Origin of the sequence: Chitinophaga sp., assembly GCF_039596455.1 — a bacterium.
GTDB lineage: Bacteria > Bacteroidota > Bacteroidia > Chitinophagales > Chitinophagaceae > Chitinophaga.
The window spans coordinates 460,724-517,085 of the sequence record NZ_JBCNJR010000003.1; the positions used below are offsets into that span (position 1 = coordinate 460,724).

At 52.3% G+C, this 56,362-nt stretch carries 58 protein-coding genes and 1 riboswitch (1 of these 59 only partly in view); of the genes, 7 read left to right on the plus strand and 51 right to left on the minus strand.

Features of this window, described 5'->3' with window-relative positions:
- The 4 genes in view from ABDW36_RS14655 to leuC are tightly spaced (at most 20 nt apart) and all read right to left on the minus strand, a layout consistent with a single transcriptional unit that may run on beyond the window.
- Positions 1–832 carry the 5' portion of a 2-isopropylmalate synthase gene (locus ABDW36_RS14655; protein WP_343702661.1) on the minus strand. The gene continues 677 nt to the left of window position 1, outside the view, so only the first 832 of its 1,509 coding nucleotides appear in the window; its start codon is at positions 830–832; its stop codon lies off the left edge, out of view.
- Positions 833–850: 18 nt separating this feature from the next.
- Complete coding sequence (gene leuB, locus ABDW36_RS14660; protein WP_343702662.1) at positions 851–1,930, minus strand: 3-isopropylmalate dehydrogenase; 1,080 nt, start codon at positions 1,928–1,930, stop codon at positions 851–853.
- A gap of 8 nt (positions 1,931–1,938) precedes the next feature.
- The gene (leuD, locus tag ABDW36_RS14665) at positions 1,939–2,538 is read right to left on the minus strand and encodes a 3-isopropylmalate dehydratase small subunit (protein WP_343702663.1); all 600 of its coding nucleotides are present in this window, start codon (positions 2,536–2,538) and stop codon (positions 1,939–1,941) included.
- A gap of 20 nt (positions 2,539–2,558) precedes the next feature.
- Positions 2,559–3,956: a 3-isopropylmalate dehydratase large subunit gene (leuC, locus tag ABDW36_RS14670; RefSeq protein WP_343702664.1), complete on the minus strand. Its 1,398-nt coding sequence runs from the start codon at positions 3,954–3,956 to the stop codon at positions 2,559–2,561.
- Between the two features lie 243 nt (positions 3,957–4,199).
- Between leuC and ABDW36_RS14675 the strand changes: the two genes are divergently transcribed.
- The gene (locus ABDW36_RS14675) at positions 4,200–5,753 is read left to right on the plus strand and encodes a hypothetical protein (RefSeq protein ID WP_343702665.1); all 1,554 of its coding nucleotides are present in this window, start codon (positions 4,200–4,202) and stop codon (positions 5,751–5,753) included.
- A 60-nt stretch (positions 5,754–5,813) separates the two neighbouring features.
- Here ABDW36_RS14675 and ABDW36_RS14680 read toward each other — a convergent pair whose 3' ends face one another.
- The 4 genes from ABDW36_RS14680 to ABDW36_RS14695 form a co-directional block, all read right to left on the minus strand.
- Positions 5,814–7,478, minus strand: coding sequence for a RagB/SusD family nutrient uptake outer membrane protein (locus ABDW36_RS14680; protein ID WP_343702666.1), 1,665 nt, complete (start codon positions 7,476–7,478; stop codon positions 5,814–5,816).
- Positions 7,479–7,502: 24 nt separating this feature from the next.
- Positions 7,503–10,880 (minus strand): TonB-dependent receptor, encoded by a 3,378-nt coding sequence (locus ABDW36_RS14685; RefSeq protein WP_343702667.1) that lies wholly within the window; start codon positions 10,878–10,880, stop codon positions 7,503–7,505.
- 241 nt (positions 10,881–11,121) lie between these two features.
- Complete coding sequence (locus ABDW36_RS14690) at positions 11,122–12,174, minus strand: FecR family protein (RefSeq protein WP_343702668.1); 1,053 nt, start codon at positions 12,172–12,174, stop codon at positions 11,122–11,124.
- Positions 12,175–12,255: 81 nt separating this feature from the next.
- The gene (locus tag ABDW36_RS14695) at positions 12,256–12,816 is read right to left on the minus strand and encodes an RNA polymerase sigma-70 factor (protein WP_343702669.1); all 561 of its coding nucleotides are present in this window, start codon (positions 12,814–12,816) and stop codon (positions 12,256–12,258) included.
- A gap of 324 nt (positions 12,817–13,140) precedes the next feature.
- A riboswitch (cobalamin riboswitch) is annotated at positions 13,141–13,353 on the plus strand.
- A 119-nt stretch (positions 13,354–13,472) separates the two neighbouring features.
- On the opposite strand from ABDW36_RS14695, the gene ABDW36_RS14700 reads away from it, so the two are divergent.
- From ABDW36_RS14700 to rluF, 3 genes are all read left to right on the plus strand, one after another.
- Positions 13,473–14,444 (plus strand): ribonucleoside-diphosphate reductase small subunit, encoded by a 972-nt coding sequence (locus ABDW36_RS14700; protein WP_343702670.1) that lies wholly within the window; start codon positions 13,473–13,475, stop codon positions 14,442–14,444.
- 40 nt (positions 14,445–14,484) lie between these two features.
- Complete coding sequence (locus tag ABDW36_RS14705; protein WP_343702671.1) at positions 14,485–16,863, plus strand: ribonucleoside-diphosphate reductase subunit alpha; 2,379 nt, start codon at positions 14,485–14,487, stop codon at positions 16,861–16,863.
- Positions 16,864–16,953: 90 nt separating this feature from the next.
- Complete coding sequence (gene rluF, locus ABDW36_RS14710) at positions 16,954–17,694, plus strand: 23S rRNA pseudouridine(2604) synthase RluF (RefSeq protein WP_343702672.1); 741 nt, start codon at positions 16,954–16,956, stop codon at positions 17,692–17,694.
- 1 nt (position 17,695) lies between these two features.
- Here rluF and ABDW36_RS14715 read toward each other — a convergent pair whose 3' ends face one another.
- Positions 17,696–18,166, minus strand: a complete 471-nt coding sequence (locus ABDW36_RS14715) for a TlpA disulfide reductase family protein (RefSeq protein WP_343702673.1) — start codon at positions 18,164–18,166, stop codon at positions 17,696–17,698.
- Between the two features lie 12 nt (positions 18,167–18,178).
- Positions 18,179–18,769, minus strand: a complete 591-nt coding sequence (locus ABDW36_RS14720) for an RNA methyltransferase (RefSeq protein ID WP_343702674.1) — start codon at positions 18,767–18,769, stop codon at positions 18,179–18,181.
- Positions 18,770–18,857: 88 nt separating this feature from the next.
- Between ABDW36_RS14720 and ABDW36_RS14725 the strand changes: the two genes are divergently transcribed.
- Together ABDW36_RS14725 and ABDW36_RS14730 are read left to right on the plus strand one after the other, a co-directional pair.
- Positions 18,858–21,572, plus strand: coding sequence for an AsmA-like C-terminal region-containing protein (locus ABDW36_RS14725; RefSeq protein WP_343702675.1), 2,715 nt, complete (start codon positions 18,858–18,860; stop codon positions 21,570–21,572).
- A gap of 53 nt (positions 21,573–21,625) precedes the next feature.
- Positions 21,626–22,009, plus strand: coding sequence for an SdpI family protein (locus tag ABDW36_RS14730; protein WP_343702676.1), 384 nt, complete (start codon positions 21,626–21,628; stop codon positions 22,007–22,009).
- A gap of 1 nt (position 22,010) precedes the next feature.
- On the opposite strand, the gene ABDW36_RS14735 is transcribed toward ABDW36_RS14730, so the two are convergent.
- The 3 genes from ABDW36_RS14735 to ABDW36_RS14745 all read right to left on the minus strand — a co-directional run bounded on the left by ABDW36_RS14735 (position 22,011) and on the right by ABDW36_RS14745 (position 24,795).
- Positions 22,011–22,925 (minus strand): phosphodiester glycosidase family protein, encoded by a 915-nt coding sequence (locus ABDW36_RS14735; RefSeq protein WP_343702677.1) that lies wholly within the window; start codon positions 22,923–22,925, stop codon positions 22,011–22,013.
- Between the two features lie 114 nt (positions 22,926–23,039).
- A complete protein-coding gene (gene lipA / locus ABDW36_RS14740; RefSeq protein ID WP_343702678.1) occupies positions 23,040–23,933 on the minus strand; it encodes a lipoyl synthase in 894 nt (297 codons plus the stop codon).
- Between the two features lie 34 nt (positions 23,934–23,967).
- Positions 23,968–24,795 carry a hypothetical protein gene (locus ABDW36_RS14745; RefSeq protein ID WP_343702679.1) on the minus strand — a complete coding sequence of 276 codons (828 nt, stop codon included), beginning with the start codon at positions 24,793–24,795 and terminating at the stop codon, positions 23,968–23,970.
- A 190-nt stretch (positions 24,796–24,985) separates the two neighbouring features.
- Between ABDW36_RS14745 and ABDW36_RS14750 the strand changes: the two genes are divergently transcribed.
- A complete protein-coding gene (locus ABDW36_RS14750; RefSeq protein ID WP_343702680.1) occupies positions 24,986–26,239 on the plus strand; it encodes a site-specific integrase in 1,254 nt (417 codons plus the stop codon).
- A 104-nt stretch (positions 26,240–26,343) separates the two neighbouring features.
- Here ABDW36_RS14750 and ABDW36_RS14755 read toward each other — a convergent pair whose 3' ends face one another.
- From ABDW36_RS14755 to ABDW36_RS14940, 38 genes are all read right to left on the minus strand, one after another.
- Positions 26,344–26,604: a hypothetical protein gene (locus tag ABDW36_RS14755; protein ID WP_343702681.1), complete on the minus strand. Its 261-nt coding sequence runs from the start codon at positions 26,602–26,604 to the stop codon at positions 26,344–26,346.
- 271 nt (positions 26,605–26,875) lie between these two features.
- Positions 26,876–27,391, minus strand: a complete 516-nt coding sequence (locus ABDW36_RS14760) for a glycosyl hydrolase 108 family protein (RefSeq protein ID WP_343702682.1) — start codon at positions 27,389–27,391, stop codon at positions 26,876–26,878.
- Entirely contained in the window at positions 27,367–28,140 is a 774-nt protein-coding gene (locus tag ABDW36_RS14765; RefSeq protein WP_343702683.1) for a hypothetical protein, read from the minus strand. The genes ABDW36_RS14760 and ABDW36_RS14765 overlap by 25 nt, the downstream gene beginning before the upstream one ends.
- Positions 28,112–28,330 (minus strand): hypothetical protein, encoded by a 219-nt coding sequence (locus ABDW36_RS14770; RefSeq protein ID WP_343702684.1) that lies wholly within the window; start codon positions 28,328–28,330, stop codon positions 28,112–28,114. The genes ABDW36_RS14765 and ABDW36_RS14770 overlap by 29 nt, the downstream gene beginning before the upstream one ends.
- A 2-nt stretch (positions 28,331–28,332) precedes the next feature.
- Positions 28,333–28,620 (minus strand): hypothetical protein, encoded by a 288-nt coding sequence (locus tag ABDW36_RS14775; RefSeq protein WP_343702685.1) that lies wholly within the window; start codon positions 28,618–28,620, stop codon positions 28,333–28,335.
- A gap of 32 nt (positions 28,621–28,652) precedes the next feature.
- Positions 28,653–30,014, minus strand: a complete 1,362-nt coding sequence (locus tag ABDW36_RS14780; RefSeq protein ID WP_343702686.1) for a hypothetical protein — start codon at positions 30,012–30,014, stop codon at positions 28,653–28,655.
- 1 nt (position 30,015) lies between these two features.
- The gene (locus ABDW36_RS14785; RefSeq protein ID WP_343702687.1) at positions 30,016–31,296 is read right to left on the minus strand and encodes a hypothetical protein; all 1,281 of its coding nucleotides are present in this window, start codon (positions 31,294–31,296) and stop codon (positions 30,016–30,018) included.
- A complete protein-coding gene (locus ABDW36_RS14790; protein ID WP_343702688.1) occupies positions 31,293–32,066 on the minus strand; it encodes a hypothetical protein in 774 nt (257 codons plus the stop codon). The genes ABDW36_RS14785 and ABDW36_RS14790 overlap by 4 nt, the downstream gene beginning before the upstream one ends.
- Positions 32,066–34,009, minus strand: coding sequence for a hypothetical protein (locus ABDW36_RS14795; protein ID WP_343702689.1), 1,944 nt, complete (start codon positions 34,007–34,009; stop codon positions 32,066–32,068). The genes ABDW36_RS14790 and ABDW36_RS14795 overlap by 1 nt, the downstream gene beginning before the upstream one ends.
- On the minus strand, positions 34,009–36,249 hold the full coding sequence (locus tag ABDW36_RS14800; protein ID WP_343702690.1) for a hypothetical protein: 2,241 nt from the start codon (positions 36,247–36,249) through the stop codon (positions 34,009–34,011). Before ABDW36_RS14800 ends, ABDW36_RS14795 begins: the two co-directional genes overlap by 1 nt.
- Positions 36,212–36,505, minus strand: a complete 294-nt coding sequence (locus tag ABDW36_RS14805) for a hypothetical protein (protein ID WP_343702691.1) — start codon at positions 36,503–36,505, stop codon at positions 36,212–36,214. Before ABDW36_RS14805 ends, ABDW36_RS14800 begins: the two co-directional genes overlap by 38 nt.
- Before the next feature lie 41 nt (positions 36,506–36,546).
- Entirely contained in the window at positions 36,547–36,882 is a 336-nt protein-coding gene (locus ABDW36_RS14810) for a hypothetical protein (protein WP_343702692.1), read from the minus strand.
- A 5-nt stretch (positions 36,883–36,887) separates the two neighbouring features.
- The gene (locus ABDW36_RS14815; RefSeq protein WP_343702693.1) at positions 36,888–37,310 is read right to left on the minus strand and encodes a phage tail tube protein; all 423 of its coding nucleotides are present in this window, start codon (positions 37,308–37,310) and stop codon (positions 36,888–36,890) included.
- Positions 37,311–37,322: 12 nt separating this feature from the next.
- Entirely contained in the window at positions 37,323–37,760 is a 438-nt protein-coding gene (locus ABDW36_RS14820; protein WP_343702694.1) for a hypothetical protein, read from the minus strand.
- Positions 37,760–38,338 carry a hypothetical protein gene (locus ABDW36_RS14825; protein ID WP_343702695.1) on the minus strand — a complete coding sequence of 193 codons (579 nt, stop codon included), beginning with the start codon at positions 38,336–38,338 and terminating at the stop codon, positions 37,760–37,762. Before ABDW36_RS14825 ends, ABDW36_RS14820 begins: the two co-directional genes overlap by 1 nt.
- A 3-nt stretch (positions 38,339–38,341) precedes the next feature.
- Positions 38,342–38,662, minus strand: a complete 321-nt coding sequence (locus tag ABDW36_RS14830; protein ID WP_343702696.1) for a head-tail adaptor protein — start codon at positions 38,660–38,662, stop codon at positions 38,342–38,344.
- On the minus strand, positions 38,659–39,195 hold the full coding sequence (locus ABDW36_RS14835) for a phage head-tail connector protein (protein ID WP_343702697.1): 537 nt from the start codon (positions 39,193–39,195) through the stop codon (positions 38,659–38,661). Before ABDW36_RS14835 ends, ABDW36_RS14830 begins: the two co-directional genes overlap by 4 nt.
- Positions 39,196–39,237: 42 nt before the next feature.
- A complete protein-coding gene (locus ABDW36_RS14840) occupies positions 39,238–40,416 on the minus strand; it encodes a phage major capsid protein (protein WP_343702698.1) in 1,179 nt (392 codons plus the stop codon).
- Positions 40,417–40,422: 6 nt separating this feature from the next.
- Positions 40,423–41,175 carry an HK97 family phage prohead protease gene (locus tag ABDW36_RS14845; protein ID WP_343702699.1) on the minus strand — a complete coding sequence of 251 codons (753 nt, stop codon included), beginning with the start codon at positions 41,173–41,175 and terminating at the stop codon, positions 40,423–40,425.
- Positions 41,176–41,505: 330 nt separating this feature from the next.
- Positions 41,506–42,693 carry a glycosyltransferase domain-containing protein gene (locus ABDW36_RS14850; protein ID WP_343702700.1) on the minus strand — a complete coding sequence of 396 codons (1,188 nt, stop codon included), beginning with the start codon at positions 42,691–42,693 and terminating at the stop codon, positions 41,506–41,508.
- A gap of 9 nt (positions 42,694–42,702) precedes the next feature.
- Positions 42,703–43,215, minus strand: a complete 513-nt coding sequence (locus tag ABDW36_RS14855; RefSeq protein WP_343702701.1) for a phage minor head protein — start codon at positions 43,213–43,215, stop codon at positions 42,703–42,705.
- Between the two features lie 480 nt (positions 43,216–43,695).
- Positions 43,696–45,090 (minus strand): phage portal protein, encoded by a 1,395-nt coding sequence (locus ABDW36_RS14860; protein ID WP_343702702.1) that lies wholly within the window; start codon positions 45,088–45,090, stop codon positions 43,696–43,698.
- 51 nt (positions 45,091–45,141) lie between these two features.
- Positions 45,142–46,572 carry a hypothetical protein gene (locus ABDW36_RS14865; RefSeq protein ID WP_343702703.1) on the minus strand — a complete coding sequence of 477 codons (1,431 nt, stop codon included), beginning with the start codon at positions 46,570–46,572 and terminating at the stop codon, positions 45,142–45,144.
- A complete protein-coding gene (locus tag ABDW36_RS14870; protein WP_343702704.1) occupies positions 46,514–47,002 on the minus strand; it encodes a hypothetical protein in 489 nt (162 codons plus the stop codon). The genes ABDW36_RS14865 and ABDW36_RS14870 overlap by 59 nt, the downstream gene beginning before the upstream one ends.
- Positions 46,984–47,190, minus strand: coding sequence for a hypothetical protein (locus ABDW36_RS14875; RefSeq protein WP_343702705.1), 207 nt, complete (start codon positions 47,188–47,190; stop codon positions 46,984–46,986). Before ABDW36_RS14875 ends, ABDW36_RS14870 begins: the two co-directional genes overlap by 19 nt.
- Before the next feature lie 286 nt (positions 47,191–47,476).
- Complete coding sequence (locus tag ABDW36_RS14880; protein WP_343702706.1) at positions 47,477–47,776, minus strand: hypothetical protein; 300 nt, start codon at positions 47,774–47,776, stop codon at positions 47,477–47,479.
- Between the two features lie 25 nt (positions 47,777–47,801).
- The gene (locus tag ABDW36_RS14885) at positions 47,802–48,074 is read right to left on the minus strand and encodes a hypothetical protein (protein ID WP_343702707.1); all 273 of its coding nucleotides are present in this window, start codon (positions 48,072–48,074) and stop codon (positions 47,802–47,804) included.
- A gap of 172 nt (positions 48,075–48,246) precedes the next feature.
- Entirely contained in the window at positions 48,247–48,423 is a 177-nt protein-coding gene (locus tag ABDW36_RS14890) for a hypothetical protein (RefSeq protein WP_343702708.1), read from the minus strand.
- A 205-nt stretch (positions 48,424–48,628) separates the two neighbouring features.
- Positions 48,629–51,166 (minus strand): bifunctional DNA primase/polymerase, encoded by a 2,538-nt coding sequence (locus ABDW36_RS14895; protein WP_343702709.1) that lies wholly within the window; start codon positions 51,164–51,166, stop codon positions 48,629–48,631.
- Positions 51,163–51,618 (minus strand): VRR-NUC domain-containing protein, encoded by a 456-nt coding sequence (locus tag ABDW36_RS14900; protein ID WP_343702710.1) that lies wholly within the window; start codon positions 51,616–51,618, stop codon positions 51,163–51,165. The genes ABDW36_RS14895 and ABDW36_RS14900 overlap by 4 nt, the downstream gene beginning before the upstream one ends.
- Positions 51,619–51,662: 44 nt before the next feature.
- Complete coding sequence (locus tag ABDW36_RS14905) at positions 51,663–51,953, minus strand: hypothetical protein (RefSeq protein ID WP_343702711.1); 291 nt, start codon at positions 51,951–51,953, stop codon at positions 51,663–51,665.
- Positions 51,954–51,958: 5 nt separating this feature from the next.
- A complete protein-coding gene (locus ABDW36_RS14910) occupies positions 51,959–52,372 on the minus strand; it encodes a hypothetical protein (protein WP_343702712.1) in 414 nt (137 codons plus the stop codon).
- Complete coding sequence (locus ABDW36_RS14915; RefSeq protein WP_343702713.1) at positions 52,372–52,704, minus strand: hypothetical protein; 333 nt, start codon at positions 52,702–52,704, stop codon at positions 52,372–52,374. Before ABDW36_RS14915 ends, ABDW36_RS14910 begins: the two co-directional genes overlap by 1 nt.
- 27 nt (positions 52,705–52,731) lie before the next feature.
- Positions 52,732–53,334: a hypothetical protein gene (locus tag ABDW36_RS14920; protein ID WP_343702714.1), complete on the minus strand. Its 603-nt coding sequence runs from the start codon at positions 53,332–53,334 to the stop codon at positions 52,732–52,734.
- An 18-nt stretch (positions 53,335–53,352) separates the two neighbouring features.
- Positions 53,353–54,120 (minus strand): PD-(D/E)XK nuclease family protein, encoded by a 768-nt coding sequence (locus ABDW36_RS14925; protein WP_343702715.1) that lies wholly within the window; start codon positions 54,118–54,120, stop codon positions 53,353–53,355.
- A 258-nt stretch (positions 54,121–54,378) separates the two neighbouring features.
- Positions 54,379–54,543 carry a hypothetical protein gene (locus tag ABDW36_RS14930; protein ID WP_343702716.1) on the minus strand — a complete coding sequence of 55 codons (165 nt, stop codon included), beginning with the start codon at positions 54,541–54,543 and terminating at the stop codon, positions 54,379–54,381.
- A gap of 200 nt (positions 54,544–54,743) precedes the next feature.
- Positions 54,744–55,112 carry a hypothetical protein gene (locus tag ABDW36_RS14935; RefSeq protein ID WP_343702717.1) on the minus strand — a complete coding sequence of 123 codons (369 nt, stop codon included), beginning with the start codon at positions 55,110–55,112 and terminating at the stop codon, positions 54,744–54,746.
- A 27-nt stretch (positions 55,113–55,139) separates the two neighbouring features.
- The coding region (locus ABDW36_RS14940) for a DUF6745 domain-containing protein (RefSeq protein ID WP_343702718.1) at positions 55,140–56,362 on the minus strand (1,223 nt) is incomplete at its 5' end.

The following is a 56,362-nucleotide window of genomic DNA, read 5'->3' on the forward strand; positions in this document are numbered from 1 at the left end:
GCATCATGTTGGATACGAGGTTGGATATCTCGTAGATCTTTTTGCTGTTGATGCCGGTGGTATAGCCGAGGGCGTGGTGCGTTTTCAGGATCATGGCCACTTCTTCCAGGGAAGTGTTGCCGGCCCTTTCGCCAATGCCGTTGATGGTGCATTCCACCTGGCGGGCGCCGTTCATAACGCCGGCAATGGTGTTGGCGGTGGCCAGGCCCAGGTCGTTATGGCAGTGAACGGAAATGATGGCCTTGTCTATATTGGGCACATTGTCCATCAGGTATTTGATCTTGGCGCCGTATTGTTCCGGCAGGCAGTAGCCGTTGGTATCGGGAATGTTCACTACGGTGGCGCCGGCGGCAATCACCGCTTCTACCATGCGGGCCAGGTATTCGTTGTCTGCGCGGCCTGCGTCTTCGGCGTAGAACTCCACATCGTCCACAAATTTACGGGCGTATTTTACCGCTTCTTTTGCACGTTCCAGGATGGCCTCGCGGGTGCTGTTGAATTTGTATTTGATGTGCATGTCTGACGAGCCGATGCCGGTGTGGATGCGCTTGCGTTTGGCGTACTGCAGGGCGGATGCGGCGGCGTCAATGTCTGCCGTGTTGGCGCGGGTCAGCGCGCAGATGACCGGTGCGGAAACGGCTTTGGAAATTTCCACTACGCTCTGGAAGTCACCAGGACTGGAAATGGGAAAACCGGCCTCAATCACATCCACTCCCAGGGCTTCCAGCTCTTTGGCCACAATGATCTTTTCCACGGTGGTCAACTGGCAGCCCGGCACCTGTTCGCCATCGCGCAGGGTAGTATCGAAAACGTAAACACGATTGTTGTCCATGATGTATGAATTAATTAGTTAGTTAAGATTCTTCAATACCTGTGTGCCCATGGCGTCTGTACCCAGTACAAAATCGTTGGGCGTATGTTTGTTGGCAATGTCCATGGTGCGGAAGCCCTGGCGCAGGGTAGCGTCTACGGCGCGGATCACGCGCTGTGACTCTTCCTTGAGGCCGAATGAAATATCCAGCAGCAGGGCGGCAGACAAGATGGAGGCCAGCGGGTTGGCAATGCCTTTGCCGGTAATGTCATGCGCGGAGCCGTGGATGGGCTCGTAAAAACCCACGCTGTCCCCAACAGAAGCGGAGGCCAGCATGCCCATGGAGCCGGCTATCTGGGAGGCCTCATCCGTCAGGATGTCTCCAAACAGGTTGCCGGTTACCACCACGTCAAAGCGTTTCGGGTCTTTGATGAGCTGCATGGCCGCATTGTCTATGAACATATGTTCTGTTTCCACGTCCGGGTATTCTTTGGCTATTTCCTGCACCACTTCCCTCCAGAGGCGGGAAGCTTCCAGCACGTTGGCCTTGTCTACAGAGCAGAGCTTTTTGCGGCGCGTGCGGGCGGCCTCGTAAGCACGGCGGGCAATTCTTTCCACTTCGTATTTATGGTAGACCATCAGGTCTGAGGCGGTGGCGCGGTCGTCGCTCCGTTTCTTCTCCCCGAAGTATACATCTCCTGTCAGTTCCCGGAAAAAGAGGATGTCTGCACCCTGCAGAATTTCAGGTTTGATGCTGGAAGCCTGCAGCAGGTCATCAAACAGCTTGATGGGGCGCAGGTTGGCATAGAGGCCCAGCTCCTTGCGTATCTTCAGCAAGCCCTGTTCCGGGCGTACTTTCAGGGTAGGGTCATTGTCATATTTGGCGTGGCCGATGGCGCCGAATAAAATAGCGTCGCTTTGGCGGGCCTTGTTCAGCGTTTCTTCCGGCAGCGGGTCTCCCGTGGCTTCTATGGCTACGTGGCCCATCATGCCTTCATCAAAAGTAAACGTATGTTTGTAGTTGGCAGCAATCGTCTCCAGTACCTTCTTTCCCCAGGCCGTCACTTCCTGCCCGATCCCGTCTCCGGGTATAACCAGAATTTTCTTTGTAACTCCCATATATTGTTTTAGAAATTGAATGGTCTTGTTGTTTCGTATGCGCCAATCTGTTCACGCAGGCTCAGCAGGTAATCAATATCGTCATACCCGTTCAGCAGGCAGGTCTTTTTGTACGGGTTAATGTCAAACTGCTGCTGCTCTCCTGTTGATACAATGCGGATGTACTGTTCTTCCAGGTTCACTTCCAGCTCCGCCGCGGGGGCTTTTTCAATAGCCGCGAATATTTGCTGCAGAAACTCGTCGCTCACCTGTATGGGCAGTATAAAATTATTGAGCGCATTGTTTTTGAAGATGTCTGCAAAAAAACTGCTCACTACCACTTTAAAACCATAGTCTCCCAGCGCCCAGGCGGCGTGCTCGCGGGAGGAGCCGCAGCCGAAGTTTTTGCCGGCTACGAGTATGCGGCCCTTGTATACCGGGTTGTTGAGCACAAAATCCCTTTTGGGCGCTCCCTGTTCGTCAAAACGCCAGTCGCGGAACAGGTTCTCGCCGAAACCTTCCCTTGTGGTAGCTTTCAGGAAGCGTGCCGGGATGATCTGGTCTGTGTCTATATTTTCTATCGGTAAAGGTACCGCCGTGGATACCAGGTTTTTAAACTGTTTGCTCATTGTGTTGCATTAAGAAACCATCAAATCAATTCCCTCACGTCTGTTACCCGGCCGGTAATGGCTGCCGCGGCGGCCGTCAGCGGGCTGGCCAGGAAAGTTCTGGCATTGGGCCCCTGCCGCCCTTCAAAGTTGCGGTTGGAGGTGGCAATGCAGTACTTGCCTGCCGGTATCTTGTCTTCATTCATGCCCAGGCAGGCGGAGCAGCCGGGCTGGCGCAGCTGGAAGCCGGCTTCCTCAAATATCTTGTCTATCCCCTCTTCTATGGCCTGCGCCTCTACCTGTTTGGAGCCGGGAACGATCCACACCGTAACATCGTCTGCCTTCTTTTTGCCTTTCACAAACCCGGCCACCATGCGGAGGTCTTCTATACGGGAGTTGGTACAGCTGCCTATGAACACATAGTCTACCTTTTTGCCCAGCAGGCTGCTGCCGGGGGCAAGGTCCATATACTGGAGGGATTTGGAAAAGGACGGTTTTTCCTTGTCTTCAATGTCTCCCAGGGAAGGGATGTGCTGCGTTACGCCCATGCCCATGCCGGGGTTGGTACCGTAGGTGATCTGCGGCTCAATGTCTGCCGCGTCAAAACTGAGCACTTTGTCAAACACCGCATCTTCATCGGTATGCAGGGTTTGCCAGTAGGCCAGGGCCTTGTTCCAGTCTTCCCCCTTGGGAGCAAACTCGCGGCCTTTTATGTATTCAAAGGTAGTGTTGTCTGGCGCTATGAGCCCGCCCCGCGCGCCCATTTCTATGCTCATGTTGCAGATGGTCATGCGGGCTTCCATGCTCAGGCTGCGGATGGCCTCACCGGCGTATTCCACAAAATAACCGGTAGCGCCGGAGGCGGATATTTTTGAAATGATGTACAGGATGATGTCTTTGGATACCACGCCTTTCTTCAGCTGCCCGTTCACCTCAATTTTCATGCGTTTTGGCTTGTACTGCAGTATACACTGGGTGGCCAGCACCTGCTCCACCTCGGAGGTGCCGATGCCGAAGGCCACGGTACCGAAGGCGCCGTGGGTGGACGTGTGGCTGTCTCCGCACACAATGGTCATGCCCGGCAGGGTAATGCCCAGCTCCGGGCCAATAACGTGTACAATACCCTGGTAGCGGTGGCCCAGCCCGTACAGCTCCACGCCAAACTCCGCCGTGTTGGTGGCCAGCATTTCCACCTGCTTGCGGCTCAGGGCCTCCCTGATGGGAAGGTGCTGGTTGATGGTAGGCACGTTATGATCTGCCGTAGCCCGGGTCTTTTCCGGCCTGAACACGGGAATGCCCCGTTTGCGCAGGCCGTCAAAAGCCTGGGGGCTGGTTACTTCATGGATAAAGTGCGTGTTGATGTACACCGCATCCGGGAAACCCGGCTTACTGGCCACAATGTGGCTGTCCCAAATCTTGTCAAATAATGTCTTCCCCATGCGTCATTTTCGTTTAACAGGCCCGTACCAGGTATACGATCTGTTCACATATGTTATTAATTCACTAACAGTTCGCATTCGCCCGTAAAGCCGTATATTTGTAAATCCTTACCCTTTACACCATCAAATCTAATTGACACATTTAAACCACAGATCGTTAAATTTGTCATTATTACGATTAGCAACTGTTCTACAGAGCCAATAATTTATTGAAGATCAACATTTTACAATTTTGTAACAACGATGCCCAACACGCAGAACGATGCGCTATTCATACTGATAAAAACGCTCACAAAGGCAGAAAAACGGAATTTCCAGCTGGCTTTTAACCGGGATAACACCAAAGAGGACGTACTTTTTATCAAATTGTTCCAGGCCTTGGACAAGATGAAGGAGTACGATGAGGAGCAGATACTGAAAAAAGTGCCTGACATTAAAAAACAGCAGTTAAGCAATGTAAAGGCCCACCTGTACAAACACCTGCTCACTACCCTGCGTTTACTGTATAAAACGAAAGACCCGCTGATAGACCTGCGGGAGCAGCTGGACTATGCCCGTGTGCTCTACAATAAGGGCCTGTACAACCAGAGCCTCAAAATACTGGCCAGGGCCAAGGTAAGCGCGCGGGAACAGGAGGAAACCATGCTGTACTTTGAGACGGTGGAGTTTGAAAAGCTGATAGAAAGCCGTCATATTACCCGCAGCCTTGACAACCGGGCGGAGGAGCTGAGTGATGAAAGCCGGGTGATCAACGAGCAATTGAACAACGTGAGCAGGCTCTCAACCCTGGCCCTGCGCATGTACGGCATGTACCTCAAGCTGGGCCACGCGCGGGATGAGAAAGATTCCCACATGCTGAAAAGCTTCTTCGAGACCAACCTGCCCCCCACCCAGCCGGGCAGCATGAGCTTTTACGAGCGCGGGCATCTGTACCAGGCCTATTGCTGGTACTACTACATCCTGCAAGATTTCCCGATGTACTACCGTTACACCCAGAAGTGGGTAGACCTGTTTTCCGAATACCCCCGGCTGAAGGAAACGGACGTAGACCTGTACATCAAGGCACTCCACAACCTGCTTACGGCACACTTCCATACCATGAACCATGAAAAGTTCATTGAAGTGCTGGGAGAAATGGAGCGGTTCATCAACGAAAAAGAAGAAAGCCTTAACGAAAACACCCGCACGTCTGCCTTTGTATACCTGTATACAGGCAAGATCAACAGCCACTTCCTGGATGGTACTTTTACCGAAGGGCTGAAGCTGGTAGCGGAAGTGGAAGAAAAAATATCGGAACACCAGCTGACGGTAGACCAGCACCGTGTACTGGTATTCTACTACAAAATAGCCTGCCTCTACTTTGGCAGCGGGGATAACAACAATGCCATAGTTTACCTGAACAAGATCATTCACCTGCGCATCGGCAACCTGCGGGCAGACATCCAGTGTTTTGCGCGCATCCTGCACCTTATAGCGCATTACGAGCTGGAAAACTACAGCCTGGTGGAGTACCTCATCAAATCCGTATATCACTTCATTGCCAAGAATAAAGACCTTAGCCAGGTGATGGAAGAGATCCTGAAATTCCTCCGCAAGAACATGTACGCCAACCCCAAAGCGCTGCGTACGGCGTTCAAGGAGCTGAAAGAAAGGCTGGAAGTGATTGCCAAAAACCCTTACGAGCGGCGCAGCTACCTGTACCTTGACATTGTGAGCTGGCTGGAAAGCAAAATAGAAGGCATTCCCGTACAGGATGTGATAAGGCAGAAGTTCCTCAACAAGGTGCCGAGGATATAATAAAAAAAGGGGCAAAAGCCCCCTTTCTTTTTTGTACTTTTCCAAATTATCGACCATTTATTACCAGCCTGTGTTCTGCGGCGCCAGTTGCGGGTTCAGGTTCAGTTCCTGCGTTGGCAGCGGGTATAGATACAGCTTGTCATGCCAGGTACGGTTAGTGATGTCTGTATACACGCGGATGTAGTTATTGGCATCTACCTGTATGCCGGCCACCTGCGAAGCCGGGTATTGCGCCCGCAATGCCGGCGTGAGCTTCATACCCAGGATGGTTTCAGGGTTTGCAATGAGCTGGCCTTCTTTCCACCGGATAATATCGTCAAAGCGGAAACCTTCCTGCGCCAGTTCTACGCGGCGCTCGCGCCTGATCTCGTCCAGCAGTACGGGCAGCGCCGGAAAATCTGAGGCGGGGTCTTTCACCAGGGCAGCAATGATCATATGGGGCATGCCCACACGGTCCCTCAGCTTGTTGATGGTTTGGTCTATCACACCCTGGCTGGCCTCTCCCAGCTCCGCTTTGGCTTCCGCATAGTTCAGCAGGGTTTCCGCATAGCGGAGAATGAACATATCTAACGTAGACTGGTTAGCCACCCACTGTATGGGGTCAGGGCTTTTGTATTTGGCGCTGGCATAACCCGTTACCGACGCAGGAATGCGGGGCAGTGTGATCTTGTCAGCAGTGCCGTCTGCGTTCTGCGTTACTACATAGTCTCTCGTAACAATGAGCTGGGTGTAGCGGGGATCGCGGTTGGCGCGTTCGTTTTCAGGGGTGTCATCTCCCTGGTAGAGCGGGCTGAGTGATACGGGCAGCCCGTCTGCACAGAGAATGGAACGCACAAAGTTCTTGCTGAAGCTGGGCCATACGTCTGATATCTGCCGCGTAGCGTTGTGCATGGATACGTCTTTCACATAGCGGCGGGCCATGATGGCTTCTTTGTTCCCCCGTAATTCTTCCTGCAAAAACAGGTTCACATAGTCACGCGTGGGGTTGCCGGTAGAATACAGGGCATAGTTGCCGCTGTTGATCACTTCCAGCGAGGCGGCGGCCGCGTCACGCAGGTACTCGGTAGCGCCCGGCAGACCGCGGTATTTGCGGTAGGTGCCTTCCCAAAGGCAGATGCGTGACTTCATGGCGTTGGCAATGTCTTTATTGAAGCGGTCTTGCTCCGCCGCGGCGGGCAGCGGCAGGTGTTCTACCGCAAAGTTGAGATCTGCCAGTACGGAGTCCATCACGTTATTGCGCGGGTTGCGCGGTGCATACAGTTCAGGAGACTTTTCGTTGAGGTCTTTGCTGAGCCATACCACATCCCCAAACCGCACTACTTTCCGCCAGTAAAGGTAAGCGCGTACCAGCCTCACCTCTGCGGCGTATCGCTGTTTCACGGCGTCTGCCGCTTCCGCACGCTGATAGCGGGTGAGAAAAAAATTGGCCTGACGTTCGTTACCCCAGTCCCAGCCGCCGCCGGTATTGGGTACCGTATAGGTGCCGGCCAGGAAAGTGTTACGTGAGCGCGGCACAAAATTGTCAGAGTTATCATCACTGGTATGGCCTTGTACCGGCATCAGGGAATAAAAACGATTGGCAAAAATGCGGAGATCGTTCTCGTTCTTGAAGAAGGTTTCTTCACTGAGCCGGTCTTTCGGCAGGCGGTCAAGAAAGTCCCGCTGGCAGGACGCGGCCAGGAACGTGGCTCCGGTAACGGATATAATGAAGAGTAGTTTTTTCATTGGAACGAAGTTTTAAGTCAACGATTACAAACCAAGCTGAAGGCCAAACGCTACAGATTTGCTGAGCGGATAGGCAGTTACGCCAAGCAGCTCCGGATCAAACGCCTTGTGCATTTTGGTGATGGTAAAAAGGTTCTGGCCGGTTACATATAACCGCAGGCGCTTGATGCTGGCGCGGCGCACCCAGTCTTCCGGCAGCGTATATCCTACCGTGAGCTGTTTCATGCGGGTGTAGGCGGCGTTTTGCCGGTATTTGGTCTGCGTCTGGAAGTTGCCGCCGCCACCAAAGCGGAGGCGCGGGTAATAGGCGTCTGTGTTGGAGGGCGTCCAGTAATCTGTATGGTAAACCATGGGCACGCTCCACTCGCTGTCAAAGCCCCAGAAATAGTTGCCGCCTACCCAGTAATCACGTTTGGCAACGCCCTGGAAGAAAGCGGTGAAATCAATACCCTTGTATTCGAACCCAAGGTTGAGGCCGAACTGGTAGCGGGGGGTATTGTTACCAATAATGCGCATATCTCCGGGGTCTGCCAGTGTGCTTTTACCGCGGCCTATTTTTTTATCGCCGTTGAGGTCTGCATAGCGGATATCGCCGGCCAGCCATTTACCACCCCATATCTCGTCCTGATCTGCTGCCGTAGCTTCTGCATCTGTGGCAAAAAAACCGTCCGTCACAAATCCCCATACTTCACCCCACTTTTTGCCAACATAATGATCGGAAATATTACCGTTGGGATTATTATCATACCTGGTAATGGTAGCCTGGTAGTCAGACAGCACGGCTGTTACGTTGTACTTGAAGTCTTTCCCTATCTGGTCGCGCCATGCAATGGCCAGTTCAAAGCCTTTATTCATCAGGTCTGCCGCATTTCTGGAAGGCACTGCTGTACCCAGTATGGCGGGCACTGCCACACCGGCAGTGATCATATCTTTTGTTTCACGCTGATACACGTCAAGGTTCAGGCTCAACCGGTCTTTCAGCGCGGTGATGTCCAGGCCGATGTTGGCGGTGGTTACTTTTTCCCAGGTGAAGTCTGCGCTTACCAGGTTGGGCATCCCTACAATCACGCCCTGCTGGTTGCCGAACAGGTAGGGTGTTGTACCGGTAGGCATGGAGGCAATGTAGGGGTAACTGTTATTGTTCAGCTGGTTGGGCAGCGTGCCGTAAGAAGCACGCAGCTTCAGCTCATTCACGAACGGTTTTGCCCTGGCAAAGAAACCTTCTTCAGATATACGCCAGGCGGCGGATACGGAAGGCGTAAACACTTCGCGGCGGCCCCTGGCATAGCGGGACGTACCATCGTACCGGCCGATAAGCTGCAGCAGGTATTTTTCCCTGAAATCGTAGTTGACCCTGAAGAACCCGCCTCGTACGGCCCATTCGTTGATGGTATTATACACGGAGGCGGAAGTGGCCGTAAAATCGTTGTTAGGCGTGAGGCTTTCCAACGTGGGGTCTAACAGGTTGCGCGCGGTAGCGCCAAAGGCCAGGTTCCTTTTGAATTCTTCATTATAGCCCACCATCAGCTTGATGTTGTGGTTGCGGGCCAGGGAGGTAAAGTATTCCGTATACAGGTTGATGGCATGGTAGCCGTCTGTAGCCGTGTTACGCTGCAGGCGGTCAGGGTTCGTCCAGGGGTAAGTGCCTATCAGGCGGCCATCTACACCGTATTCCTTGTAGGCTTTATAGTGGATGCTTTTGTTGAAGCCATAGTTGTTCCAGGTAAGGTCTCCTACAATGCGCCAGTTGCGGAGCGGCTTGATCACGAAGCCGCCGGTGAGCCAGATGTCTGTTTTATCTTCCTTCACACGCCCGTTTTCATGCATCAACGCTATCATGTTAGTAAAGCTGCCCTGGCCGGCCCAATTGCCGTCCGGGTGTTTCACGGGCATGATGGGCCGGAGATCACTGGGAATGAATGCAAATTCATTCACGCTCCCTTCTGCAAACTGGGTGGCGTTGGCGGTATTGAAATTAGAGCGGTTGAGGGCGGCCTTAAAATTCAGGTCAAGCCAGGAAGTGGCTTCTGCATTGAGCCGCAGTGAAGCGTTATAACGGTCAAAGCGCTGGTTGGCATCTTTGAGCAGGCCTTTCTGGTGCAGGTAGCCCAGGCTGGCCACGTAAGATATTTTGCCGGAGCCGCCGCTGAGGGAGAAATTGTTGTCCCACATGGGCTGCCAGCTGGGATACAATACCTCCAGCCAGTCTGTATTGCCTACATAGCGATATTTGTTGGGGTTGTTCGGGTCAGGATATACCGGCAGGTTGTTGGCCGGATCTTTGAAGTAGGCGTCTGCCCTGATGGAGTCTTCTACCGTAAAGGGCTCTGACGAGGTCTGGCCGCCGTCTGCGCCGGTGCGGTCAGCCTCACGGAACATCCTGATGTAGTCTATCGAATTGAGGTATTTCGGCATGTAGGTAGGCCTTGAAATGGAATATGCGCTGTTGTAGCTGAGCCTGGGCGTGGAATACTTGTTCGGGTTCTTGGTGGTGATGAGGATCACGCCGAAGGCGGCGCGGCTGCCGTAAATAGCGGCGGAGCCTGCATCTTTAAGTACGGTTACACTTTCAACGTCTGCGGGGTTGATGAGGTTGGGGTCCATCACCACGCCGTCTACCAGCACCAGTGGCCCGTAGTTTTCCGTAGACGTGGTTCCGCGAACATTAAATGTAGCGCCCTTGCCCGGCGCACCGTTACCCAGGTTGATGTTCAGGTTGGGCACCGCTCCCTGCAGCCCTTGCGCCAGGTTCACCAGCGGCCGGCTTTCCAGCACCTCTCCCCCAACGGACGCCACGGCGCCCGTGAGGTTGGCTTTCTTCTGCGTACCGTAGCCTACTACCAGCACTTCCTGGAGGCCGGCAATATCAGGCTCCAGCACCAGCTCCAGCTCAGTTTTACCGGCCACGGGCAGTTCCAGCCTTTTGTAGCCCATCATGCCAATTACCAGCACCGCATCGTCTGTTACTTCCAGCTCAAAGCGGCCTTCAGCATCAGAAACGGCGCCTTTGGTGGTGCCTTTGATCTGCACGCTGGCGCCTGGTACCGGCGCGCCTGCATTGTCTCTTACGCGGCCCTTGATGCGTTTGGACTGGGTAGCCTCAAAGCGGCTGGCCAACACCACCAGTTTGTCATCTACCACCCGGTACTGCAGGTGGCCCCCGGGGGGCAGCAGCGCCTTCAGCGCTTCCGGCAGCGTGGCATTGGAGAGATTCACGGATACCGGCGGCAGGTTCCTGATATCGTCATTATTATAAAAAAACCGGTAAGCAGATTTGCCTTCTATCATGTCAAGCACCTTGCCCAGAGGCATATTGCTGGCAGACACGCTGAAGCGTTTTTGCGAATACGCCCCGGCATGCACCTGCAGAAAGAGACACATCAGTACTAAAGTCATCTTCATGATCAGACATAGTTGATACAACTGCCTTTGAGCAGTGCGTTTTGTAAATAATTTCATAGTTTTGAGTGTTAAGTTCAGGCAATAGGAAATCCTCTGAAATCCAAGACAGCCGGATTTCCTGCATACTTATCAGACGGGGAATGTTAGCGCATTTCCCGTTGTTGATTATTCCCTTGTAACAAACTGGTTAGGGGAAGGTAAATGTGGAATTAGTCAGGTATTTCATTGTTGCGAGTTTTGGTTAATAAATGGTAACCTTGTTAGCTGTTATCTTATAATGTATCGGCTTCAATGCCGTTAATATCTCCAATATCTGCGGCAAGGGCTCGTTCTCCACACTGCCTGTAAACCGGGCTTGTTTCAGCTGCTCGTTCTCTATCTCCACCTCCACGTTGTACCACCGCTCCAGGCGGCGGGCCAGCACTTCCAGCGGCTCATCACGGAACACGAATTTATTTTCCACCCAGGCGCCCGCTATCAGCGTACTGTCTTGCCCCTCCGTTTCCGCCGCCATCAGCTGCACCTGCGGCGCCGGCCGTACCGCTTTTTCAGGCTGCGCTTGCGCCACCGTGTCTCTGACCGCCGCCATATGCAGTACTTCCAGCTTCTGGCGGGGCTGCAGCATGTAACGCTTCCCGTCATTCTTCAGCATCACTTCCACCTTCCCGGAAAACAACGTGGTTTCCGTTTTCCCTTCCTCTTCATATGCCTGTATGTTGAACTCGGTGCCCAGCACTTTAATGTCCAGCGCGCGGGTATATACAATAAACGGATGGCCCGCCATGGGAGCCACCTTGAAATAACCTTCGCCGTTGAGCCGCACTTCCCGGGCCCCGTTCTTGAAATCGTCTGCGTAAGAGAGCGTGCTGCCTGCGTTTAGGGTTACTACCGTACCGTCTGGCAGGGTCAGCGTTGACTTTGCGCCTTTGCGGGTCTGTACCGTGCTCCACTCCCGGGCGGCCTTTTCTCCGCCGGGCGCCGCCCAGTACCAGATGCCGGCCACCATTGCCACGGCCAGCGGAACGGCCACCAGCCAAACTTTTCTTCTTTTGGGCGGGGCTTCCGCAGCAGTACTGCTTTCCACCGAGGAAAAAATACGGCCCAGCAGTTCCTCCTTTCTTTCATCAGACTGGCTTTCCCTGCTGCGAAACGACAGTGTGCCCAACATTTCCAACCGCTTCACATCCTCCGGGAACCTGGCTTTCAACAGATCAAGCTCTACCTGTTCCTGATCACTGAGCCTGCCGGACAGTTCCTTGCTGAACAGCTCCCATAGCCTTTGTTCTTGTTCCATGCTAACAAATAATATCAGGTGACTATATAGTTAGACAGGCTTTTTATAGCCGTCCAGTTAAAAGCGTCAAAAAAAAAAGTTTCATTTGCGGGCCAGCGAGAAGGAGAATGGTTTTTTGAGGTCTATTACGCTGCTCAGTTTTTTGAGGGCAATGCTGATCTGGGCGTTTACCGTATTGATCGAAATATCCATCACCTCCGCCACCTCGCGGTAAGAAAGCCCGTCTTCCTTCACCAGCTTGAAAATAAGGCGGCAGCGCACGGGCAGCTGGTTAATGGCTTTCTCTATCTGCTGGAGGTTTTCACGGCTGATGAGGGTTTCTTCAGGAGAAATAACGTAAGGCGTAAGCGCCGTGCTGTGAGGGTCCAGTTCATCAAACACCAGGCGGTTTTTACTCCGGTAATTGATGGCAGTGTTGCGTACTGCGGTGTAGAGGTAGGTTTGAAAGTGATGGATCTCCGCCAGTTTTTCCCGCTGCAGCCACAGTTTCACGAACACGTCCGCCACTACTTCTTCCGCTTCTTCCCGGGAACGCAGCAATGCGCCGGCAAAAAACGTTAACCGCTCGCTGTAATGCATAAATAGCTGGCGGAACGCCAGTTGATCACTGTTTTGCGAAATTCTGTCAATTAAAATCTGCATCCGCGGAATTGTTGTATCTGAGGAACGCTACCTGCTCACTATTTGCAAGTTACAGGGCCGTGGTATCCCTTCCTACTAGGATATTAGCATTCACCTGTACTTTTTTAACGGTATCGCCTACTATAATTTTAGTTAGGAACAGACCCGCATGCCAGTTTTTGAACACATGCTACCTTTATTTTATATCATATGCCTGCATTTAGGTGTGCAAAAGTCCGGAATGTACACCCCTGCTATCTTCCCAAAATCGTTCTTTTCTTTATCCACATATGTGGGCAACTTATGAGTTTGCGAGCCTTGGTTCATTGTTACATTTGCATCAGTTCTTGACTTCGTTGTATTGGCTTCTATCGATAAACGTGTGAATTAATAGGGAATCGTGTGAGAATCACGAGCAGACGCGCTACTGTGATCCCCTAACCCCGTTCAACAACGGAAGATGCCGGAAAAACCTCCAATGCCACTGCCCTCCGGGGCGGGAAGGCCTGAACCCGGCAAGGGAAAGCCAGGAGACCTGCCAATGCAACGTTTTTGTCAAAACCTTCGCGGAATAAGGTTATGGCGATCTTGACCCTCAAAGTATCACTTACAGGATATCGCATCTCCGTCTCCCCCCGTGAATAACAGGCAGTAAAACCATATAAAAAAATATTTGTATGAGTAACGAGAATGAGATTTTATTGAAAGACAACAAAGACCGCTTTGTGCTTTTGCCCATCAATTACCCGGCCATCTGGGAACAGTATAAAAGGCATGAAGCCAGTTTCTGGACGGCGGAAGAGATTGACCTTTCCAGTGACCTGAAAGACTGGGCCAGCCTGAACGACGGCGAGCGCCACTTCATTTCGCACGTACTGGCCTTTTTTGCCGCCTCAGACGGTATTGTGAACGAGAACCTGGCCGTGAACTTCATGAGCGAAGTGCAGATACCGGAAGCCCGCTGCTTTTATGGTTTCCAGATCATGATGGAAAACATCCACTCAGAAACCTATGCGCTGCTGATAGACACCTACGTGAAAGACCCGGTAGAGAAAGACCGCCTCTTCCACGCCATTGAAACCGTGCCGGCCGTGAAGAAAAAGGCGGAATGGGCGCTGCGCTGGATAGAGAACGGCACATTTGCCCAAAGGCTGGTGGCCTTTGCCGCCGTGGAAGGCATTTTCTTCAGCGGCAGCTTCTGCTCCATTTTCTGGCTGAAAAAACGCGGCCTCATGCCCGGCCTCACCTTCTCCAATGAGCTGATCAGCAGAGACGAAGGCCTGCACTGCGAATTTGCCTGCCTGCTCTACTCCATGCTCCAGGGCAAGCTCACTGAAGCGGAAGTGCACGAGATCATCGGAGACGCCGTGGCCATCGAAAAAGAATTTATTACAGACGCACTGCCCGCCGCTCTCATTGGCATGAACGCAGACCTCATGAAACAATACATCGAGTTTGTAGCAGACCGCTGGCTGGTGGCGCTGGGCTGCAAAAAAATGTTCAACAGCACCAACCCCTTTGATTTCATGGAAATGATCTCCCTCCAGGGCAAAACCAATTTCTTTGAAAAACGCGTGGGCGATTACCAGAAAGCCGGCGTAATGGGCAACAAGGAAACCCAGACGTTCAGCCTCGACGAAGACTTTTAATTCACCTCCATATATTATTCACCCATAAATTCATTACACTATGTTCGTTATAAAAAGAGACGGAAGAAAAGAGTCTGTCAAATTTGACAAGATCACGGCAAGGGTAGAGAAACTGTGCTACGGACTGGCGCCGGAATATGTAGATTCAATAGATGTAGCGAAGAAAGTGATCCAGGGGCTGTATGACGGCGTAACTACCACGGAGCTGGACAACCTGGCCGCGGAAACTGCCGCATCCCTCACCACCAAACACCCTGACTATGCGCAACTGGCTTCCCGCATTGCGGTGAGCAACCTGCATAAAAATACCATCAAGTCGTTTTCCAAAACGATGAAAAAACTCTGGGAGTACATGGACCCCAAAACCGGCAAATCCGCCGGCCTGCTCAGTGATGAAGTATGGGAGATCATCAAAAAGAACGCAGAGATACTGGACTCTACCATCATCTATGACCGCGATTTTGCTTTTGATTACTTCGGTTTCAAAACACTGGAGCGTTCTTACCTCCTGAAAGTAGACGGTAAAATTGCTGAACGCCCGCAGCACATGTTCATGCGCGTAGCTGTTGGTATTCACAAGGAAGATATTGAGTCTGCCATCAAAACGTACAACCTGATGAGCGAGCGCTGGTTTACCCACGCTACCCCCACGCTCTTTAACGCCGGTACGCCCAAACCGCAGATGAGCAGCTGCTTCCTGCTCACCATGAAAGGAGACAGCATTGACGGTATTTACGATACACTCAAACAAACCGCCAAAATCTCCCAGAGCGCCGGCGGCATTGGCCTGAGCATTCACAACATCCGCGCAACAGGCTCCTACATCAGCGGCACCAATGGCACTTCCAACGGCATCATACCCATGCTGCGCGTGTTTAATGATACGGCCCGCTACGTAGACCAGGGCGGCGGCAAGCGCAAAGGCGCCTTTGCCATCTACCTGGAGCCCTGGCATGCAGATGTATTCGAGTTCCTTGACCTGCGCAAGAACCACGGCAAGGAAGAACTGCGCGCCCGCGACCTGTTCTACGCCCTCTGGGTGCCAGACCTGTTTATGAAACGCGTGGAAGAGAACGGCCAGTGGAGCCTTTTCTGCCCTCATGAAGCGCCGGGCCTGGCAGATTGCCATGGCAAGGAGTTTGAAGCGCTGTACGAAAAATACGAGCAGGAAGGCCGCGCCCGCAGGACCGTAAAGGCGCAAGATCTCTGGTTTGCCATCCTCGACGCACAGATAGAGACCGGTACCCCCTACCTGCTGTACAAAGATTCCGCCAACGGCAAATCCAACCAGCAGAACCTGGGCACCATCAAAAGCTCTAACCTTTGCACTGAAATTATTGAATATACTTCCGAAGACGAAGTGGCGGTATGTAACCTGGCCTCCCTGGCGCTGCCCCGCTTTGTGATAGACGGCAAGTTCGATCACCAGAAACTGTTTGACGTCACCTACCAGGCTACGCTCAACCTGAACGTGATCATTGACCAGAACTATTACCCTGTAGAAGAAGCCCGCCGCTCCAACCTGCGCCACCGCCCCATCGGGCTGGGCGTACAAGGCCTGGCAGACGCTTTCTTCCTGCTGAGGTACCCCTTTGAAAGCGCACAGGCGCAGCAGCTGAACAAAGAGATCTTTGAAACCATCTACTTTGCCGCCCTCACCGCTTCCAAAGACCTGGCTAAAAAAGACGGCCACTATGAGTCTTACCCCGGCTCTCCCGCTTCCAAAGGCATACTGCAGTATGACATGTGGGGCGTTACGCCTTCAGAGCGCTGGGATTGGGCCGGCCTGAAAGCCGAGATCAAGGAGCATGGCATCCGCAACTCCCTGCTGCTGGCGCCCATGCCCACTGCATCTACCTCCCAGATATTGGGCAACAACGAGTGCTTTGAACCTTACACCTCCAACATCTATACCCGCCGCGTACTGAGCGGTGAGTTTGTGGTGGTGAACAAACACCTGCTGAAAGACCTGGTAGAACTGGGCCTGTGGGACAATGACATGAAAAATAAGATCATTGCGGCCAACGGCTCTATTCAACAGATAGCTGAAATACCCTCCAATATCAAGGAACTGTACAAAACTGTCTGGGAAATCAAACAACGTACTATCATTGATATGGCGGCAGACCGCGGCGCTTTCATTTGCCAGTCTCAGTCACTCAACCTGTTCGTAGACACGCCGTCTGCGTCCAAGCTCACTTCCATGCACTTCTACGCCTGGAAGAAAGGCCTCAAAACCGGTATGTACTATCTGCGTACGCAGGCTGCTACTCAGGCCGTGCAGTTCACGGTGGAGAAACAGGCCGGCCAGAACATGGTACCCGTGGTGGCCTCCGCTTCCGGAGAAGCTATGGAACTTTCTGTACCCGAAGGCGCGGTTTGCACCATGGAAGAAGGTTGCGTAACCTGCAGCGCATAATTGCCGCTCTTCAGATAAAGGGAATGGCCCGGTTGTGGAAACAGCCGGGCCATTTTCATGCCCGCAATTTCCCTACCTTTACAGCGCCATATGGACAAGAGCATTAATAAATACATTGCCGAAACCGGCTTCTGCAGCAGAAGAGAGGCTGACAAATACATTGAACAGGGCCGCGTGACCATTAATGATAATATTGCCTCCAAAGGCAACCGCGTGGAAGAAGGTGACGTGGTGGAAATAGACGGAGAGCCGCTGAAAAAGAAAAAAGCGCCGGTATACATAGCGCTGAACAAACCGAAAGGCATTACCTGCACCACAGACCTCAAGGACAAGACGAACATTATTGATTATGTGAATTATAAATCCCGCATTTTCCCCATCGGCCGGCTGGATAAACTCTCCGAAGGCCTCATTTTCCTCACCAACGACGGGGATATTGTGAACAAGATACTGCGGGCCGGCAACCAGCATGAAAAAGAGTATGTTGTAACGGTAGATAAACCCGTTACGCCGGAGTTCATCAAAACCATGCGCAGCGGCGTGCGCATTCTGGGCGTTTACACCAAAAAATGTTTTGTGCAGCAGGAAGGGCCGCAGCGCTTCCGGATCATTCTTACACAGGGCTTGAACCGGCAGATACGCCGCATGTGTGAAGCCCTGGGCTACCGGGTGGAAACCCTCAAACGCACCCGCATTATGAACATGACGCTCAAAGACCTGCCGCCCGGCAAGTGGCGGCTTTTCACTAAAGACGAAGTAGCAGCCATTAACCAGTTGGTGGCCAATAGCAGTAAAACGGAGAAGGGGGATGATGGCGGGATGGATGAATAAGCTATTCCAGGGCCGCCTGTACCTGTTTCTTTAATTCTTCTTGCGTGAGTTCGCCTTCTACAAATTTCCGGTATTTCTTTTTGCTGTTGAGAAAGATAGTGGCGGGTATGCTGCCCTCCCAGCGCGGGTCTACAAGGGAGGCGTAACTGTTTGCATTGGGCTCGTCCAGCCAGAGCACCGTGGAGCGTACCTTGTTTTGTGCAATAAAACGGTTGATCTTTTTGGGGTAGGCATCTTCCATGTCAAGACTGAGAAAGATGAATTTCACCGGTTTGTTTTTCATTTGCTGCGCCAGCTGCTCAAACCAGGGTAGCTCCTTGATGCAGGGAGCGCACCAGGTGGCCCAAAGGTTGACCACCAGCGCCGTGTCAGGGTGGTGCAATACCTTTCTGAGCTCGTCTGCCCTAATGCGGCGCACCTGCTGCGCGGCTGCCACCTGGCAGCATAATAACAGGAAAAAAAACAGTCTCATGGTTTGCCGTTTTTAATCTTCTTCCTTAAAGCCCCATTCTTCCAGCAATACGCTCCGCTGCTCCGCCGGCAGGCCCGGCTGCGCATAATGGCCGGCCAGTGTTTTCTGCCGCATGGCCTCATACACGCTCACAGCGCAAGCCACAGATATGTTCAGGGAACGTATGATGCCCTGCATGGGTATGATAAAATTGCCGTCTGCCAATTGCCGTATCTCTTCACTCACGCCTTTTTGCTCGTTGCCGAACACCAGCGCAACGGAACCGGAGAAATCAATATCGTACAGGCTGACGGCATCAGAAGAAAGATGCGTGGTATAAATTTTCTGGTACCGCCGCCGCAATACGGCAAACAGCTCCGCTGCGTCCGTGTACTGATGTACCGTAAGCCACTTGGCCGCACTGGAGGAGCTTTTGGCCCCCCATTTCTTGTGGCGCGGTATTTTGGTGGTGAGCACATATACGTCCTGGATGCCCACCGCATCACAGGTACGAAGCACCGCCGAAATATTGTGCGGGTCTTCCACGTTTTCCAATACTACTGTTATATTGCCCTGGCGCCGGTTCAGTACAGATAATAGCCGCTCTCTCCGTTCTGGTGTCATGTTGTTAATTTATTGGCAAAATTAACAGAAATTAAGTTTAGGCGGGGTGTTTTACTATCTTTAGCCATTGTTCAAAAAAATGAATCCTATGAATGTAAAAAAGGTACTGAAAGGCATCGGCATTGGCTTGCTGGTTTTGATCGCAATACTGATTGCGGTACCGTACCTGTTTAAAGGTCAGATCATTGCGAAAATCAAAACAGAGGTTAACAAGAACCTGAATGCCAAAGTAGATTTTAAAGATGTGGATATCAGCCTCTTCCGGAGGTTTCCCCGCCTGGCCGTAGCGCTTGACGAGCTGCAGGTAACAGGCATTGATCATTTTGCGGGAGACACCCTGGTGGCCGTAAAACGGCTGGACGTTGCCATGGACCTCATGAGCGCCATCAAAGGCGAAAAGATTGACATCTACAACATTGTGCTGCAACAGCCCCGCATATACGCCATTATTGACGAGCAGGGCCGCGCCAACTGGGATATTGCCAAGCCGGATACCGCCGCAGCGAATGCGGGCACACCGGAAGATACCACGCAAAGCAACTTCGCCTTCAGCCTCCGCCAGTACAGCATTGAGAACGCCACGCTCCGGTACAGTGACCGGCAGGGCCATATGCACTTCACCGTTGAACAACTGAACCACAAGGGGAAAGGAGATTTCACGCAAGATGAGTTCACCCTGCAAACCTCCACCTCTACAGAGTCTCTCAACTTTGCCTACGGCTTCATTCCTTACCTTGTCAATACGAAAGCAGAGATACTGGCGGATGTAAATATCAATAACAAAACCAGTACTTACTCCTTCAAAACGGATAAAATTGCCATCAACAACCTGAAAGTAACTTCCGAAGGTTTTGTACAATTGCTCAACGACAGCAGCTACAAAATGGACATCCGGTTTGCCGCGCCGTCTACCGACTTCAAAGACGTGCTCTCCCTGGTGCCGGCTATCTATTCACAAGATTTTGCCAGCATCAAAACGAGCGGCAACGCCGCCTTCTCAGGCTTTGTGAAAGGCACCTACACACCGCAGCAAATGCCGGCCTACAGCGTAAACCTTTCTGTAAAGAACGGCTTCTTCCAATACCCCGACCTGCCCAAGCCGGTGAAAAACATTCAACTGGCCGTTAATGTAAGCAACCCTGACGGCGTGCCTGATCATACCATTATTGACGTGCCGCAGGCCCACCTGGAGATGGATGACAGTCCTGTAGACATGCGCCTGATGGTAAAAACGCCGGTATCCGACCTTTACCTGGACGCGGCCGCCAGGGGCCGTGTAGACCTGGGCAAGGTAGGTCAGTTCGTCAAGTTTGAGAAAGGCACCAAGCTGGCCGGCCTGCTGGATGCAGACCTGAAGGCCAGGGGTTATATGAGCGCCATCGAGAAGCAGCAATATGAAAAGTTTGACGCCTCCGGCAAGCTGGCGGTCAACAACCTCCTCTACGCCAGCAAAGATTACCCGGAAGGCGTGAAGGTGTCTACCCTGCAGATGCTGTTCAATCCAAAAAATGTTACCATTCCTGACTTCAAAGGTGAATACCTGGGCACCAGCTTCTTCGCCACTGGTGAAGTCAATAACCTGCTGGCTTACGTACTGCGCAACGATGCGCTCAACGGCCATCTCAACCTCAAGGCCGGCCACATCAACCTGGATAAATGGATGGCCACCGGCGGCAGCGGACCGGCCACAGACAAGGCCGCTGATACGGTTGCATCCGGGCCTTTTGTAGTGCCCAATAACCTGGATTTCACCATCAATGCGGAAGCAGAAAAAGTGCATTATGACAAGGTAGACCTCAACCAGCTTTCCGGCACATTGAAAATCAATGACCAGACGGTGACCATGAAAGACATCAAGGCCAACGCGCTGCAGGGCACTATGAAAATAAATGGCACCTATTCTACCAAAGAGAACAAACAGCAACCTGATATCAGCCTCAGCTACGATGTAAAAGAGCTGGACGTGCAGCAGACCTTCAAAGCCTTCAACACAGTACAGAAACTGATGCCCATTGCGCAGTTCCTGAGCGGCAAGCTCAGTTCCCAGCTTACGGTGAAAGGCAAACTGGGTAAAGATATGAGCCCGGTGCTCAATACCCTCACCGGAGATGGTAACCTGTTGCTGATACAGGGTTTCCTGAAAAAATTCGCCCCGCTTGACCAGCTGGCTAACCAGTTGAACGTGGCGGCGCTGCAGGATATTTCCGTGCGGGATATCAAAAACTATTTCGCGTTTGAGAACGGCCGCCTGACGGTGAACCCCTTCCGCGTAAAACTCTCCAACATGAACATGCTCATTGGCGGCTCACATGGTTTTGACCAGAGCATGGACTACACCATGCAACTGGCATTGCCCCGCGCGCTGCTGGGCCAGAAAGGCAACAGCCTCGTGAATAACCTGGTAACACAGGCCAACAACAAAGGCATTCCGGTACAAGTGAGTGATACGGTGTACCTCAACGTACTGATGGGCGGCAGCATGCTTAAACCCACTCTTAAAACAGATCTGAAAGAAGTGGCCGGCAACGCCATGAATAACCTGAAAGACCAGGCCACCGCCATGGTGAAAAATAAGGTGGATACGGTAAAGAACACCGTGAAAGACTCCCTGAACCATGTGAAGAACGAAGCTGTTTCTGCCGTAAAAGACGAGCTGAAAAAACAGTTGCTGGGCGGGAAAGACAGTACAGTGGAGGGCAAACCGCTGCAAAATGCGGGCAAGGCAGCGGAAAAAACGCTGAATAACACCCTCAATAACCTGCTGAAGCGCAAAAACACCGCAGCAGACTCAACAAAACGATAAACTCAGTTGTAATAAAAACGTGGTGCAGCATTTTTTTTGCACCACGTTTTTTTATGGACAGCATTTTGCATAGCCCCTTTGTCAATGCCAGCCTGCTGGCGGGCCTGTTGTTCCTGTTTATGGGCTTCATGATCCGCAAGTACCCTCCACGCAGCATGAAAACATGGTACGGGTACCGTACTTTTTCTTCCACCATCAACGAGAACACCTGGCACGAAGCCAACCAGTACGCCGCTTTTCTTTCCCGGCGCATGGCTTATGTGCTCATTCCGTTCGGCCTGCTGATGGCGCTGCTGTTCAAAACACAAACAGACCTGTTCCTTTATCTCACCATCACCCCGGTGATCATCTGCGCCCTGCTGCTTACCGGCCTTACGGAATGGCATTTGCTGCAGGAATTTGATGAAGACGGTGAGCGGAAGATAAAGAAGGGCTGAGCTATTTACGGCGTATTACCAACACAGTGGGTACCGCCCGCTGCCCGCCGGCGTCTGACGGTTTGATGGTATTCTGCTGCTGCACGTACAGCGCAGAGGAGCCGCCGCCGTCTAGGTTGAGCGCTTCCACACAATGCAGGTCTGTGAATATTTTTGCCATCTGCGGAAAAGTAGCCCCTTCCGCCACACCCTTGTTCCTGCCTTCAATAGCCAGCAGTATCAGCTTACCGTCTGCAGTGTAACCAACGGCGGAGCGGGGGTGAAAATCTTTCTCATTCAGCATCTTCTCCTGCTTGCTGGTAATAAAGGGCTGCCCGTTCTGCACCAGCACCGGCCCGCCGCCTACGGCCTCCTTCATTTTCCATTTGTGCGCCCCGCGCGGGAAGCGTTTGCCCGGCTCGCGGTAAATGGTGTCCGTACCATTGATGATGGGCGTTACGGGCTCGTCATAGGCGTAAGGGCGGTTCTTTTTACCCACGTTGTACACCCAGGCTATGTCTGGCTGGCGGTGGCGGTTGATGCCGAAAGCGCCCCGGGTGGTGTATTTTGCGAACTTGGGATTGGCGGCCAGCACCTTGCCCTTGTGCATCACGATATTTACGTTGCTGTTATCTTTGAAAGAGAAAAAGGTGGTGTTGATCACCGCCAGTGTATTGTGCTTTTCAATACTGTCAAACTGAGCGGGTGTATACCGTTTACCGTTGCCCGAAAGCACCACAAATTCCAGTTGCGGGTCTTTCAGGTCCGCTTCCAGGTAAAATGCCCTGAAAGGCTTGCCATCCAGGGAGTCTGTGGTTTCATACACCTTTATGCCCGGCGGCAGGCCGCTGTTGTGGGTTTCAGAAGGGCGCCAGTTAAGCTGGGCATAGGTTATTGCGGGAAATAATGCTGCTGCAAGCAGGAGAGTCCGTTTCATGGCAGAAAAATAAAAAAGAAAATTTAACTGCCTGCGTTATTTCTGGTTTATGAGAAAGCAAAAAGGGCCGCGCTTTACAAGCGAGACCCTTTTCCAATACAATTATACTGATAATTATTTCCTTCCGCTGAAGATGTGTTTTTCCGCATGGTAGGAAGAACGTACGAGCGGGCCTGCTTCCACGTAGTCCAGTCCCATGCCGTAGCCGATCTCGCGCAGTTCGGCAAACTCGTCCGGGTGTACAAAACGCACAACAGGCAGGTGTTTGGGCGTGGGTTGCAGGTACTGGCCCAGCGTTACCACATCACAGCCATTGTCATAAAGGTCTTGCATGGCCTGTATTACCTCTTCCTTGGTTTCTCCCAGGCCCAGCATAATGCCGCTTTTGGTACGCATGCCTCCTTGTTTGAGGCGGCGTATCACTTCAAGGCTGCGGTGGTATTTAGCTTGTATGCGCACTTGTTTGGTCATGCGCTCTACGGTTTCCAGGTTGTGGGATACTACTTCCGGCGCCGCTTCTATCACCCTTTCCAGGTTTTCCCAGATGCCCCTGAAATCAGGGATAAGGGTTTCCATGGTGGTGTTGGGGTTGAGGGCGCGCACGGCGCGGATGGTGTTGGCCCAGATGATGGAGCCGCCGTCTTTCAGCTCGTCACGGTCTACTGAGGTAATTACCGCGTGTTTTACTTTCATGAGGTAAATGGCTTCCGCCACACGTTGCGGCTCATCCCAGTCTACCGCCTCAGGCCGCCCGGTGGCCACGGCGCAGAAGCCGCAGCTGCGGGTACAGATGTTGCCCAGTATCATGAAAGTGGCCGTTCCGGCCCCCCAGCACTCGCCCATGTTAGGGCAGTTGCCGCTTTCGCAAATGGTATGTAGCTTATGGGTATCTACCAGGTTCCTTACCTGCCTGTAATTTTCTCCTATCGGCAGTTTCACGCGCAGCCAGTCCGGCTTTTTCACTCTTGGTGCAGCCGTTTCCGCCGCAATTACGGGTAATTCTTGCATCGCTGATCCTTTCTTCGATTAATAATGTGCAAAGTTACTTATTCCAGCGTTTACCCAGTTGCAAACCTATGTAAGCATTGAAAAAGAATGACTTAGGATCTCTTTCCACCATAATTTGCACCTTTTTGGTGTAATATTCGGCGTTAATGCCTACTTCCAGGGCGGAGATCACGTCGTTAAAACGCGCCCAGTCAAACCGGAAGCCCACTTTGGCGTGCAGACCGGGGTTCAGGCTCACTTCATTCCAGCCTTTGGTGAACCCGCCGGCGCCGTAAATCAGGTCGTGGTTCAGAAAATCGTCACGGATGGCGTCTGAATACTTTACTACCCTGCGGTTATTGGGATCTCCGGCATCGTTCATCAGGTCAAGATAATATGGTTTTACCAGCCCGAAGGAGATACCACCGTAATAAATGCCGTTCACTTCCACCCCGTTCTTGTTCCCTTTCCCGCCAATCAGCCGCTTTTGCCCAATGCCCAGCTTGGCCTGGTAAAAATTGTTCATTTTACCGTATACAAAGGGCGTGCTGCTGATACCAAAACCGCCGCCCACGGGAATGATGCGGGAAGACCGGTCTTGCTTGGGATCTCTTTTCTCTGAAAATTCAAACTGGAAGTAGTTAACGGTGCTGGCGGTTTTACGGTACCCCATTTCCAGGAAACCCGTCCAGCCGTCTGTATTCAGCCTGGCGCCACCGGAAAACTCCCGGTTAAAAAGGTTGTCTCCCTCCTCAATTTCCCTGAAAAGTGAGATTTTCCTCAGTCTTTTCTGTTCCCGTTCCTCCTTTTTGGATGGTTTATCTTGGGCATAGAGACTGGAAGCGGCCATCAGGAGCAGTAAGAGTACATTTATTTTTTTCACCGTGCGTGATTATTTTAATTTAAACGCCTGATTACGTTTTATGTTTTGTTACTATACAAACATACATTAAAAATACGCTTATTTTCTGTTCTGGATACAGGTAATATAGATTACATTTGCATTTCAGCGATTTTCCGAAGTGCCGATTCTTTAAAGTCAAACAAAAAGTCAAACATTTTAAAGAACGGTTATGCTGAAACAAGGATTTACAGCCCCAAAGCTGCACAGTTATGATGGTGACACCAGCAAGGAATGGTATGTCGGCTTCCGATATACATGTATGGTTCGTCACCAAAGAAAGCCCTTTCAAGTTCGGGCGGGTATCAATTATTTCAAAACAGCAAAAGATCGCGAGTGTGAGGGCGCGACAGTCGTCAAGCTAGTGAAAGAATGTCTGGAAGCCGGATGGAACCCCTTTGAAAATGACCTGAAGGCATTTATGGGTCAACCGTCTACGGTGCCGGAGCATAAAGAGGCCCTGTTATCTGAGATGCCTTTTAACAACGCCCTGGAATTTGCCTACAAAAAAAAGAAAGCCAGTTTAAAAGAATCTTCAGCTCTCCAGTATGGTATAGTCATTGACATGGCCCTGTCTGCCGCTAAAGACATTGGGATAAACGCCATGCCAGTTAGTAACACAAAAAAGCATCATATAAAGCTGCTTTTAGAACAAATGGCCATGAACAGGCAAGCCGTATATGATGCCGAAGGCCGAGGCCAGAGGTTTACACCCAATTCATATAATAAATACATGTTATATATACACAGCCACTTTGAAGAGCTGGAGGAATGGGGCGCTGTGGAGTACAATCCCTGCAGCAAAATAAAATTAAAAGATGAAGTCGAGACTGGCCGGCATCGGCACGCCACTGACGAAGAAATAGCTCTTATAAAGGAAAAATTGCCTATCCTCGCTCCTGACCTATACCACTTTCTTCGCTTTGAGTATGTAACTGGCATGCGGCCTAAGGAAATCTTGCTCACAACGCCTGAAATGATAGATCAGCTTAATTCTGTTATTAAACTTGACTATACCGAAGGAAAAACGAAGATATACCGGGAGGTTCCGCTACCTGGTTTCTTGCTGGAATGGATAAACAAGAGAATGGCCGGCCTGCCGCCCACTTGGTATATATTCAGCCATAAATTACGCCCTGGAACCACTTTAAAGCGTTCGGCCTACGCATCTGCCATGTGGAAAGCAGTAGTGAAAGACAAGCCAAATGAGAAGTCAAAATATAGGCCAAAAGAGCGATTGGGACTACCGGTAAGTCTATATAGCTTTAAGGGCGCCGGAGGTGATGCAAAGATAGACGCTGGTATCCCGATCAAATCGGTATCCGTGGGCTGGGGGCACACTTCCATAGCTACGTCTAAGATTTACCTGAAGAAAGAGGGAGAACGCATGCGGAAGCAGATTATTGCCAATGCGCCGGACTTTTAATGACAAGCCCCGGCTAGACAACCGGGGCTTAATTGTATTATCCCTATACCTATGAAATTGTGAAGCTATTCAAAATTATATCTCCGCTACGCATGGTATTTGCGTTACGCACGTTCCGGGCCACTATTTTCGATGTAGTCCTGCACCAGCTCGCATAATACATCAAGATCAGATTTTGTTACCCACCAATCCGGGCACTGGAAATTGCACACCCAGCCATCTTTTGTTTTCCAGATATAGGCCTCATGGCGGCTATCTACAGTTAAATCCCAGCTCCCGCCTCGGCCAGAAACCATGCCTATTTCTACCTTTTTTCGCTCATAGCCATAGCTGGCCCAAAACTGTATCTCATCCCACTGGCTCATGTCAGCAAATTACTAATATTTTTAGCATTTCAACCCAAAAAGTACCGCCCATTCGGACGGTGCTTGAACCGGGGCCTTTATACACACCCAGGCTGCGTATCGGTAACGCAGGGTGAAGATCGGGAGGCAGTGCGCAGAGAATATGCGCAACAAAAAAAGCCGGAGTAAATACCCCGGCCGCCAACAATTACCATTTGCTATTAGGTTTTTACGGCTTGATGCCGCTATAAATATAGTTATATACGCTGTATCCATTTTACGGAAACCCGTACTACTGAAACGAATTTATCCGCCTTAACCAGCCTGCCAGGTTCACCCGTTGTTTAGGGTCGCGCCGGACAATGCCGTGCACAAACGCTACCCGCGCTACCTGGAGCCGCCCGAACAGACCAGGCCCGGCGGCATTGATGGCGGCCACCGTCTTGGGGCCAATCTTGCCGTCTACCGTTACGCCAACCATGCGCTGCACGGCCCGCGTAGCCCAGGCGCCGCTATTCACGTACCAGTCGAACAGGAATCCAGCTACCCGCTGGTCTGCTATGTCATCTCCCTTGATCTTCGGCCAGTAGTGGGCCTCGTAGTAGCTATTCACATGCGGCTCCGCTGCTGGTACTATGGCGTATCGATTCAGCGGTTTGGCCGCATCCACAGCAGCCCAGCCGGGCCAGTGAGGGTTATGCTTGCGGCTAATGCCGGCGTAGGTTTCCCCGCCTTTGTCGTCTGCCCGGTTGGAGTAGCCACCCTCCCAATATCTTACCAGTACTATCGCAATATCGAAACGAGCCATCGTATGGGTTTAAGGATGAATGAGAACTTAGTTTTCAGACCTAAGAAGGCGATCACAACAACGATGATGATACCCACGCCCCACCAGAACCGTCGAAACCAGGCATCGGCCTTGGCCTCCTGTTCTTCCGCCCGTTTCAACTGCTTGTCGTAGGAGGCCTGCAGGGAGAGGATATGAGCGTCTTTGAGGCCCTGTATGTACAATGCCTTATCCAGGCTGTCCCGGACAGCCTTCAGCGCGGCCATATCTTCGTAATAAACCGTATCCACTCTTACCTGTTTCGGCGGGCACTTGCCATTATCCGGGCAGGGGATAGAGTCGCCAGGCAGGTACCGGGTAATGCCCTGCACCAGCTTGATAGGATGGCAAGGTAGCTCCTTGCGTACCTGCTGCAGTGTCTGCATGCGGGCTTCGCGGGCAATGGAGTCCTTAATGACCTGAGCACGAGCCTTGTCAGCTACGATCTGTGCCGGGGTGCGGCAGGCGGTGAGCAGCGAAGCTGCGCCCAGCACCAGCACCCATACACGTATCTTGCGCTTCACGTCCTCTCCCAGCAGCACACCAACGAAGTTGAACGCCGCCGGCAGGAAAGTGAGCACCTGTAGCCACATATTCTCCTTAGCGTCCGTCAGGTTCAGCGATGTGACAAGCTGCCCCAGCGCGGGCAGTAGGAAGTTAACGCTCGCGTCCCGTAGCCGCCGGAACCACAACGGCGCCGGCTTATTCCTTTGATCTATTCCGACTTTCATCGTATCTCTTTTTCAGGTATGGAAATATGTACTCCTTCGCCCATAGCCCTGCAATACCGCCCACAACGCCCAGCGCAGCAGTGGTAAAGGCTTTGTATGCGAAATCTCCGAACATCTGCAGGATGGTCTGCCCATTCGGGACAACGGCGGCAATGAACCCGCCTATGAATGCTGTTGCTTTTTCTTTCATCATCACCTGTTAAAAGCCAATGCATGCCTACCGAACACGCTGTTGACGGTGAACTCAATATCTGAATCGGTTGACGCCTCCGTGATAGCAGGGTTGGAGACTGTGCTGTACATGATCTGATCCAGCCAATAAGTATTCTCCGGCTCGCTTATCACCAGATAGCAGAACTTATGTTCTTGCTCTCTTTCCGGGGCTGACAACACGGCATTCGCTGCCTTAATAACGGCCATCTTTGTTTTTACGCGCAAATCTTCATTGCGCACTAGCAGGTGTCTTTCCACGAATGACATGGGTCTCAAGTTTTATTGGATGAACAAAAGAATTAAGGTGCCAAGGATACAGCTTTCCAACCTGTGTTGCCTGCGCCTGTTTTTTTGAAGTACGGAACACCGTTTGTCAGGTCGCTATACCAGCTGCCAACAGGTGCAGTAACGGTACCCTCTGGGGTGCCACTTCCAGAAGAATACGACAAGCCGTTCAGGACGACCGTGCCATTATTTGCGGCCTCCAAGACGGGTGTTCCCGCCGAGTTCTGAACCGTCAAAGCATTGCCGACGGATGAGGATGTGCCTTTCGCCACGATAGCGCCAGTATTAGGTACATTCAGCCGATCAACGAACGTGATGGGGTTCCCCATCGTGCCAGATGGGGCCGAGCGAATATTGAAGCCGCCATTTAGTAAATCAGCCATGACAGCCACATCACTGTTTGCATAGTTGTATGTATTAGTGGTTCCCGTTGTAACAAATCCGTAACCCACAGTCCCGTATCCGGTAGCGCTCTTGCCAATTGATACATTACCTATTATGGTATATTCGTTGGCATCATTGGCCACCCTGTCTACATCCAGTACCGTATTAATGCCGGGCTTGTTGGTTGCATTGGTAAAATTCAGGTAATATGAACCGTGCTGTCCATCTAAAAGATCAGCGTCCATCCCGGTACCTTGCCCCTGGTTGCCTGCATGCCATATTGGGTTATTGTTTACGTATGGGGTTGTTTCAAAAGTAACCCTACCATCAGTGCGGCGGGCGATCAGGGGGAATCCTGTACTGTTTCCGGCGTCATCGTATCGGGAGATATAGAAATTGCTGCCCGTATTGCCACCCGATTCAGTGTTGATCAGCCCTAAACCGATACGGTTCACACCACCGTTATTCAGAGCGTAGTGGTTCTGGCCCTGCGGGGTAGGTCCTATATTGGTTATTATGGCGGTGGTGGTGATATTGTTTCTATCCAGAACGCTCTGCAGGGTGCTAGTAACATTGAACGTCCAAGTTCTATTCGCACCTAGCGATTGAGTGCCGCCAGTGATGAACATGTCATCACCACCAACCATATTAAGAGTCCTTTCCTGCGGTGTGAATAGATCATCGGTTTCTGTCTTGGTGTAATATGCGGACAGGTCGGGGTCTTTGCCTATCTCCTTCCACCCAAGTACTCCATGATGTCCCCAGAACTTCCCGTCCTTAAATGCAAGACGTCCACTATCCCCAACAGGAGTACCAGTAGTTGCTGGATACAACCCGGTATTTGAAGGAACTGTGTCTCGTGGTACAATAAGGACACTGTCAATCATCTGCTTGTTTGTTTTCGTGTTCACCGTGCTCTTAGTCCACGGGGTGCCCTGTCCGTATGTTATAAACGGCAACAAGGCGACAATTAAAAAAAATATTCTCTTCATATCAGATATAGATTAATGCGGGTAATCCCACGTTTTCAGGTCTTGATTCAATGCCGCCTTCAGATAACATTTGCTGGGAAGAACCCAGGTTAGGCTCCCCGAATGTGTTATCTCTTACGGTGATGGTGTTGGTGCCATCGTTTTTCAATAATTGGTTGTAATCTGCGCTACTATGCGTGTGGGCCTTGTTCTGATTCGCCTGCGTAGAACCAACAATATTTCCAGCCGCCCCCCTATCGGTATCCTTACCAGCACCAAGGTCGAGGAAGCGAGGGAACCAACCAGCCAGCTTCGGTGCTCGAATTGTAGTTGCGTCTCGCGCCCACTTAGTGCTGTCGGTGGCCCAGGCTCCCACAGTAATTACTGAACCCGGGAGCGCAGCATTAAGCGCATCCAGGTATGCATCCAGCCTGGGCACTTCTGCTCGCTGTAATGTTTGTCCGTTAGCGGATATTACGTTGGCTGATGGAATCCCTCCCATCACCACCTGCCCCACTCTTTGCCACCCGTCACTGATCTGGGTAACATACCAGCGGGTGCCTATACGTACCATGTAGCAGTATTCGCTCTGGCCCAGGAAGAAAGAAGACTTTATGCCGTTGAAATAGACGTCTTGCCCGGCGGGTGCGGATATTGTAGTCTGCTTCTGAGTACCGACTCCCGTAATCATAGCGCATATCACGTTTTCTGGGTAGGTAGCATCGAGGGTAACTGACAGCGTAGTGGTGGCGCTATTAAGCAGCAGCAGCTTGCGCTGGAATGAAGGCCCCAGAACGGTATCTGCCGTGATCTCCTGCATGCCGGAGGTGAAACGGCCCACCGCATCCGGCGCCACCAGCACATTGCTGATCTGCGGCTTGAACGAAACCGTTACCACCATGCCATCCTCGAATATTCTGCCGTCCGTCCAGCGGAACCCGCCTCCGGCGACATCGTTCTGCCACTCCTGGCCCTTGATAGCGTATTCTAATCCCCGAACGTGCACAGAATATTCCAGGCCGTCCAGATAGGGGTCTTCCAGAATAGTGGGCTGGCCGTCTCCGTCATTGACAATAGCGGAGCCGTCCGGCATGTCTATGCCTGGCTGATACACCCGGTCTGGCCGGTTCACGGCTGCGCCGATCTGTTCGGATATAATGGTACCGATGCCGTCAATGGGATACCGGTAGCCCAGCAGCCCGGTATTGGGGAATAGATATACCTCCCAGCTACCATCAGGTGCGGTGGGCGGCGGAGATAACTCCTGACCCGCTACGAGCGTTACTTCATCTACTGTTTTCATGCGTAACCAGGGCTTAATTGTTGATCGTTGTCCTGGTCTGGCGACAGTCCCAGGTTATTGTTCTGGTCAGGGGAGAGGCCCAAGCCCGGAGTAGCGATAGCATATACCACGTCCGGCACGAAGGGTGCGTCCCACTGAGATTGCAGGTTGAAATCGCACCCGGTAGTGTAGCCGGTTAACTGATAGTATTGGTTGCCTGCGTATTCGTTGAATAATGTGATGACATTGTCCGCGTTGAGGGCTATGCCGATGAAATCCCCTATGCCGCCGTTGGCATCATACCAGTACACCGATACCGGGTACGGATTCGGGCACCCTGCCAGCCGCTGCTTGCCGCCATCGGCCAGGTAAACGGCAGTGTTGATGGGTAGGTATTGATCGTCCAGCGGGCCGCAGCCTATAGCGGACATATCGAACTTTACCACGTCACGCATCTGGCTGGTCAGGTTCAGGCCGGTAATGAGCATTTCGCCGGTGTGCACCACGCCGCCATTTTCGAAGGCAGTAGCGTACCAGCGCACACGCTGCCGCTGATCTGCCCACGCCTTGATCTGCGCGTAGTTTACTACGGCCTTATAGGCCACCACGCCAGGCACCTGCAGCGTATAACCAGCATCATCACCCAGGTAATTGCGCCAATGGGTGGTGGGGTCGGCTATCTTGCGAGTGCCGTAGGTGAGATCTATCACGCAGTCCGTTGCGTAACAGATGGGGCGCCGCACGCCGCCCACCTCAATACTTATTATAAAGTCTTTACCCTTGATAGCCATTACTCGTCCCTCTCTTCCTCTATGTCATACTCAACTATGTCTACTGCAGCGCTGCCCTCCTCCATGATCTCCATCAGGGAGCAGGTGTGCGTGCAGGTAATGTTTACGTAAGTGTCGCGCATCTGCATGAAGCGCTTGCCCGGCAGTCCTGCCAGCTCTATGGGATTGAAGTACTCCAGGCTGTTGGAATACAGGCTGCCGTCCCAGGTGTACAGCGACCGCCGGTACTGGTCTATGTGAGCGCGCGCCATGTGGCGCTCTATGTCGTCTGCGGCTACGCCCGGCTTGGTGCTCATCCAGCCGTTCACCGGCTCTTTGGCCGCACCGGTGAAGATGCTGTTGGATACCCCGTCATCACCGGTATCTATGAACGTGAACTTGTCCGGTTCCTCGATCACACGGGAGAAGTCTGCGCCGTTGGTGGCGGTGAGGTGGCGGCCTTTGGAGGGGATGGAGTAGACGCCCAGTTTGATAGGGTAGATTTCTACTCCAGCCGGCTCTCCTGGCTCCATTTCCTCCGGACTAAAAGGTGCAAAAAACTCCACCCGGAGCCCGAAAGGCCCAGTTTGGTCATTTGCTGTCCCTTCAACCCGAATAGGGATTGGATTAGATTTTATCTTTAGTGTTCCTTCTCTTTTTCTTCCACCACGAGTCACTGTGAATAAGCCAGCCAAACTGTTGCCAACTATCCACGAGCCATCTGGCATTAATCTAAACGAAACACCCCCTATGTCGTTGTTTGTTACAGATATACTAATACGGAAGGCCTTTACGTTTGTAAACCGGTATTTCAGTTCAAGATCAAACGTATCTCCCAAGAAAATGCCCCCTACAGGTTGCTGTTGCTGTATATCTGTCGCGGTTGGGAGCTGGGGATAAGGAATAAATAATTTATATGGGTTATCCTGCGTTCCAGCGCCCGTCCTGCCAACTATTAACGGAAATGTGGGCTCAACTGTCCAATTGTCAAACGCCGAACCATCCCAGGCATGCCAATCGTAGTTAAGCAGTCTATTTATGCCCTTGTACTGCACCTCGTGCTCCTGCTTCTTAATGGCCGGTACCATCACCAGTTCCGGGTCTTCATCTATGGGCAAACCATCGTAGAGCGCCGGGTCTGGCCCTGCGGTGCGGACGAAGCCGGGGAGGGCGACATCTGTTACCGCACCCTCTGCCGCGTATTGTTCAGCGGTGAAGGTGTCGCCGGTTAAATCTTGCATACGGACGAACCATACCTGGTTGTGCGCTATGAAGCAACGCGCATAGAAGGCTTTGCAATAGGCGGTAAGCACTTCGTGTACCGTGCTGGCGCCTTTGACGAAGTCGTAGAATATATCTGTATGGATGAAAGTACCGTTAAACAGCTGCTTACCCGGCTCCATGTTCTCCGGTGTAAGGCTGCAGATAACATTTAGCGGAGTGCCGGCGTCCAATATCAGGCCTAAGGCCCGCGTCATGATGGCCTCATAAGAACTGATCTTGTCGTACAGCAGCAGCCCGGACTCATCGGCCATGCTGAACGGCACCGCCTTGGCATAGCTCAGGCCGTCCACCGCTTTCAGCGTTACCGTGATGGGCGGGTACTTCACGGTACGCTGGCTGTAGTCAGGACGGATGTAGTATACTCCATCCAAGACGCCATTCTTGCGCACCTCCACACGCCAGCGGCGCTCATCGGATTCAAAGAAGTCTTCCGGCAGCGGTTCGTTAGGTGAGCCGGTGTATTCATACGCCAGGGTGATCTGGCGGCCGATGATGTAGTTAGCCTTGTTGTCATCAGTTTCCAGCCGCTCCGTGATGAGCGGGTTGTCTGAGGCAATGAGCCGGAACGGCTCACTCGGCACCTCTCCCTGGCTGTCCATGATGTCAACGCGCCAGGTGGCGGGCTGGATGATATGCCTGTCTTTGAACTCTATGTAGTATTTCCTGAAATATGTAGCCATTAGTTTGTCCTCCCTTGCAGGCCTTCCGCCTTTTTAATCAGTATGAGTAAATCTTGCGCCCGGACGCGGGTTTCCGCTATGAAGCCATCTCCGCCGCCAACGCCACCGAACGCCTCGCGCCAGTCCTCACTGGGTACAATGGCCTCCCGGCGGCCGGGGTTATCGCCGATTTTGGCTACCATAGGGCCATTGGCGATACCACCGGTAGCGAAGGACTGTAAGCCGTTTTTTGCCAGGCTGCGGAAGGCTACCGATGCGGCGATCAGGGCACCCCCGGCAATAATGGCAGGAATGCCCTGCATTGTGGAAAGAGACTTTTTAAATGCCTCTAACGCTAACCCTTGAGCTATTAACTGTTTCCCAAGGTTCTCACCGAAATTTGCAAGCGCATCCGTAAAACCAGAGAGAATGCTACCGAAACCTCCGCCTGACAAGGCCTTACCTATTCCCTCGGAAATTCCAAAAAAGGCATCTGATAGAGAGGTATTGAATATTTCGTTCAGCTTTTGCACTGAAATCTCCACGGCAGGTATAACATACTTATCAAAACTTGTTGTGATGCCGCCGGCAAGACGCTGCATTTGAGCATCAATACTTTGTGGAGACAGGGCTACAGTAACAGGGAGCCGCAACACGGCACGTTCACTGCTAAGGCCTGTTGAAATATCTTTTACGTCCCTCTTGTCAAAAGAAAATAGCTGCTGCGTGTTCAATAGGCCTTCCCGCTTGTTGCCGCCGCCAATAACGGATGCAGACAGCGTTTGTATCTGCTGTATTATTTGCTTTAACCTGGAGTCAGCGGGGTTAAGGCCCAGTTTTATCAGGTCTTCAAACGCAGAAGTAAGCGCCTGTATCTTCTGGCCTTGTATGTCGTCAAAGTTGAAGTTGACTGTTTTGAAAGCGGAATCTATTGCAGCGAGCTGCTTCCGCATATCGTCCATAACGGACACAACGGTTTTGCCCTTGGCACCTTTGTCGGGTTTTATCTCAAAGAGGTTGGAACCAGTTCTTTGCGCCAGCTCGTCCGTTTTACCGATCAAGATGTCATTGAGGGCGTTCAGTTTTACAACCTCCGTACCATTATTTCTAAGGTCGTCTACTAACCCTTTCAGTTGGCTGCGGAGCTGCTGCACGTTGGTTCCAGCTTGCACCGAAGCGATGCCGTATGAACTCACGTTTGCTGCAGTTTTTGCGGCGTCAGATGCAGCAGTGGACTGCGCTTTATTGAGCTTTTCTGCCGTAGCGGTTATCTTTTTATTGAGATCATCTCTCTTGAAATCTAGATCAAGCAATTTCTCTCCGTTCTCAGCAATCTTTTTTTCAATAGCTCTGGCCTGTGCTGTAGCAAGAATTGAATCTTTTAACCGGTTGTAAGCGCTAGCGCCCTTGCCGGCCAATATTTCTTCATTGGAAAGATTGTTGAAGTAAGATGGGTACTTCTTTTGCAGTTCATCAACGATCTTGTTCCGTTCTGCCAGGGGGATGTTAAGGTTTTGTGTGGCACGGTATAGGGTACCCACTCTAACCAGCTCTGCTTGCGCATCTTTACTCCCTTGGAGAATAGTATCTGAAATAGCCTTCTGTAGTTTTGCTTGCTCTGACAGAGGGTTGGCAAGGGCTTTTACGGCCGCTTCAAGGCTGCCGTACTTCTGAACGAGCGTAGTAATGCCCGTTATTGCCAGGTTAACAGCAAAAATTGCGCCGCCACTGCCTAGAAAACTAGCACCAAGGCTCTTCAATGCTGCGCCTACGCTTCCGGACTTCTTAATGAGTTCCGTCATCCGGTCAAGTGTTTCGGAGATGTTATTCCCTATGGCTATGAAACCATACGGCGCATCTTGAACGATCCTGTTGAATCCTGTAAGGGCGCCGGAGGCGTTAACAGACATCCGGCTGAGTTTTTGCCCCTCTTGGTTAAACTTGTTGATAGCCTTGGTAGCGAAGCCGGCAGAGCCTTCTATTCCCTTGTATGATATTTCCCCGAGTCTGGCAAGCGCTATAAATCCCCCCATGTGGTTTGAGGTGCCAAGCATGGATTTATTGAATTGAACGAATTTACCAGAAGCGTTTTTCGCTGCGTTGCCTGTCTTGCTTATGGCTTCATCCGTAAGGCCGAAATCCTTGGTTATCTTCTTTGCCTGCTCACCGAGTGCAGCCATCGTTTTATTGAAGGACTCGGTATTTTTTATAGCCTTCGCAACCTCACTTTCCAGAACTACTTTTAACCCCACGTTCTCCATCACTGAGCGATTTTAGGCGCTCCCACGCCTGGTTCATATCTTCTTGAGCCGGGTATTGGCTGTTTTTACTATCGGTATATAGTGGCCAGTCCTGAGCGATCTGGCTAAATGACTTGCCTTTCTTTGCGTTGGCGTTGTACAGCAGATGATACAGTAATCGGAACGGTTCCTGGCGCTGCGCATCCCGCACCCGAACGCCCTCCACATACCACTGTAATTGCTGCAGGCTTAATGCCTCAAATTCATCAGGAAGCAATCCTGCTTCCTGTATGGCGGCCTTCTCCAGGTCACGGAAGGTTATTTTTTTTTATCCGAATCCTCTGCGACATCCTCGCCTGCTTCCTCTATGAGGTATGCGGAGTTGAACGCGCGGATGATCTCAAGGGCGTCCTTCGTACTTAATGAGTCCACCCAATCCTGTACATCATCCAGCGAAATGTCAAACTGCGCCTTGCGTGCCTTGTGCTCCCGCTGCATACCGCAGTACACTGCGCTGAACACCTGTTCATAGGCGGCCAGGCCGTCAATACCCTCCATGGGTTCCCGTTTGTTGTGCTGCCCGATGAGGCGCAGGGTACCCAGGTCAAATAACATCTTGCGGCTCTCGCCGCCTAATCTGTATTCAAACTCCATGGTAATCACGTTGTTGGTTCAGTCTCCACATCACCGGAGATATTCAGCTCACCGGAGAAGGTTACAAATTCGTTGTACGGCGCCCCTTCGCTGTAGGAAGAGATGTAGGCGGTAAATTCCCGGTAGTAGGAATTATCGCCATTGGCGATCTTCCACTGGCCGGAGGTCTTCGCCTTAGCCAGGTCGATCAGGCCGTCACCGCTGATCTCATTGACGGTAGGGTCTAGCTTGTAGAAGCCCTCAAAAGAGGCCGTCCAGGTGCCGTCTCCGGCTTCCCGGTCTATGCCGCACTTGGAGTCTCCGTTCACCTCCTCCACCGCCAGGTCGATATTGGTATCTGTGAGGCAGGCCAGCAGTTTCCACACAGGCACGGAAGGCGTGCCGCTGTTGTAGTAAAAGCCGACATCGTTCGCTTTTAACTTTGCCATCTGTATTGTTTTTTAGAGTTCCTGTACTATGTGTCTGAACCTGATGGCCTTCTCTACGTAGCGGTACCGGTCGTCATTATACCGGGCGGAATTGCTTCCCTCTACGTTGGTAACCATCATTTCAAAATCGGGGCCCAGCGGTAGCTGGGTAACAGGATCGGGATTAACTATCTGCGTAATCTGGTTGGCAATATCGTCTGCGAACTTCGTGTTGCCAGGGTCGGCAATATCAAACTGGGTAACGACTATTACAATAATGGTGCAGTAGGTAATGAATGTTTGTTTGTCGCCATTCTGGTTCAGCGTCTGCGCGCCAAGAATGACATATTGAGCCGGCGCATCCTTCGGCGCATTGCCATCATACACTGGTACCGGGACTCCTTTGTGAAGGATAACCCCATTGAGTGCCTGGTAGTGAGCGTTCCGTATTGCATAGCCCGGGTCTTTCATTATTTAAATAATTTCTTAATGTCTTTTAACAGCTTCTCCTTGTTCTTTACATAGGCAGGGTACAGGAATGGCCGTGCAGGTAATCCATTATCCAGTATCTTTACCATGATGGCATAGGCAACATCTATGTAGCCTTCAGTGCCATCAGCGTAAGTAACGATGCTACGTTCTGGTATCCCGTGCCGTTGCATCCAGGCTTTGATGTTCTCTTCAAACTCGTTCCAGGTACCAGGGTATGGCCCTTTGTACTGCCTAGCGTAAGATGCCCATTCATCAGGTACCTGTACTTGCCGGCCGGTGCCCCATTCGATGAATGGAGCGTATTTGGATGAGTTGGTAACACCGTAAGCTCTTGGGCCTTCACTGGTAACTGCTTGATGCGATATAAGACCCCCTCCAGCTCCCAGATCAATGGCACCTTCGCTTCGGATATATCCTATGGCGTCATCGTTGGTATCATATGCCGCAGCCTGTACCAGCTCGTCCACCCCGATGTCCATCTTCTCCGTAAGGTTGCCCACGGCGATATTGACCTCGTTAAGCCCTCTCATTGTGAACTTGAACCCTTGCTTGGCCATGGCTTATTCTTTTTCAACGCCGGTGATCACCCAGAAGCGATGCCTGTCCTTTACCTCTTCTATTCCAGCCACGCTATACAGCTTGCCGTCATATGCAATCAGCATATCATACTGCGGATAAAATGCTTCCTCATACCGCAGTCTGAACCGGTAAACCTTACCCAGGGAGGTTTTATAGGCCTCCACTTCAGCCTGGCTCCTTACCGGTATAGCTTCCGCCCAGCGGGGCGACAGGTCGGTGTAGGTGGCTTCTGTGCCGCCGCCACCAACTGGTGTAAGAGTAGGCTCTTTGAAGATTATCCGTGCCCGCATCTTGCCGATCATATCCAGGCGTTTTTGTTGAATCCTGCCAGCATGTAAAGAACATCTTTGTTGACCTCACCAGTCTTACCCTCATCCCCACGGTTTTCATACATCCAGGCTACTTGCTTCAGTATACCCTGTTTCAGGGCCTCAGGCGTTTCTGTGTAACCGGCATCGTAGGTAACCACCCAATATCCGGCACGGCCTTTAAACTCCTTGAAATCTTCTCCAATCAGGGTGTAGTCCGTAGTGGTGATACTTCCATCTTCTGCATCATACTGAAACTTCGCCTCAGTGATGTTGCCTACCGGGCCGTAGGGTATCTGGTAAGGGTAACACCCATCATGGGTAAAAGTGGCCTTCAACGTCTTGGTGGCAATGCTGATATTGAGCAGCTTTTCCAGCAGTTGCCTGCTGGCCATGATCAGGCCCTCTATTAGCGCATCTTCGTCAGAATAGCTGATCTTCAGAAAGTCTTTGGCCTCCTGAAGGGTAACCGGTTCGTCTGTTACGTCCGTTACCACCTTAACGTCTTTGGTTCTATTTCTCAGCATAATGGAAAGCTGCGGCCAGTTGCCCAGCCGCAGCGGTTATTCTTAGGTCAGGTTGCCCAGGTCGAGTTTACGGAAGGCGTTCGGGTAGTAGATCGGGAATGCGATCTCTGCCTCCACCCGCAGGGTTACTTTGTTCTGCCTGAAGTTGGTGGCGTCTTCGTAGGAAAGCGCTACGTTCAGGTTGGTAAGCTGCAGGATGTCTGCGCCGAGAACGAAGTCACCGATCAGAGCGGTGTCTGCGGTCATGGCCGTAGAACGGTATGCCGGGATGCCACCGATGGTCAGGCGGCCAGTGGTCGGGTCAATAACAACCACGTCAGGCTTGTTGAGGGTAGCCACCTTCAGGATACGCCAGTAGTCAGACGGGCGCAGCAGGATGCCGTTTACGTCATGATCCACGTCTTCAATCTCGCCGATGGTGTCCAGAATGGCGCCCAGGTCGTCCGTGTCCGTGGTGGAAGCGGCGGCAACGGCAGGCAGCAAGCCGGCCAGTTCGCTGTTATTGCCGGAGCCATTGAGCAGCTGGCGGTCTTCCTCCCGCAGGTAGAGCTCCGGCAAGCGCTTCTGCAGGAAACTCATCATGCCGGGGATGTTGTTGAGCATCTGGCGGCTGATAACGGTAAACCCTGCAATGGTGCGAACCGGTGCGTCTTTTTCGGTCAGATCGAAGTCCAACTGGCTTTTGGTAGCACCTTCCGGGTTCTGGGATGCTACACCGCCTTCACCGCCAGTTTCCTGGTAGTAGGTGTGCGTACGCTCAGAAGTACGGCCAACGCCGAACAGAGAGCGCAGGTGCAGCTTCCGGGAAGGAAGGGCAACCACTTCGGATTCGTATTCCTTGGGGTAATTGCCGGTCAGGTTGGTGGGCGCGGTCATGTCCTGCACCGCTTTGCCGGTCAAACCAAAGGAAAGCTCCTTAATGGAGCCGCCAGCAAAGGCCTTGAACTGGTCTGCGTTGTCTTTTACGACATCTACAACCAGGTCTTTGAAGTCCTTTTGCTCCGTTTCGCCACTTTTTCTGCCGGCTTTGGCCTTGATGATGTTGAACTCACTGTTGATCTGCTCCTGGGCTTCTTTTACGGCTTTTACCTCGTCTTTTACGCCCGTTACCTCATCTTTCACGGCTTTGATCTCCGTGGAGGTATTTTCTTGTGCCTTGGTCACTGTATCGCCGAGATCAGTAACCCCTTTCTGCACTTGTTCCAATGTTACTTCAGGCATTGTGCGTTATTTGAGTGATTTTGAGATATTGTTTATCGCACTCAATAAACCGGAGTAATCCGCCGTCTTAACAGCCGGCTGCGTGGTAGTAACTACCGGCGCAGTGGCCTTCTCGTCAAGGTCAAGGAGGTATTGTTGAATCGCTTTGAGTTGTAGTTCAAGCAGGGAGAAGCCTTCATCAGAATAATGCCCATTGCGCAGGCTCTTGATGGTGCGCTGCAGCATGGAGGCGGCTTCTTCCTTGGTTAGAGATTTGGAAACGTCCAGGGTGGGCGTGTTGGAATTGGCGCCCCATAGCACTGTAGAGCCTTCCCACAGGATGAGCTCTTTGATGATGTTGGTGCCATCTTTTCGTTGTTCTTCCACCAGGGCATTGAAACCAATGCTATGTTGGTTGATATGGCCGTCCGCGTAAAGCTCCATCACATCATTGCCCATACGGGTCTTGCTGGGCGAGGAGATACCTATAAGGTAGTCTCCCTCAACGTATAATTCACTGAACTTGCCCAGGGCGTGTTCAATGACGTACCAGTGGTCTGTGAGGTGCCATATCTCGTTGGTGCCCTTGGGGCCACGTTCTTTGATGGTTTTGGTGACAGCAGAAGAGAGGATAATATCCCCATCGCGGTCAAGGTTCTTATCACCAAAAGAGGCGATAGCGATCTTGAGCCTACGCGATGTCGTATCTACGTCTTTTACGCCGCCGTCAAGCGTCTTGTACTGTATTATCCTTTTCATGCGCGTTATGGGAATGCGCATGGCAAGAATTTACCTGTGCTGTTGGTACAGGTGCGTTAATCTGTCTTTTTTCTTTGCGGGAGGAAGTAGATGAATTGGGAAGTGAATCGGGTCTGGCTTTCTCGTCGCGCAAGTTGAATCTGCGCTTTTCTGCCATACATTTACAAAAATAGTGAATAAAGTAAAAAAGCAAATATTTTTATTGGTTTGTTTTCTTGGGTGCGAAATTAGCCGCAATAAGCGCTACGATCATTTGCTTCACCTTCAACCTGCGCGCCTCCTTACTGGCCTTTATCAGCCTGCAGTCCTTCGGTTCGTCAGGTATTGCTATTTTCACTATATCATCCAGTGTCATAATAGGTGCGCTTTATACGTTGTTGGATTTGGCTGATCGAATCGGTAGTAATGGAAGCAGTACAGCCCCTCAATGATGCCTATTTTACCACCAGCTCGTAACACCGCCTGAGAGAATAAGCTATCAAAGTATATAGTACTCTCAGGGAACGGTGTTTTCTGCCAGGTGCTCTTTGGGAATAACATAAACAGCCCTGCTATCTCATGACCTGCGTTGCGTACCTGGCCGTACCGCGTGGCATGCAGTTCGTCTGCAATGTCGCGGTGGTTCAATATGTTGGGGTCATCGGAAAAATTGTTCTGGTATAGCTGCCGTGTAGACCGTAGCCGGTTAGTAGTACATCCCATCAGGGCGTAATCCCGGCCAGCACCCACCACCACATCCGCTATCTGCTTGCCCCACTGAGGATGTAGGAACATGGTATCACCATCCCGTAAGCATATCCAGTCATTGTCCGGCACGGCGGCGCAGAACTCATTGTATGCTCGACCGATGTTCTTGTCTGTAGCGTAGGGCGTACTGTACCATATCCTGGAAGAAGTAGCGGCGGCGTGTCGATGGATGGTGAAGTATCTATGAAACGTTCGGGCGCCCAACGACTGCGGCCGGTATCCGTTCTTCCATAGCACGAATGGCAGGCTTATCTGATCACGGTGTGAATGTTTGGCTACCTCTGCATACCATTGGTCACTGACGGCATTCACTTCCGGCGTATTATCCCTGATCATGATGCCAGTCTCGTACAGACCGTATTCTGCCGGCATACCAGCAGTAAGATACTCAGTAAGCTGGGCGTTCACCGTGTCTTTATGGGCCTTCCCTGTCTCTATGCACCTTTGTCCCTCCTGGTATATGCACTTTCTCTTAGGATGAACCTTGAGTAGCCAGCTGCCACTGAAATGCTCGTCTATCAGGCTGCTTAGGTCTCCGGTAAGCTGATGGCTGCCGTCAATATAGACGGTAAGACCGTAATCAGGCAGAAACATGTGCGGCCTTATCTTCACCTCACGTTGCTGCCGGCAGGGGTCTGCCGCCTTATCCAGCAGCCGGATTTGCCAACCTTCGCAATTCAGTTCCGGGTCATCCGTGAAGCAGATATAGTCAAAACCCGGTGTACGCACAACCGGGGCACGAAGCTGATCGTATCCGCCTGTAATAACTGTGTATATCGCTTGTTTCTTCATGGCTTCATGTTAAGCTCTTACCGGCAGGCCTTGGGCGTCCCTCACCGGGCGCATGCTGGCAATGCAGCGGCACTGTATCACCTGGCTAGCTTCCCCCTTCGGGTCTCCTGGATGCATGAGACCGTTGCTGAACGGTTCCTCCAAGGGTACCATCTCGCCGCCTACACCTCCCTGTGCCTGATCTTTATGCGCTTCACGGACGCGCTTATCCCTGGCGTTTACCCAGCGCTTGATCATCTGCAACCCGGTCTTCCGTGCTGCTGTGATGCCGCCGAAGTTGGCCGCCGCCACCGTTTCCGTGCGAGATATAACCCTGGCACGGCGAAGCGGCACGTCTTTATCCAGCACCATAGCACGGGCGATCTGCTCCGGGCCAAGTCCTGCGGCGCGCCCCTCCTGTATCTTGCGTATCAGCCACTCGCGGGTGGTGTCATCAATACTGGTTATCTTTTCGCCTCCGAACGCCGCAAAGAATATATCCAGTATGGCTTCCCATTCAGCGTTGAATCCAAATGCCTTCATCTGGATAGGGGCCGCCCAACCCTTGGTATATTCCTGTAGATTGCCGTACTCCACATTTGCCCAGCGCACACCAACCTCACGGTATAGGCGCCGCAGCAGGGCCTCTGTTTCGTCACGGCTCACCAGTGTTGACATGTTCGCCAGTGTGATGTCTACGCCCTCAGCACGCAGGAACCGCGCAACGCGAGCCGCCTGCCGCCGGATGAGGGCGTACCAGAGGCGGACGTACTTACGTTCGTATCGCTTCTGGAAATTGGCAAACTGGTTCCATACCTGGGCGTCTGTCATGGTACAACTATTTTACATGTCCACTTTGTATAATATCGGTATGGTCTGTTCCATCCTGTGAGAGGCAAGACGAAGCCTTGAAGGCCCCAGGCTACAACTACCCCCGTATCATTATCCACCCACTTTGTGAGGCGAATAAACAGCCACTGCAAAATGTAATAGTTTACGAAGTACAACCAGGTCATCACACAGCTACTTATAATCCACAATACCGGCCTTTGCCAGTTTTTCTACGTCATCGTTTATATCATCCGCCGGCATACCTACCTCGCTAAGAGGCACCAGGTTGGCGGGGATATATCGCTCGTTCATGAGCGGATTGCCGTCATCGCTTTCCCAGCCCAAGTATTCCAACATCTGGTTCGGCGTAAGGGGCCATATCTTCATCACAGCGTTCACCTGCTTTTCCAGGTCTTCCTGTAGCTCTGGCAGTGCGGAAAAGTCTGGCTCCACCCACAGCTTGCCGCTGTTCTTGTACATGGGTTTTATCCACGAATTAAAGTCATCCCGCAAGCCACACCACTCAGGGATGATCTTGTTGGTGACGAACCCCTTCATGGCCTTCTCTACGTTATCATAGGTAGCCTTGCTATTATCGAACAGCACGAAGGGAACACCGAACACGTTGCAGAGGTCTTCCTTGCTCATGCGCTTGGCTACCTCCACACCTAAATCATGTGATGAGCGGCCAAGGTCTACGTACCCTAGCTCTGCATTGGCCAAGGACACCCGGCTGGCGTTACGTATGCCGTTCACCTCCTGGTCTATCCTGTCTTCCAGCTTATCCCGTTGTTCCACGCTCATGCCTTTATCTCCCTTGGCAAATAACACCCCCTTGCTCCCCTGGTTCTGCAGCATGGTAGCGCTGGCTCGGTCTGCCTTGCTGCGCTCGTTGGCGATCATGGAGCCGGCCTTCAGTGGCGCCAACCCGTACAGGTGGGTGCCGTTAACATCCCAGTCCGGGTTCCAGTATTTCCAGTACAGGACGTCTTCCTTTCTCAGATTGGCGATATACCCGCTGTGTAACTGATAGCCCGCGGGCACCAGGTAGTCCTCCCTGTCAACAACGATCATGATGTCTTGAGAGGGCAGACACCACAGCTCAAGCGGCTCCCCGGTTTCAATGCCGCCACGGTTCGCCCAGGCGGTACCAGCTCCGGTGATCAGTTTAAAGCCGAACAGATTTTCAAAGAAGGCCGAACCGCCCTGTGTTGGGTTGGGGCGCTTCAGCAATTCTATCAAAGGGTGCCTCTCCACCACTTTTAAAGCCTTTTTTCGGGCTTTAAGCGCCTCAGCTATAGCTGCCCTTGTAGATGGCATTCCGCCGGGCGTAAGGGCCTTATATCGCTTAAATTCCTTTTCGTCTACGATTTCATATACATACACCGGCACGCTGCCGAACTTCCTGGCCGCAAAGGAGATGATGCTGTACACCACCGCATTGCCCATATAGCCATTGCGCACGTAGTCCGTTGTATTCTGAAAGTTGCTGACAAGCTGGCCGTTAACCAGCATGCTGAAGTTGCTGAATGGCAGCCGCCCGGTAAGCGCCTGCAAGGCGTATTTTACCCGTTGCTTAATGTTCATGTGCCGTTGGGTTTACGGCTTGAATCAGGAGGGAATCGGAAGCCTGTTATATTACCACCACTCCTTCTGTGGTTGTGTGTGTCTTTGTATAGCCTGTACTATGGCGTCATTCATATCGTCATGCAGCCCGTTGGGGAATACCAGCAACCCCTGTTCTGGGTCATTATACAGCATGTCCAGCAGGCTCTCCCGGATAAACACTAAGCCGGCTTCCACTGGCGGCGTTGCCATTTTGGTACGGGCGATCTTATCGCCACCCATTACCTGCACCTCTATGGCTACTATACCATTGGCGGTAAGGGTCTGCTTGGCGCTCTTGCCGCTGGCTTTAGCCTCGATGTAGTGAGGCGCTGGGCGCAACTTCATATATCGCACCAGTTCCGGGAACTCCATTCGGCCGAAGCCCAGTTTGTCAATGAACACCTGCTGGCCTTCTTTGAGCCGCTTGACGCCAGAGGTACAGTAAGCACTGGCGTCATTCTGCTGGTCTTTGGTGTAGGCGGTATCCCAGTCCGTACCGTAATCCTCCAACTGCTCTGGTGAGGGAAAGGCCATGTCAGGGATAGGTATAAACCACTTCTTCCATATACCTCCCTCTTCAGGCGCGGGCCGCTGCTGTATCTGCCCTGCGTAGCCGTAACTGCCCAAATCAACACGCAGCTTGTCAAGAGCTTCACGAGGTAACCTTCTGGTGTCCAGCAACCCGTCCTGGTAGTTACCTTTCATATCTGCCGGTTTTACTCCATCACTGAGTTCTCCAGGTAAGCAGATATGTCGTAGGCTCTTTTTCTTCAACCATTCGCCTGCAGGGTCTGCTTCATGCAGCCGCTGCATGACCATCACGGTAACGGAGCGCCGCTTATCCGTCTTACGGGTTGCCAACGTCCTGGTGACGAACCGGGTAGCCTTCTTTAGCTCCGCGTCCCCTGCAGCTTGTTCCGGGTTGATGGGGTCGTCTATCAGAATGAAGTCCCCATGCATGCCGGTAACCCTACCGCCGGTGCTGGTAACGAACCTCTCGCCTTTTGCGGTGTTCTTGTAATGTGTCTTGCCGTCTGTATCATCCTTGAACTCTATCATGTCACCAAACAGAGCCCTGAATTTATCAGACTTGAGGCAGTCCCTGGTCTTTACTGCATGAGCTGTGGCCAGGTCTGCTGCGTAGCTGCTGGAGATGATACGGATGCTGGGATTGCGAACCCAAAGCCATGCCGGGAAGAGCTGCGTCACAATGGTACTCTTGCTGCTCCCCGGGGGCACGTTTATCAAAACGTCATCCTGAGCATTCCCCGCCTCCCATATCTCGTACACCTCCTGCAGCTGATCACAGATATACCGGATATGCCAGTTATCTATCAATTCTACCGCTTCTATGGTCTCCCACATCTCTATGAAGAAACGATAGAAACGGCGCCGGCAGAGCTCACCCGTTGCTCTCTCCGGGCTTAAGCCGGGCAGCGGCGATCTCTTCAAGCGCTCCATCACTCAGTTTTGTATAATCAATCCTCTCCTGGTCAACCTTCACGGCCTGCTCTACCTTCTCCCCATATACAGCCCTCATTTTAGACTTGATGGTGAATATGAGTAAGGTAGGGTTACAGGCTTCAGCAAGGATAACGGTACCATCTGGCAATGTGACGTTCTGCCCCAGGGTGACCAGGCGCAGGATATTCTCCCACGTCCGCCACCCCTCAGCCTCTGCCTCACGAATTTTTTCTGCCTGCAAAGCCGAAGCGTATGTAAGCACTGTCCTGTAGTCACAGGGCGCAAATGACTCCTTATCCATACCCCTGGCACGGTGCTGGCAGTATAACTCTATCAGCTCGTTCATCTCAACGTCAGTGTACTGGCGTCCAATGGTGTTTTCAGGCAAAAACCGCCCCCTGGCGTCTCTCATTGATCCGTCTTGCATGGCTTAGGTTTTTGCGGCCTTACATTGTGGGTATACCCTTTAGAGGTAGGTGTAGCCAGTGGTGAGATGATGATATTAACCCAGCCGTCTTTATCCGGTAGGTTCTGAAGGGAGGCAATAAACTGTTCACGCTTAATACCGATAAGCAGTTCGCCACTACTCTCTTTCACATTAATTCCTGCTATCATTGCCGTGTTTTTAGGTTTGCACGGCTATAAACTGGTAGGTAATTGGGTAGCCTTATGCAAAGTAAAATATTTTAGTATGAAATTTCAAATACTACTCTCTTCTGGATGGTAGCAATATGAAACCTATCAAGATGAGCCACCCCCAATTAGGGACGGCAAGAAGTGCCATGGCAAACGCTGTGCAGAATGCGCCGGCAGCTAAGTGATCTCTTATACTCATGGTTATAGTTTTGGTTGTTGGTAATTGTGTGTATTATGGGTGGCATCCGCTACGCTCTCCTGCGCCTTAGGATATTTTTGGGGCCACCAGGCCAAGTGATTGTAATTCAGCGTCTATATATGCGTCTGGATTTTCAATCCAAGGGGTGTCAGTATTCCATTTTTTTGCCCCGGCTTGATACGCCTCCGCCTCACGCTGGATAGAAAGCCGGGCAGCGCCCATTAACTTATCTGTATTAATTTTGAATTGCTTTTCTATCCTTTCTTTTGGCACCCTTCTGCCATAGCAGTCATATGGACTTATTTTGAAGGTGGCCATTGCCAATTCCTCTGCCCGTTGGCGAACAACTTGTTCGTATTTTCCCATTGTATTATTTTTTTTTAGTGTCACTTTAAGCGCGTTTCCTCATCACCTTCACCGGCAACCTCACCTCCCTCTGTGCCATCCTGGGCACCTTGTTGGTATGGAAGTCCTGCTCCATCATGGTCTTACGCCAGCCGTCTATGTTGAACATACCGTCTTCCCCTTCCCATAGTTCCCTGGTGGTTTCCTTCTCTTCCAAATCCATACTATCTACAGGGTTGACTATGACGCCATCCTTGATGATGGGCTGCTCCGGCGTCCTCGTCCAGAAGTGATCCCTGAGCGGGGTGCCGTGATCCATGGCGCGGTACAGTCGTATCTGGCACACCCTCTCAATGGTAATGGTTCTCTTCAGGCCGTTGTATGTGGTGACCAGATTACCGGATAGATCCCATTTGTATACTTTATATCTGTATCTTCTCATAGTTGTATATTGACATTGTGATAAGAGGAGTTATCAACGTTTTGTTGCTCTATTCTGCTGATTTTTTCTTTCGCTCTTTTACCCATGCTTCAAACTCTCTCCCGTAGTCCATTTTACTACCCTTATCCAGCTTCCTTTTAATTACTTCATAAAGGGAAAGGCCGCAGACTATGCCGGCAAACGATGCCACAGACAGAATAGTTGTCTCTAAAATTTCTTTACACATAGTGATATTATTTTAACGTTTTTTCATTTGCACCGCTTGCACCGGGAGCACACCGGATAGCCGTACCGGATAGATTGGCTACTGTATTGGGCCGCACCGCTTGCACCGCTTTTTCGTCAGTTCCCCCACCCCCCACCTGTTTTTTGAAAATTTACTAGGGGGTGGGGGAAATAGAAACGACCCGGTGTAACCGGTGCAAGCGGTGCTAACCGGTGCATTTTTTCATTTTTACAAACCTTTTTCCGTTCATCTGTCTATTTTTTATAATATCAAGTTCGAATCCAAAGTTGTCCGCCGCCATCTTCAGGGCGTTGTTGAACCGCTTGGGGGAGTAGTCCTTCTTATCAAAACCGTTAATATTGAGGAAGTCGTTATACAGAAAGTTCAATTCCTTCAGTTCTGCGCATCCGTTTCCTGAGTAATCCTCAAACCAGTCTGCGAACTCTTCACCGTACTGTACCTTCACCTTCTTCAGCTTGTAACGATCCCCTTGCGGTAGGTCTATGATACCGTGCTGCAGGTACACCTGCACACACCAGAACATGAAATTGTAGAAGCGGTTCCATTCATCGGTGTCCCAGTCATCAAAGAGCAGGTGCCCGTACTCCTGAAGCGGTGTGCGCTCAGGGCCGAAATAATTGGAGAACTCGATCACCTTCTGGCGGCGCTTGGCGTGGTTGCCATCATCAGATATGGTGTAGTTGGTGGTCACCATCACCTTGGGGGAGTCAGCATAGGCGATATAAAGCTCATCCTGGTTCTTTTTCTCCACGGTGAGCCCTTCGGTAATGATGGAGTAGAACTTCTTGAAATCAAACGATTTCTCGGCGTCCTGTATGACTATGAGCTTGGTGTCCAGCTTTACCCGCTGGTAGGCGAAGGACTTCTCAGGCTTGAAATTCTTGCCGTCTATGGTCTCCACGTTCAGCATCTTCTCCAGCGCCTTGACGAATATCCCCTTACCGGTACCGCCCCCCTTGGACTCATCCTCTGTTTCCTCTCCCAGGATGATGGCAAAGGCGTTGGCTGGGTGCTTGTACTTATGCAGCATGTAACCGATGATGGAGCAGGCGGAAAGTATCCGGGCCTGGTCACCCCCCAGCGCCTTGGTCAGGAAGTCGGCGAACTCGCAACCGGGGTCATTTTCAAGCGTCACGCCGCCATAGTCTATGTCAATGTTATGGTTTATGATATCTGACTTCCAGATGACCTTGTTCACGGAGCCGTAATTACGCAGGGAGGTACCCGCCGCTGCGATCTCTATCACCCCGTTTCTGAAGGGGAAATAACAGGTGCTTTTGTTATCCCGCAAGAAGTCTATCTCCACAGCACCCAGAAACTCAAAGAGGCTATCACTGAATAAGTTGTTGTTCTTGTATAACACTTCCAGCAGCTGCTCCTGGGTAAAGTCCACCCCCTGCAGGTCAAATCCCTGCACGTAGCGCTGCGTGAACTTCTTGATGCGCTCGGTGGTGGCTTCCTCCAGCCTGTTGTTGTCGTTGTGCACTACTTTAAAGATGGGGCTTGCTTTATCATAGAAATAGAGACCGAAGCCGTGACCTTCAAGGAACCGGGCGAAGCGAACGTACTTGACCAGGAGCTTTTCGTTCTCTGTATCATAATGCCAGAACTCACCATTGGCGGTGTGCTCTTCGTGCTCTACGGATGCAACGGCGCGGGCGGCGTCCTCCACGCTAAGGTTGAACTTACCGGCTACCTTAGCGTGGAGTCCCTCCCCCTCGCTTCCGTCCTCCCGCTGCCGGCGAATGAAGCGCTTGATGTCCCTAGCAACCCGCTTGAACGGCTCGCCGTAACCAGCCTCAACCAGCTTACGGGCGGCGGCTTTCCAGTCCCCGCCGCACTCCAGCATGCAGTACACCGCAGAGGGCCGGTACCCCTTATTAGGCTCGAACTCCGTGGAGGTGGTGAACACAGCGAATAGCCCCAGCTCCCGGCAGTAGTCCCCGGACGTCCGGGCGGTGGTATTCCCAGGCCGCTGGAACCTGGCTTTGTTGCCGTCATCTTGTACGAGCTTCCAGCCGTGGCTCTGCAGCAGGCCTATGATATCCCCTCGCTCGTTGTAGTCCTGGAATGGGGACTTATTGTAGCTCTTCTGCTCCACGTACTGGTGTGTATGTGTCACCTGCTCCACGAGGGTATTGAACGATCGGGCAATCTCGAAGATGGCCGCCCGCTGTTCTGGTGTGATGGTGGGTATATCCGCCGGCGTGCCTTGTGTGAAGGCATACCCCTCTGTGGGCGCCGCTATGATGTATCCCCCCTCGCCGCGCGTCTCGATGAGGACGCGCACCTTGTCGTGCGGGTTATTGTCCCGCTCCGCCTCCGTGGTTGCCCTCCGCGCCAGCTTGGCATTACCTTCGATGGTATCGCACCGGTAGAGGATGTGATACCCGCCGCCGCGCGTGGTGGCTATCACCAGGCGGCCGGCGATGTCGGGCAGGTCATCCACGATCAGTTGCATGAAGTCCTCGAAGAGGGTGCCGGTGGTATCGTACTTACAGTCCACGTCTATGGCCTCCAGGTTGCCGGAGACGCCGCCGCAGACGATGGCGAGGCCCTGCGCCTTGGAATGGCTGAACATAGCCGCAATCTCCTCATCGGTGCCGATGTGATCCTGGTATACTTTCCACTGGGTGACAGAACGCTTGTTGGTGTCTGTGGATATGGTGGAGATACCGTAGCTACGGTATAGCTGTGAGTGCTGTATCAATGTTTCGTTCATGCCGCGCTCGTTGTCTGATTAAACACCTCATCCCACCACGCCAGGAAGGACTCCATATCCTTGGCCACGAAGTACAGCCCCCCGGAGGCTTCCACCTTGGCCTGTACCTTGCGCTGGGCGTCACTCATGCGGTCGCGGCCGATCTTGACCTCGACATGCAGGGCGCGGCCGTTCATGGTGGCCATGATGTCTGCGATGCCTTTGACGCTGGTTCCTTTGCCCCATACCATCCGACCGCCTACACGGCGCATCTTACCGTAATTGTTTATACGGCTGGCGAACCCGCCGGCGAAGGTTATCCAGTCCACTATAGCCTTGGTCAGCCCGTTGGCGGTGGCATCGCTCCAGGTCTTGGTTTTCATCTTCACGCCGCCGCTCATCTCGAAGAAGGCCGGATGATGTCGCCGGGTATGCTCCCGGTATGCGTCACGTATTCTCTCTCTCCACTTCATGGTTTGTGATTTAAGGTATATTGTTATGATTAGCTTAACTGCGATCAGTAGGCATCATCGGTACGTTCAAGGAATCTCCGTATACGCTCCCGTACATGAACCTGCATAAAGTATTGAGGCGTGGATTGGATGTGGTTTAATAGTTGCAAAGCCTCGCAACGCTCCTTCTTCATCGCTTCCAGCTGCCCGCGCAGCGCGGCTGTTTGCTGATCGGCGTATTCATTCAGCATAGCATGTAGGTTTTGGCGTTCTTCCAACCCTACCATGCAATATGTATCACCGAAAAAGTCTTTTACAAATTCTTCCGCTGTCAGAGGATTGGTTTCGTTACTCATGGCATTCATTTCTTATTCCCAAAATCCGCAGGGTTCTCACCCCACATATTCTTATTCCACCACACCGTCTCCGGAAGTGGTATCGTCTGCAGCGCCTCTGCGGCGCGGGCCATCATCTTACCCACTACTGGGTTGCGGCTGGTGTCAAACGTGCTGTTCGGGCACTGCCGCCGGCGGAACGGCCACATCATACTCTGCGAGTCGCTGTACAATCGTTCGCCGCTGCGGGCGTTGTCATGCATCCACCTGGCGGCATGCACCAGGGCGAAGAACTCCGCGATGTTGTTGGTGCAGATGCCGATCTGGATGCTGAACACCTCCTGGCCGGTGGCGAGGTCAAGGCCCCGGTACCCTCCGATACCGGGGTTACCCTTGCAATAGCCGTCAACGATGATGCCTTTGATGGGTCTGGTATCCATTAGATGCGCTGTTTAATGGTGAACGCACAGCGCAGCCACTCCACACCTGGCACCGCGTAGTCTCCCTTGGCCGGGCGGCACTGCTGTATCTCGGTGATCTCAATCACAGATACCGGCGTGCGGAAGGTGTCCCCGACCAGCCCGTGCTGGTCGGGCGTGGTTACCATGTCTATGAGGCCGGATACAGACCGCCGTGCAACATGGGTCTTGATGATCTCCCCGTTGTGGTTATAGTCGTGCATCTGGGCTAACTCTATCTTGTCAGGGAGTATCTGCAGGTAACGAGGGTAAATGTTATCGCGCCAAACGCGCAGGTTCCTTGTTTCCATCATGATGTTGTTTGTGGCACAACGTGCCGGTTAGAACGGCAAATCATCTTCCGGCATATCTTCCAGCTTCTCCGGCTCCTTAACCAGTTGCGGCTTAACGCCGTCTCCGGTAGATCCACCCGCCACTGCCGGATGAGGGAGCTGCGGCACGATATCTTCCAGGAGCATCTTCTCCAAGTATGCCATCTGCGCGGTGTTGTCCCACTCCGTTTTGCCCTTCCATTCGCGTGAAGTCATCGGCGGCAGGTCGCCGGGCTTCTCCTTTGTCCAGAACCATTTGATACCCTTGCCGTCCTGGTTGATGAACAGAGAGGATTTCTTCTTTCCGTCTGCCTCTTCGTACTTCGGAGCCAGTGCCATAGGCATGCGCAGGTCAGCGTTCTTGATGGCCATCATGAAGGTGCGGGCATAGCCGCTGTCGAACTTCATCTGCAGCAGGAACTCCTCGCCATCGTCACTGAGGCCAAGGTGCAGCTCCTTGACGAATTTGCCCTGTTTAATGGTGATGGAGGTGAGCACGCCGGAGACGTGGGTAAATGTTTCAATGCTGCCGTCTTTGGCACGCAGGGCGATCTTGCCCTCTTTGATGTTCAGGAAGACCTTGCGCCCCCCTGTTCCGTTGGATAATCCCATGGTATTAAATGTTTGATGTTAAACTGCTTGTTTCAATGATGCTTCCGATTGGAGCTGAAGCTGCACCCTATCCGGGTACGTAACATTCGCCGGGCGGCAGTCGGGATTACACTCATCCCACACCACGCGCAGGTGCTCGAATATTCGCCAGGCGTCGGTGTAGTGTCGGGGGTATTCATGCAGCTTCCAGCCCTTACCCTGCATACGCTTGCCGGTCTTGTCCGGGCCGCGAGTGTCCGCTTTCAGGTGGAGGATGCCGCATCGCTGGATGGGTGCATTCGGGTGCTGGTCGTTCCACATCATGGCATACGCCGCGATCTGATACTCCATGGTGTCATGCATGGAGTTGGAGGACTTCACGTCTATTATCCACCGCTCGTTGCCTATCATGCACACAATGTCTATGGTGCCCCCTAGCCGGTAGTTCACCGACACGATCATGATCTCGGAAGCCACCAGTGCCGGCGCTACCGTAGTCCAGAACTCCACGAAGCGTACGATACACTGCCACTCCGTGATATTGTACTGGTGGTAGGTGATCAGCTCCCCACGCAGGCAGCGCTCTACGGCATCGTGGATGTTAGAACCTTCGGCGGCGGCCTTCTCCAGGATAATGTCCGCATTGAACCCCACCGCCTTCTTCCACTGCACGAGTGCCCATGATGCCGGAAAGGCTTCCAGCACCGTGGTAACGGATGGGTAGTAGTTCATACCGTCATTGGTATAGAACCGCTGATCCATCACATTGATCTGCTGGTTGTCCGGGTTGTGGAATATGTGTTTCATAATCTGCTGATAAGTTGTGAATGATAAGCGCACCACGCCGCCAGGGCAGTGAACGCTATTGAGGTGATGGCGCCGGCGTATTCTGTAGCCGCGCTGCGGTAAACACATCGCCGGCGTCTGGCACTATAACGATCTCGTACGGCGGTTCGTAGTCCTCTGCTATGGCCTTCAACATCCGGTCTCTGTCGTCCCGGTAGCTGTACCGCTGCTCGAACCAGACGCGGCCGTCCCTTTCTACCCGTAGTACCCCTGTCATCGTTAAATACCAAGGGCGTCGTCACAAACAGGGCAATAATCATCGTCATCGTGAGGATGTGCGCAATTATCTGATTCATCTGAGAGACGTTTTAAAGCCCACGCCACATACAGCGCGAAGCAGGTGACGAAAATTCCAGCCAGGAAGCCAAGTACAAGCGTAGTCATACCTTGCCGGTTTTTAATCGGTTACGGAATACGAGCATGCAGACGCCCCAGTAGGCGGCGATGATGCAGGTAGTTATGATGTCAATATGTGTCATGGTAGTAGTTGTTGTTGGATTGAAAGTCCAGGAGTGAGACCACTCCCGGCTACCTTCAATTCCACGTTATGAATATTGGATTGGTCGTATATGCGCTTGCCGCCGCTAGTCAATAACCTTTTCCATCAGCTTGCTGTAAGGGTTATACGCGTTCTGGATGTAGAACTCGTAGTTACCCTCCGGCAGCAGGTGAGAGGCGTGATCTGCCTGGGCTATTTCCTCAGTGCTCGTCCAGCAGGCGGCGCTGAAGTTGCTCTCATGGCAATGCTGGAGCCGGGCGCCGTCAGCACCAACGGAGGCAATGAGGCGGCCTTCAAACTCGAAGAGCTCTACGTCACCGGTGAGCACGTGCTGATGTCCTGAGTGTTCGCCATAGGCGATTGGCCTGTTGGATACACGGCGGGCGTTTGCCGGTATTGAATCAATAGAGCGGAATTGTACATCGCCCTGGTGGCCTTGAAGTTGCTTTGTCATTGTTTTAAGAATTATAGTGTGAAAGAATTATGAACGGTAGTCGAAAGAATACTCTGAAGCCTTGAACATAGACAGGGACGCCATGGCCTCAATGGCGTTGGTATGGTGCGGCTCAACCCCCTGCAGGTATTGTGTACCAGTGGATGGGCACACCATCCGTACCCAGGCGAACGGCTGATTGTCGATCTCGGCGAAATGCTCTGTGGTCTTGAGTAGGGTAACCGTTTCGATGTCACCGTTACGATGAGCGATCTGGCGGGTGTCTACTTCCGAAGCACCCAGCATATCCATCATGCGCTTTTGGCCCATTACTTCATAGATTCCGCCTTTGATCTCGCTGTTATGTTCGCTCAGGAACATTTCCTTGGTGATCTCACCGGCGTCAGCTTTCTCCCATATCCAGGATGGAAGGGCGCGCCCGTTAATGTAGTATTGGCAGTATCCATCTGCGAAGGTGATAGCGGGGCCGGTGGGGTTGTGGAGCCTGCCAGCAGCGTTGCGAATGATACGATTCGGCATTCCGGAAACGATACAAATATTTTGAAGCTGCACCATGTCATATACACCGCAGAGTAGCATGTCACGGAATCTTATGAAATCGTCATGTTTGTCTATGGCACCAATCTGCATGAAGTAGTCGTAGAAGGAAACCCATCCGTAGTCACTGATGTTTCCGTAGGAAGAAAAGTGTTCATAGTTGGCCCCCACGTTGTCCCCCACGTTGTCCCGCACGTTGGCCCCCACGTTGTCCCCCACGTTGTCCCGCACGTTGGCCCCCACGTTGTCCCACACGTTGTCCCGCACGTTGGCCCCCACGTTGGCCCCCACGTTGGCCCCCACGTTGTCCCGCACGTTGTCCCACACGTTGGCCCCCACGTTGTCCCGCACGTTGTCCCGCACGTTGTCCCGCACGTTGGCCCGCACGTTGGCCCCCACGTTGGCCCCCACGTTGTCCCACACGTTGGCCCGCACGTTGGCCCGCACGTTGTCCCCCACGTTGGCCCCCACGTTGGCCCCCACGTTGTCCCACACGTTGGCCCCCACGTTGTCCCGCACGTTGTCCCGCACGTTGGCCCGCACGTTGGCCCGCACGTTGTCCCCCACGTTGGCCCGCACGTTGTCCCCCACGTTGGCCCCCACGTTGTCCCACACGTTGGCCCCCACGTTGTCCCGCACGTTGTCCCGCACGTTGGCCCGCACGTTGGCCCGCACGTTGTCCCCCACGTTGGCCCCCACGTTGGCCCGCACGT

What these genes read in the sequence shown, in the direction of transcription:
- ABDW36_RS14875 (WP_343702705.1), bottom strand. Translation starts at nt 47,190, where the DNA reads ATGATAGCAGGAATTAATGTGAAAGAGAGTAGTGGCGAACTGCTTATC.
- ABDW36_RS14685 (WP_343702667.1), bottom strand. Translation starts at nt 10,880, where the DNA reads ATGAAGATGACTTTAGTACTGATGTGTCTCTTTCTGCAGGTGCATGCC.
- ABDW36_RS14790 (WP_343702688.1), bottom strand. Translation starts at nt 32,066, where the DNA reads ATGGCTATCAAGGGTAAAGACTTTATAATAAGTATTGAGGTGGGCGGC.
- ABDW36_RS14695 (WP_343702669.1), bottom strand. Translation starts at nt 12,816, where the DNA reads ATGCAGATTTTAATTGACAGAATTTCGCAAAACAGTGATCAACTGGCG.
- ABDW36_RS14700 (WP_343702670.1), top strand. Translation starts at nt 13,473, where the DNA reads ATGAGTAACGAGAATGAGATTTTATTGAAAGACAACAAAGACCGCTTT.
- ABDW36_RS14830 (WP_343702696.1), bottom strand. Translation starts at nt 38,662, where the DNA reads ATGATCGGCAAGATGCGGGCACGGATAATCTTCAAAGAGCCTACTCTT.
- ABDW36_RS14820 (WP_343702694.1), bottom strand. Translation starts at nt 37,760, where the DNA reads ATGAAAGACCCGGGCTATGCAATACGGAACGCTCACTACCAGGCACTC.
- ABDW36_RS14855 (WP_343702701.1), bottom strand. Translation starts at nt 43,215, where the DNA reads ATGAAGGCATTTGGATTCAACGCTGAATGGGAAGCCATACTGGATATA.
- ABDW36_RS14845 (WP_343702699.1), bottom strand. Translation starts at nt 41,175, where the DNA reads ATGCGCATTCCCATAACGCGCATGAAAAGGATAATACAGTACAAGACG.
- ABDW36_RS14690 (WP_343702668.1), bottom strand. Translation starts at nt 12,174, where the DNA reads ATGGAACAAGAACAAAGGCTATGGGAGCTGTTCAGCAAGGAACTGTCC.
- rluF (WP_343702672.1), top strand. Translation starts at nt 16,954, where the DNA reads ATGGACAAGAGCATTAATAAATACATTGCCGAAACCGGCTTCTGCAGC.
- ABDW36_RS14905 (WP_343702711.1), bottom strand. Translation starts at nt 51,953, where the DNA reads ATGAGTAACGAAACCAATCCTCTGACAGCGGAAGAATTTGTAAAAGAC.
- ABDW36_RS14900 (WP_343702710.1), bottom strand. Translation starts at nt 51,618, where the DNA reads ATGAAGTGGAGAGAGAGAATACGTGACGCATACCGGGAGCATACCCGG.
- ABDW36_RS14680 (WP_343702666.1), bottom strand. Translation starts at nt 7,478, where the DNA reads ATGAAAAAACTACTCTTCATTATATCCGTTACCGGAGCCACGTTCCTG.
- ABDW36_RS14895 (WP_343702709.1), bottom strand. Translation starts at nt 51,166, where the DNA reads ATGAACGAAACATTGATACAGCACTCACAGCTATACCGTAGCTACGGT.
- ABDW36_RS14760 (WP_343702682.1), bottom strand. Translation starts at nt 27,391, where the DNA reads ATGGCTCGTTTCGATATTGCGATAGTACTGGTAAGATATTGGGAGGGT.
- ABDW36_RS14815 (WP_343702693.1), bottom strand. Translation starts at nt 37,310, where the DNA reads ATGGCAAAGTTAAAAGCGAACGATGTCGGCTTTTACTACAACAGCGGC.
- ABDW36_RS14705 (WP_343702671.1), top strand. Translation starts at nt 14,485, where the DNA reads ATGTTCGTTATAAAAAGAGACGGAAGAAAAGAGTCTGTCAAATTTGAC.
- ABDW36_RS14860 (WP_343702702.1), bottom strand. Translation starts at nt 45,090, where the DNA reads ATGAACATTAAGCAACGGGTAAAATACGCCTTGCAGGCGCTTACCGGG.
- ABDW36_RS14810 (WP_343702692.1), bottom strand. Translation starts at nt 36,882, where the DNA reads ATGGAGTTTGAATACAGATTAGGCGGCGAGAGCCGCAAGATGTTATTT.
- leuD (WP_343702663.1), bottom strand. Translation starts at nt 2,538, where the DNA reads ATGAGCAAACAGTTTAAAAACCTGGTATCCACGGCGGTACCTTTACCG.
- ABDW36_RS14850 (WP_343702700.1), bottom strand. Translation starts at nt 42,693, where the DNA reads ATGAAGAAACAAGCGATATACACAGTTATTACAGGCGGATACGATCAG.
- ABDW36_RS14840 (WP_343702698.1), bottom strand. Translation starts at nt 40,416, where the DNA reads ATGCCTGAAGTAACATTGGAACAAGTGCAGAAAGGGGTTACTGATCTC.
- ABDW36_RS14865 (WP_343702703.1), bottom strand. Translation starts at nt 46,572, where the DNA reads ATGGAGCGCTTGAAGAGATCGCCGCTGCCCGGCTTAAGCCCGGAGAGA.
- ABDW36_RS14835 (WP_343702697.1), bottom strand. Translation starts at nt 39,195, where the DNA reads ATGCTGAGAAATAGAACCAAAGACGTTAAGGTGGTAACGGACGTAACA.
- ABDW36_RS14720 (WP_343702674.1), bottom strand. Translation starts at nt 18,769, where the DNA reads ATGACACCAGAACGGAGAGAGCGGCTATTATCTGTACTGAACCGGCGC.
- ABDW36_RS14715 (WP_343702673.1), bottom strand. Translation starts at nt 18,166, where the DNA reads ATGAGACTGTTTTTTTTCCTGTTATTATGCTGCCAGGTGGCAGCCGCG.
- ABDW36_RS14935 (WP_343702717.1), bottom strand. Translation starts at nt 55,112, where the DNA reads ATGACAAAGCAACTTCAAGGCCACCAGGGCGATGTACAATTCCGCTCT.
- ABDW36_RS14675 (WP_343702665.1), top strand. Translation starts at nt 4,200, where the DNA reads ATGCCCAACACGCAGAACGATGCGCTATTCATACTGATAAAAACGCTC.
- leuB (WP_343702662.1), bottom strand. Translation starts at nt 1,930, where the DNA reads ATGGGAGTTACAAAGAAAATTCTGGTTATACCCGGAGACGGGATCGGG.
- ABDW36_RS14880 (WP_343702706.1), bottom strand. Translation starts at nt 47,776, where the DNA reads ATGGGAAAATACGAACAAGTTGTTCGCCAACGGGCAGAGGAATTGGCA.
- ABDW36_RS14775 (WP_343702685.1), bottom strand. Translation starts at nt 28,620, where the DNA reads ATGTCATTCGTGGAAAGACACCTGCTAGTGCGCAATGAAGATTTGCGC.
- ABDW36_RS14870 (WP_343702704.1), bottom strand. Translation starts at nt 47,002, where the DNA reads ATGCAAGACGGATCAATGAGAGACGCCAGGGGGCGGTTTTTGCCTGAA.
- ABDW36_RS14770 (WP_343702684.1), bottom strand. Translation starts at nt 28,330, where the DNA reads ATGAAAGAAAAAGCAACAGCATTCATAGGCGGGTTCATTGCCGCCGTT.
- ABDW36_RS14780 (WP_343702686.1), bottom strand. Translation starts at nt 30,014, where the DNA reads ATGAAGAGAATATTTTTTTTAATTGTCGCCTTGTTGCCGTTTATAACA.
- ABDW36_RS14735 (WP_343702677.1), bottom strand. Translation starts at nt 22,925, where the DNA reads ATGAAACGGACTCTCCTGCTTGCAGCAGCATTATTTCCCGCAATAACC.
- ABDW36_RS14785 (WP_343702687.1), bottom strand. Translation starts at nt 31,296, where the DNA reads ATGAAAACAGTAGATGAAGTAACGCTCGTAGCGGGTCAGGAGTTATCT.
- ABDW36_RS14730 (WP_343702676.1), top strand. Translation starts at nt 21,626, where the DNA reads ATGGACAGCATTTTGCATAGCCCCTTTGTCAATGCCAGCCTGCTGGCG.
- ABDW36_RS14915 (WP_343702713.1), bottom strand. Translation starts at nt 52,704, where the DNA reads ATGATGGAAACAAGGAACCTGCGCGTTTGGCGCGATAACATTTACCCT.
- ABDW36_RS14725 (WP_343702675.1), top strand. Translation starts at nt 18,858, where the DNA reads ATGAATGTAAAAAAGGTACTGAAAGGCATCGGCATTGGCTTGCTGGTT.
- ABDW36_RS14920 (WP_343702714.1), bottom strand. Translation starts at nt 53,334, where the DNA reads ATGGGATTATCCAACGGAACAGGGGGGCGCAAGGTCTTCCTGAACATC.
- ABDW36_RS14890 (WP_343702708.1), bottom strand. Translation starts at nt 48,423, where the DNA reads ATGTGTAAAGAAATTTTAGAGACAACTATTCTGTCTGTGGCATCGTTT.
- ABDW36_RS14755 (WP_343702681.1), bottom strand. Translation starts at nt 26,604, where the DNA reads ATGAGCCAGTGGGATGAGATACAGTTTTGGGCCAGCTATGGCTATGAG.
- ABDW36_RS14765 (WP_343702683.1), bottom strand. Translation starts at nt 28,140, where the DNA reads ATGAAAGTCGGAATAGATCAAAGGAATAAGCCGGCGCCGTTGTGGTTC.
- ABDW36_RS14925 (WP_343702715.1), bottom strand. Translation starts at nt 54,120, where the DNA reads ATGAAACACATATTCCACAACCCGGACAACCAGCAGATCAATGTGATG.
- lipA (WP_343702678.1), bottom strand. Translation starts at nt 23,933, where the DNA reads ATGCAAGAATTACCCGTAATTGCGGCGGAAACGGCTGCACCAAGAGTG.
- ABDW36_RS14930 (WP_343702716.1), bottom strand. Translation starts at nt 54,543, where the DNA reads ATGACTACGCTTGTACTTGGCTTCCTGGCTGGAATTTTCGTCACCTGC.
- ABDW36_RS14750 (WP_343702680.1), top strand. Translation starts at nt 24,986, where the DNA reads ATGCTGAAACAAGGATTTACAGCCCCAAAGCTGCACAGTTATGATGGT.
- ABDW36_RS14910 (WP_343702712.1), bottom strand. Translation starts at nt 52,372, where the DNA reads ATGGATACCAGACCCATCAAAGGCATCATCGTTGACGGCTATTGCAAG.
- ABDW36_RS14825 (WP_343702695.1), bottom strand. Translation starts at nt 38,338, where the DNA reads ATGGCCAAGCAAGGGTTCAAGTTCACAATGAGAGGGCTTAACGAGGTC.
- leuC (WP_343702664.1), bottom strand. Translation starts at nt 3,956, where the DNA reads ATGGGGAAGACATTATTTGACAAGATTTGGGACAGCCACATTGTGGCC.
- ABDW36_RS14800 (WP_343702690.1), bottom strand. Translation starts at nt 36,249, where the DNA reads ATGGAGAACGTGGGGTTAAAAGTAGTTCTGGAAAGTGAGGTTGCGAAG.
- ABDW36_RS14885 (WP_343702707.1), bottom strand. Translation starts at nt 48,074, where the DNA reads ATGGATCACGGCACCCCGCTCAGGGATCACTTCTGGACGAGGACGCCG.
- ABDW36_RS14795 (WP_343702689.1), bottom strand. Translation starts at nt 34,009, where the DNA reads ATGGCTACATATTTCAGGAAATACTACATAGAGTTCAAAGACAGGCAT.